General features: G+C 52.0%; 41 protein-coding genes and 1 pseudogene. 12 read left to right on the forward strand and 30 right to left on the reverse strand.

The features are described from left to right. Positions 1–338: 338 nt before the first annotated feature. Genes hemG through pepQ form a run of 4 tightly spaced genes read right to left on the reverse strand, consistent with a single transcriptional unit; the run spans position 339 to position 4,307 of the window. Positions 339–863: a menaquinone-dependent protoporphyrinogen IX dehydrogenase gene (hemG, locus tag GN208_RS14935; protein WP_015422429.1), complete on the reverse strand. Its 525-nt coding sequence runs from the start codon at positions 861–863 to the stop codon at positions 339–341. Positions 864–874: 11 nt separating this feature from the next. Then, positions 875–2,326 (reverse strand): Trk system potassium transporter TrkH, encoded by a 1,452-nt coding sequence (gene trkH, locus GN208_RS14940; protein ID WP_243828466.1) that lies wholly within the window; start codon positions 2,324–2,326, stop codon positions 875–877. Positions 2,327–2,346: 20 nt separating this feature from the next. After that, complete coding sequence (locus tag GN208_RS14945) at positions 2,347–2,973, reverse strand: IMPACT family protein (RefSeq protein ID WP_004238215.1); 627 nt, start codon at positions 2,971–2,973, stop codon at positions 2,347–2,349. Further along, the gene (gene pepQ / locus GN208_RS14950; protein ID WP_004238216.1) at positions 2,973–4,307 is read right to left on the reverse strand and encodes a Xaa-Pro dipeptidase; all 1,335 of its coding nucleotides are present in this window, start codon (positions 4,305–4,307) and stop codon (positions 2,973–2,975) included. The genes GN208_RS14945 and pepQ overlap by 1 nt, the downstream gene beginning before the upstream one ends. A 288-nt stretch (positions 4,308–4,595) precedes the next feature. On the opposite strand from pepQ, the gene fadB reads away from it, so the two are divergent. Both fadB and fadA read left to right on the forward strand, forming a co-directional pair. Further along, the gene (gene fadB / locus GN208_RS14955) at positions 4,596–6,773 is read left to right on the forward strand and encodes a fatty acid oxidation complex subunit alpha FadB (protein WP_004238219.1); all 2,178 of its coding nucleotides are present in this window, start codon (positions 4,596–4,598) and stop codon (positions 6,771–6,773) included. Between the two features lie 7 nt (positions 6,774–6,780). After that, positions 6,781–7,947, forward strand: a complete 1,167-nt coding sequence (gene fadA, locus GN208_RS14960; protein WP_004238221.1) for an acetyl-CoA C-acyltransferase FadA — start codon at positions 6,781–6,783, stop codon at positions 7,945–7,947. A 132-nt stretch (positions 7,948–8,079) separates the two neighbouring features. On the opposite strand, the gene fre is transcribed toward fadA, so the two are convergent. The 3 genes from fre to pepE all read right to left on the reverse strand — a co-directional run bounded on the left by fre (position 8,080) and on the right by pepE (position 11,061). After that, positions 8,080–8,781, reverse strand: a complete 702-nt coding sequence (fre, locus tag GN208_RS14965) for an NAD(P)H-flavin reductase (protein ID WP_004238223.1) — start codon at positions 8,779–8,781, stop codon at positions 8,080–8,082. Positions 8,782–8,789: 8 nt separating this feature from the next. After that, complete coding sequence (gene ubiD, locus GN208_RS14970; RefSeq protein ID WP_004238225.1) at positions 8,790–10,262, reverse strand: 4-hydroxy-3-polyprenylbenzoate decarboxylase; 1,473 nt, start codon at positions 10,260–10,262, stop codon at positions 8,790–8,792. 73 nt (positions 10,263–10,335) lie between these two features. Next, positions 10,336–11,061, reverse strand: coding sequence for a dipeptidase PepE (gene pepE, locus GN208_RS14975; protein ID WP_015422427.1), 726 nt, complete (start codon positions 11,059–11,061; stop codon positions 10,336–10,338). Between the two features lie 206 nt (positions 11,062–11,267). On the opposite strand from pepE, the gene rfaH reads away from it, so the two are divergent. Next, complete coding sequence (rfaH, locus tag GN208_RS14980; protein WP_015422426.1) at positions 11,268–11,759, forward strand: transcription/translation regulatory transformer protein RfaH; 492 nt, start codon at positions 11,268–11,270, stop codon at positions 11,757–11,759. A 70-nt stretch (positions 11,760–11,829) separates the two neighbouring features. On the opposite strand, the gene tatC is transcribed toward rfaH, so the two are convergent. The 10 genes from tatC to udp all read right to left on the reverse strand — a co-directional run bounded on the left by tatC (position 11,830) and on the right by udp (position 20,415). Next, complete coding sequence (gene tatC, locus GN208_RS14985) at positions 11,830–12,585, reverse strand: Sec-independent protein translocase subunit TatC (RefSeq protein WP_004238228.1); 756 nt, start codon at positions 12,583–12,585, stop codon at positions 11,830–11,832. Between the two features lie 22 nt (positions 12,586–12,607). Further along, positions 12,608–13,138, reverse strand: a complete 531-nt coding sequence (gene tatB / locus GN208_RS14990) for a Sec-independent protein translocase protein TatB (protein WP_015422425.1) — start codon at positions 13,136–13,138, stop codon at positions 12,608–12,610. A gap of 3 nt (positions 13,139–13,141) precedes the next feature. Continuing rightward, entirely contained in the window at positions 13,142–13,402 is a 261-nt protein-coding gene (gene tatA, locus GN208_RS14995) for a Sec-independent protein translocase subunit TatA (RefSeq protein ID WP_004238230.1), read from the reverse strand. Between the two features lie 105 nt (positions 13,403–13,507). Then, a complete protein-coding gene (gene ubiB / locus GN208_RS15000; protein ID WP_004238231.1) occupies positions 13,508–15,145 on the reverse strand; it encodes a ubiquinone biosynthesis regulatory protein kinase UbiB in 1,638 nt (545 codons plus the stop codon). Then, positions 15,132–15,806, reverse strand: coding sequence for an SCP2 domain-containing protein (locus GN208_RS15005; protein ID WP_004238232.1), 675 nt, complete (start codon positions 15,804–15,806; stop codon positions 15,132–15,134). Before GN208_RS15005 ends, ubiB begins: the two co-directional genes overlap by 14 nt. A gap of 1 nt (position 15,807) precedes the next feature. Next, the gene (ubiE, locus tag GN208_RS15010; protein WP_004238233.1) at positions 15,808–16,563 is read right to left on the reverse strand and encodes a bifunctional demethylmenaquinone methyltransferase/2-methoxy-6-polyprenyl-1,4-benzoquinol methylase UbiE; all 756 of its coding nucleotides are present in this window, start codon (positions 16,561–16,563) and stop codon (positions 15,808–15,810) included. Positions 16,564–16,623: 60 nt separating this feature from the next. Next, positions 16,624–18,048, reverse strand: a complete 1,425-nt coding sequence (gene rmuC / locus GN208_RS15015; RefSeq protein WP_015422424.1) for a DNA recombination protein RmuC — start codon at positions 18,046–18,048, stop codon at positions 16,624–16,626. A gap of 138 nt (positions 18,049–18,186) precedes the next feature. Beyond that, the gene (locus GN208_RS15020) at positions 18,187–18,720 is read right to left on the reverse strand and encodes a DedA family protein (protein WP_036418915.1); all 534 of its coding nucleotides are present in this window, start codon (positions 18,718–18,720) and stop codon (positions 18,187–18,189) included. Positions 18,721–18,743: 23 nt separating this feature from the next. Then, complete coding sequence (locus tag GN208_RS15025) at positions 18,744–19,526, reverse strand: tyrosine-protein phosphatase (protein ID WP_049246647.1); 783 nt, start codon at positions 19,524–19,526, stop codon at positions 18,744–18,746. Between the two features lie 133 nt (positions 19,527–19,659). Next, the gene (gene udp, locus GN208_RS15030; protein WP_004238238.1) at positions 19,660–20,415 is read right to left on the reverse strand and encodes a uridine phosphorylase; all 756 of its coding nucleotides are present in this window, start codon (positions 20,413–20,415) and stop codon (positions 19,660–19,662) included. Positions 20,416–20,856: 441 nt separating this feature from the next. On the opposite strand from udp, the gene GN208_RS15035 reads away from it, so the two are divergent. Next, complete coding sequence (locus GN208_RS15035) at positions 20,857–21,993, forward strand: RNA ligase RtcB family protein (RefSeq protein WP_087769801.1); 1,137 nt, start codon at positions 20,857–20,859, stop codon at positions 21,991–21,993. Continuing rightward, the gene (gene prfH / locus GN208_RS15040) at positions 21,993–22,601 is read left to right on the forward strand and encodes a peptide chain release factor H (RefSeq protein ID WP_004238240.1); all 609 of its coding nucleotides are present in this window, start codon (positions 21,993–21,995) and stop codon (positions 22,599–22,601) included. Before GN208_RS15035 ends, prfH begins: the two co-directional genes overlap by 1 nt. A 63-nt stretch (positions 22,602–22,664) precedes the next feature. Here the strand turns inward: prfH and metE are convergent, their stop codons facing one another. Further along, positions 22,665–24,950, reverse strand: a complete 2,286-nt coding sequence (metE, locus tag GN208_RS15045; protein WP_004238241.1) for a 5-methyltetrahydropteroyltriglutamate--homocysteine S-methyltransferase — start codon at positions 24,948–24,950, stop codon at positions 22,665–22,667. 105 nt (positions 24,951–25,055) lie between these two features. On the opposite strand from metE, the gene metR reads away from it, so the two are divergent. Continuing rightward, on the forward strand, positions 25,056–26,018 hold the full coding sequence (gene metR, locus GN208_RS15050) for an HTH-type transcriptional regulator MetR (RefSeq protein ID WP_004238242.1): 963 nt from the start codon (positions 25,056–25,058) through the stop codon (positions 26,016–26,018). Here the strand turns inward: metR and GN208_RS15055 are convergent. The 3 genes from GN208_RS15055 to GN208_RS15065 all read right to left on the reverse strand — a co-directional run bounded on the left by GN208_RS15055 (position 25,903) and on the right by GN208_RS15065 (position 30,072). Next, positions 25,903–26,802, reverse strand: coding sequence for a carboxylate/amino acid/amine transporter (locus GN208_RS15055; RefSeq protein WP_015422422.1), 900 nt, complete (start codon positions 26,800–26,802; stop codon positions 25,903–25,905). The genes metR and GN208_RS15055 overlap by 116 nt on opposite strands. A 3-nt stretch (positions 26,803–26,805) precedes the next feature. Beyond that, positions 26,806–28,455: a Na+/H+ antiporter gene (locus tag GN208_RS15060; RefSeq protein WP_004238243.1), complete on the reverse strand. Its 1,650-nt coding sequence runs from the start codon at positions 28,453–28,455 to the stop codon at positions 26,806–26,808. Positions 28,456–28,725: 270 nt separating this feature from the next. Then, the gene (locus GN208_RS15065; protein WP_004238244.1) at positions 28,726–30,072 is read right to left on the reverse strand and encodes an NCS2 family permease; all 1,347 of its coding nucleotides are present in this window, start codon (positions 30,070–30,072) and stop codon (positions 28,726–28,728) included. 261 nt (positions 30,073–30,333) lie between these two features. Here GN208_RS15065 and GN208_RS15070 point away from each other — a divergent pair, with 261 nt between their 5' ends. Beyond that, the gene (locus GN208_RS15070; protein ID WP_243828467.1) at positions 30,334–31,128 is read left to right on the forward strand and encodes a M15 family metallopeptidase; all 795 of its coding nucleotides are present in this window, start codon (positions 30,334–30,336) and stop codon (positions 31,126–31,128) included. 6 nt (positions 31,129–31,134) lie between these two features. On the opposite strand, the gene GN208_RS15075 is transcribed toward GN208_RS15070, so the two are convergent. Continuing rightward, positions 31,135–31,884, reverse strand: coding sequence for a sulfite exporter TauE/SafE family protein (locus GN208_RS15075; protein ID WP_004238247.1), 750 nt, complete (start codon positions 31,882–31,884; stop codon positions 31,135–31,137). 170 nt (positions 31,885–32,054) lie between these two features. On the opposite strand from GN208_RS15075, the gene GN208_RS15080 reads away from it, so the two are divergent. Further along, complete coding sequence (locus GN208_RS15080) at positions 32,055–32,612, forward strand: XRE family transcriptional regulator (protein ID WP_004238248.1); 558 nt, start codon at positions 32,055–32,057, stop codon at positions 32,610–32,612. Between the two features lie 42 nt (positions 32,613–32,654). On the opposite strand, the gene ilvN is transcribed toward GN208_RS15080, so the two are convergent. The 3 genes from ilvN to GN208_RS15095 form a co-directional block, all read right to left on the reverse strand. Then, a complete protein-coding gene (gene ilvN, locus GN208_RS15085; RefSeq protein ID WP_004238249.1) occupies positions 32,655–32,939 on the reverse strand; it encodes an acetolactate synthase small subunit in 285 nt (94 codons plus the stop codon). 17 nt (positions 32,940–32,956) lie between these two features. Continuing rightward, positions 32,957–34,648, reverse strand: a complete 1,692-nt coding sequence (ilvB, locus tag GN208_RS15090; protein ID WP_004238250.1) for an acetolactate synthase large subunit — start codon at positions 34,646–34,648, stop codon at positions 32,957–32,959. Between the two features lie 1,191 nt (positions 34,649–35,839). Continuing rightward, entirely contained in the window at positions 35,840–36,361 is a 522-nt protein-coding gene (locus GN208_RS15095; protein WP_004238253.1) for a single-stranded DNA-binding protein, read from the reverse strand. 276 nt (positions 36,362–36,637) lie between these two features. Between GN208_RS15095 and uvrA the strand changes: the two genes are divergently transcribed. Continuing rightward, positions 36,638–39,472, forward strand: a complete 2,835-nt coding sequence (uvrA, locus tag GN208_RS15100) for an excinuclease ABC subunit UvrA (RefSeq protein WP_004238254.1) — start codon at positions 36,638–36,640, stop codon at positions 39,470–39,472. A gap of 130 nt (positions 39,473–39,602) precedes the next feature. Continuing rightward, a pseudogene (locus tag GN208_RS15105) lies at positions 39,603–39,870 on the forward strand (DksA/TraR family C4-type zinc finger protein). A 51-nt stretch (positions 39,871–39,921) separates the two neighbouring features. Here GN208_RS15105 and GN208_RS15110 read toward each other — a convergent pair. The 3 genes from GN208_RS15110 to dnaB form a co-directional block, all read right to left on the reverse strand. Then, complete coding sequence (locus tag GN208_RS15110) at positions 39,922–41,118, reverse strand: amino acid aminotransferase (protein WP_015422420.1); 1,197 nt, start codon at positions 41,116–41,118, stop codon at positions 39,922–39,924. Between the two features lie 55 nt (positions 41,119–41,173). Further along, complete coding sequence (gene alr / locus GN208_RS15115; RefSeq protein ID WP_004238258.1) at positions 41,174–42,253, reverse strand: alanine racemase; 1,080 nt, start codon at positions 42,251–42,253, stop codon at positions 41,174–41,176. Positions 42,254–42,332: 79 nt separating this feature from the next. Beyond that, a complete protein-coding gene (gene dnaB, locus GN208_RS15120) occupies positions 42,333–43,739 on the reverse strand; it encodes a replicative DNA helicase (protein WP_015422419.1) in 1,407 nt (468 codons plus the stop codon). A 232-nt stretch (positions 43,740–43,971) separates the two neighbouring features. Between dnaB and GN208_RS15125 the strand changes: the two genes are divergently transcribed. Both GN208_RS15125 and GN208_RS15130 read left to right on the forward strand, forming a co-directional pair. Continuing rightward, on the forward strand, positions 43,972–44,955 hold the full coding sequence (locus GN208_RS15125) for a quinone oxidoreductase (RefSeq protein ID WP_004238260.1): 984 nt from the start codon (positions 43,972–43,974) through the stop codon (positions 44,953–44,955). A 161-nt stretch (positions 44,956–45,116) separates the two neighbouring features. Then, on the forward strand, positions 45,117–45,431 hold the full coding sequence (locus GN208_RS15130; protein ID WP_015422418.1) for a hypothetical protein: 315 nt from the start codon (positions 45,117–45,119) through the stop codon (positions 45,429–45,431). Between the two features lie 50 nt (positions 45,432–45,481). On the opposite strand, the gene dusA is transcribed toward GN208_RS15130, so the two are convergent. Continuing rightward, positions 45,482–46,528, reverse strand: a complete 1,047-nt coding sequence (gene dusA, locus GN208_RS15135) for a tRNA dihydrouridine(20/20a) synthase DusA (RefSeq protein ID WP_004238263.1) — start codon at positions 46,526–46,528, stop codon at positions 45,482–45,484. A gap of 86 nt (positions 46,529–46,614) precedes the next feature. After that, positions 46,615–47,796 carry a multidrug effflux MFS transporter gene (locus tag GN208_RS15140; protein WP_004238264.1) on the reverse strand — a complete coding sequence of 394 codons (1,182 nt, stop codon included), beginning with the start codon at positions 47,794–47,796 and terminating at the stop codon, positions 46,615–46,617. Positions 47,797–48,056: the final 260 nt, after the last annotated feature.

The following is a 48,056-nucleotide window of genomic DNA, read 5'->3' on the forward strand; positions in this document are numbered from 1 at the left end:
AAAATAATATTTTTTGTGATATGTCCTGCGAGTGCCCACACAGATTGTCTGATAAATTGTTAAAGAGCAGTTGCAACCTTCGCTGCCGTTGCCGGTCTTCTGCGTTGTTGCGAGGCTGCGTATATTACGTTTTCAGCCCCTTCGAGTCAAGCGTTGTTTCTCAACTTTTTTCGCTTTTCTCTACTGTCGGCGCGCTTCTCAGCGTGTTGTTCCGTGTCAGTGAGGGCGAATTATAGACACTCGCTGAGATCACGCAAGTATTTATTTCAACTTTTTTTCTGTTTGCCACTTTTTTCACCACAACGGTGTTTTATCCGGCAAAATGCCGGTGATTTGCTTTAAATCTGAACAAACTCTGCAGCAAATGCCTCAACCTGTTGCCAATCCGTGTATTCCACTTCTTTGGTGGTATCTGTCTCACCCTTTGTCATCTTCATAATCAGACGGATCATCATCCGGTCAAACCAGCCGTAACGCGGATACAGCAATGCCCCGGCGAATACAGTACAGGCTGTCGGCTTCCAGGGTGTCGCGGCCAGGAATTTCCGGACATACACATTTGTCTCTGGTGTCCGTTTTTCCGGTTTACGGGCAGTCAGGTTCACACCAAAGAATGCGGTTTTCATCTGATTCAGCTGCACCGCGTGCAACTTCGCGAATTTATCCAGCGCCCGGTTAAAGTGACCGTAGCGGATAGATGCCCCGACCAGCACCTTCTCATACGGCGCCAGATTCAGCGGCTGATTATCCTGCAAAGAGCGGACATCGCACTCTGCCCCTGCTTTGCGTAAATGCAGGGCAATTTCAGTAATGATTTTTTTTGTCTGCCCGTCATGGCCGGAATAAAGCAACAAGTACGACATGAAACACTCCGTTAATCACGCCAGAACGTCGGCGTCAGCAATACCAGCAAAGTAAAGACTTCCAGACGACCAAATAACATCGTCACGACAAGAATCCATTTCCCGCCCGGATTCAGGGTTGTAAAGTTCTCACCCAGCGTACCCAACCCCGGTCCCAGGTTATTCAGTGTGGTGGCTATCGCAGAGAAAGCGGAAAACTCATCAACACCTGTCGCTATCAGTAACAGCATACTGACCACAAAGACCAGAGCATACGCGGAGAAGAATCCCCAGACAGCTTCGATAATGCGTTCCGGCAATGCCCGGCGGCCCAGCTTGATGGTGTAAACTGCATTCGGATGCACAAGGCGTTTTAGTTCACGCGCCCCCTGAAGGAACAGCAGCATAATGCGGATAACCTTCAGACCACCGCCGGTTGACCCCGCACATCCGCCGACAAATGCGGCACACAGCAGCAGCATCGGCAGGAACAGCGGCCATTTATAGAAACTGTCAGTGGAGAACCCGGCCGTTGTCGCCATCGAGACAACCTGGAAAAACGACTGGTTGAGGGTTTGTCCCTCCGTAGCATAGACATCAAACTTCCACAAAACCAACGCACAGATCACGACCAGCACGAACTGGAGGGAAATAAACATCCGGAATTCCAGATCCCACCAGTAAACTCCCAGGCTACGCCCGGTCAGTACCGCAAAGTGCAGGCCATAGTTACAACCTGAGATCAGCAGGAAAATGGCAATGATGGTGTTAATTGCCGGACTGTTAAAGTAACCGATACTGGCATCATGAGTGGAAAACCCACCGATGGCGATAGTGGAAAAGCTGTGGGATATCGCATCAAAAACATCCATCCCCGCAAACCAGAGGGCAATTGCACAGACGATGGTGAGGAACACATAAATCAGCCAGAGGGTTTTTGCTGTTTCCGCAATCCTCGGGCGCATTTTATTATCTTTCAGCGGCCCCGGCATTTCCGCCCGGTACAGCTGCATTCCCCCGACACCCAGCAGCGGCAGGATAGCAACGGCTAATACGATGATCCCCATCCCGCCCAGCCACTGTAACATCTGCCGGTAGAATAAAATCGCTTTGGGCAGCGTGTCCAGCCCGACCAGTGTGGTGGCACCCGTTGTGGTTAGCCCGGAGAATGATTCAAAAAACGCATCTGTCACCGACAGGTTCGGGCGCTCAGAAAAAATAAAAGGTAATGCCCCGACACTGCCCAGCACCGTCCAGAACAGCACCACAATCAGAAAACCTTCTTTCGGTTTTAACTCACTTTTTTTATTGCGGTTCGGGATCCAGAGCAGCAGACCGATAATCAGTGCTGCCAGGAATGTCTGACTGAATGCTTTACCTGCACCGTCTTTATAGATAAGCGCCACAATCCCGGGAATGATCATGGTGACAGAAAAAATAATGACAAGTAACCCGACAATACGGGTTATGGCGCGAAAATGCATTGCAGCAGAGTCCTCAGAAATCAGTTTCCGGTGGTGTCATCAGGGCATTTAAGCTCAAACATCCCCCGGCTCAGGTCACGTAATTTATCACTAACCTCACTCAGTAAGGTAGCAGGAATCGAAATACGTAACGTCACATCCGAACCGAAATCACTGTTGATTATCGTACCATCCACCTGCCGGACCACTAATTCTGCCTGGCTGATAAAGCTGTAATCACAGGTTATTTCACAGATCACCTGCGGGATTTTAGTTTTCGTTACCAGCAGTTTCAGTGCCTGCTGAACCCCGCTGCCGTATGCACGGACCAGCCCGCCGGTGCCTAATTTTATTCCGCCGAAATAGCGGACAACCACCGCCGTAATTTCCCCGATTCCGCTGCCGAGCAGCGGTGCAATCATCGGTTTACCGGCTGTTCCGGTCGGCTCACCGTCATCAGAAAATCCCAGTTGCTGAGAATCATCCGGACGCCCCGCAACAAATGCCCAGCAATGGTGCCGGGCATCGGGATATTCATCTTTGACAGACTGAATAAATTGCTTTGCTTCATCCACCCCGTCCGTATGCTGCAACAGGGTGATGAAACGGCTTTTTTTTATCTCTTCAGTAAACATAACCGGCTCAGCCGGTATAAGGTACGATTTCATTACGGCAGATTCAGATCCCGCGTCATATTTTCCACACTGTTGTCATGGATAATAATGTTATCCTCAATACGGATACCGCCACAAGGTTTAAACTGCTCAATACGTTTCCAGTCAAAGTGCTGGCTGAACTTACCTTCACGCCATGGTGCCAGCAGAGACTCAATAAAATACAGTCCCGGCTCGATGGTCAGCACCATGCGCGGCTCCAGAATACGGGTGCAGCGCAGGAACGGATACATTGCCGGTGCCGCCAGATGCTCACCCTGATCATTCTGCATAAACCCGGCAGCATCATGAACCTGAAGACCCAGCGGATGGCCAAGCCCATGCGGCAGGAACGGTGTGGTTACCCCTTCACTGACCATAGCTTCCTCAGACATTCCGGTGATTATTTTATGTTTTTTCAGCAGTTTCGCGATGCGGTGATGCATCTGAATATGGTAATCGGTATAGCGGACCCCGGCTTTAATATCACCGATCAGTGACTGCTGCTCATCATTCAAATCTGATACCAGCTGTGCGAAATCGCTGTCAGCATCAGCAGCATATGTCCGGGTTAAATCTGCGGCATAACCATTGAATTCCGCACCGGCATCGATCAGGAAGCTGTGCCGTGTATGCGGTGCGTTTTTATTCAGTTTGGTGTAGTGCAGAACAGCGGCGTTTTCATTAATAGCAACAATATTGTCATAAGGTACATCAGTATCACGATGGCCGGTTGCCATCAGGTACGCCATATTGATATCAAATTCACTCAGGCCGGATAAAAAAGCCTCATGTGCGGCAAGATGCCCGTTAACCGCCATTTTTTGTGCTTCACGCATGCAGGCCAGTTCATAATCTGTTTTATATGAACGATGAAACGCAAAGAAATCCAGCACCGCTTTCGGGTTAATATGATTGCTGCTGATCCCCAGCGCTGCGGCGCGATCGGTGTTCGGCCCGATATACGCAGTGCGGGTTTTATCCTGTGATGCCAGCATGGAGGCAATATCACCGGCATTCTTCAGATGGATGACCTCAACTTCATTTGTCCAGTAAGAAGAAGGTAACGCCTCGACACTGTGCCAGTAATCAACCGGAGAATAGAACCATAATTTCGGTTTATTCACACCATCAGTCCACAGCCAGCAATACGGTACATCAGTTACCGGCACCCATGCTTTAAAATGCACGTTACTTTTAAAAGGATAGTCACGATCATCAAGAAAAATGCGTATCGGTTCACCGGAGTGGATCAGTAACGAATCCAGTTTCTCACGCGCAAGAATATCGCGGGTCCGCTGTAATAATGTTGCGATGTGCTCACGGTAGAGGGATGCCATTTTTTCCATGGGAATTGACCTTTTTTCATTATGATAGTGACAAAAGCTTAGCATGATCTCCGCGATTATGGATATGGCAGGCTATGTCATCCCCGGTTATTTACCGGGAATCTTCGGCGCGTCACGACGTTTTTCTTTTCTGTTTCTGCATATTGAGACATTTTGCGTGATCTTCAGCGCAAAAAATCATCATTTTATTTGCTTTCGTTAACAAAAAAATCACAATTACTCTATCTGGTCATACCACATGGTGTTCTCATCCTTTACGGGAGCGATGCAATATTTAAGGAGAACCGTATGCTTTATCACAGTGAATCAATGAAGGTCAGCTGGGAAAAAGAAGGAATTGCAAAACTTGTTTTTGATGCGCAGGGAGCGATAAACAAACTGGATACCCGGACAATTGCCTCACTGGATGAAGCCGTTGCCTGCCTTGAACAAACACCGCAGCTGAAAGGCCTGATTATTACCTCCGCCAAAGAGAGCTTTATCCTGGGCGCGGATATTACAGAATTTCTGACTCTGTTTAATGCACCGGCGGAACAGTTGACCGAGTGGCTGAATTTCGCCAACCGGTTGTTTAACCGGATTGAAGATCTGCCCGTGCCTACTGTCGCCGCACTGCGGAAATTCACACTCGGCGGTGGGTGCGAGTGCGCACTGACAACAGACTACCGCCTCGCCACTGACGATCTGCGTATCGGCCTGCCGGAAACCAAACTCGGGATAATGCCGGGCTTCGGCGGCTCAGTCCGTCTGCCCCGCCTGATTGGTTGTGATAATGCCCTTGAACTTATCACACAGGGGAAAATTGTGACTGCCGGTGAAGCGCTGAAACTCGGACTGACTGATGGCATTGTACAGGATGATGAATTGATTAACGGTTCACTGATGCTGCTGGAGCAGGCGATCAGTGGCCGGACTAACTGGCAGGCACAACGGCAGCAGAAAAAAGCGGCGTTACAGCTGCACCCTGCAGAATTACAGATGAGCCTTATCACGGCCAAAGCCCTTGTCCGGCAAAAGGCAGGAAAACATTACCCGGCGCCGATGGCTGCAGTAAACGGAATTGAAGCCGGAGCGAAACTCCCGCGCGATGAAGCATTGCGCTGCGAAACCGCGCATTTTGTACCACTGACCCGGACACTCACCGCCGGGGCTCTGGTCTCACTTTTCCTGAATGAACAATATGTTAAAGGCCTTACCCGCCAGCAGACGGTATTACGTGATGCCCCGGAACAGGCCGCTGTTATCGGTGCCGGTATTATGGGTGGCGGTATTGCTTACCAGTCAGCTTACAGCGGTATTCCGGTACACCTGAAAGATATTCAGCCCGCCGCATTGCAGGCCGGTATTGATGAAGCCGTAAAATTGCTGGAAAAACAGTGTCAGTCAGGAAAAATGACCGTGGTTCAGGCCGCCGGAATACGCGCCGCTATCCACCCTGTCCGCCATGATAATGAACTCAGTGACTGCGATATAGTGGTTGAAGCGGTTGTTGAGAACAAAGTCATCAAACAAAAAGTGCTGGCAGATATTGAACAACAGGTTAGTGAACACTGCATTCTGACATCAAACACCTCTTCGATCCCTGTCAGTGAACTGGCTCAGGCGCTGAAACGCCCGCACAATTTCTGCGGAATGCATTTTTTCAATCCCGTACCTAAAATGCCGCTGGTTGAAGTGATCCGGGGAGAGAAAACCTCAGACGATACAATCGCCGCTGTGGTGCACTACGCCCACAAAATGGGAAAAACACCGGTTGTGGTGGGAGATTGTCCGGGATTCTTTATCAACCGGGTACTGTTTCCGTATCTGAACGCCTTTTCTCTGCTGGTCTCCGGCGGAGCGGATATTAAAACGGTTGACCGTGTGATGGAACAGGAATTCGGCTGGCCGATGGGACCGGCGCTGTTGCTCGATGTTGTCGGACTGGATACGGCTAATCATGTACAGCATGTGATGGCTGAGGGCTATCCGGGCCGGATGGTCGTTGAAGAGCACAATGTCATCAGTCTGTTTGCCGGACTGAAACGGCTGGGGCAAAAAAGCCGCCTCGGGTTTTACCGCCATATTGATGACGGCAAAGGCCACCTGCAGAAACAGCCCGATGAGCAGCTCGAAGAAGTGCTTGCACCACTGGGACGCACGCCCCGTGACTTTACTGCAGACGAGATTATCGACCGCCTGATGATTCCGATGGTGAACGAAGTTATCCGCTGCTACGAGGAAGGCATTATCAGCAGCCCGGCAGAAGCAGACCTGGCTCTGGTCTACGGCCTTGGTTTTCCGCCGTTCCGGGGAGGTATTTTCCGTTATCTGGATGATACCAGCACCCGCGCTTTCTGTGAAAAAGCAGAGCAATACAGCACACTGGGTCCGCTTTATACCATTCCGGACAGTCTGCGGGCACATGCTGTTAATAACACTCCTTATTATCCGCAACCGGATAGTCACCCTGTTACTGCACAGTGAGGTTTATATGGAAAAAGTCATGATAATTGATGGTCTCCGCACCTCAATGGGCCGCTCAAAAAACGGTATATTCCGGCATGTCCGTGCGGACACACTCTCAGCAGAAGTGATGAGTGCAGTGATAAAGCGTAACAATATCAATGCAGCCGATATTGATGACATTATCTGGGGGTGTGTGCAGCAGACCGGGGAACAGGGGTTTAACATAGCCCGTCATGCCGCCCTGCTGACAGAGATCCCGCACACCGTGCCTGCCGTCACTGTGAACCGCCTGTGCGGTTCATCAATGCAGGCCCTGCATGATGCCGCCCGCCTGATTCAGACCGGTGACGGTAAACTGGCACTTGCAGGAGGTGTTGAACATATGGGTCATATCCCGATGACACAGGGTATCGATATCAATCCGGCTGCCGCACTGCACACGGCCAAAGCGTCCGGCATGATGGGGCTGACAGCCGAAGCACTGGCACGACAGTTTTCTGTCAGCCGTGAGTCACAGGATGAATTTGCTCTGCGTTCACATCAGCGGGCCGCACAGGCATTCCGTGATAGCAGATTCAGCCGTGAAATCCATCCGGTTCAGGGTCATAACCAGGCCGGAGTACCTGTCATTGCCACCCGGGATGAAACCGTACGCGATAACGGCAGTCTTGCTGAACTTTCGGCATTGAGTCCGGTATTTGATCCGGTCAGCGGTACAGTCACCGCCGGTAATTCCTCAGCAATCTCAGATGGTGCATCCGTAACTCTGCTGTCCGGGGAGCACTATGCCCGTGAGCATGGTTTATCTCCGCGGGCGGTGATTCGGGCGATGAGTGTTACCGGCTGTGAACCGGCACTGATGGGATACGGACCGGTACAGGCAACACAGGCAGTTCTGAAAAAGGCCGGGCTGACGCTGGCAGATATTGATGTTATCGAACTGAACGAAGCATTTGCGGCACAGGCACTTGCCTGCCTGAAAGGTATGGGATTATCTGACTGTTATGATGACAAAGTGAATCTGCATGGCGGCGCGATTGCACTCGGGCATCCGCTCGGCTGTTCCGGCACCCGGATTATCAATTCACTGCTGACGGTCATGGAGCAGCGGGATGCGCAGTTCGGCCTGGCAACGATGTGTATTGGTTTCGGTCAGGGGATAGCAACCGTGATTGAACGTGTCCGCAGCTGATCACTGAGAACGTTATAAATAACAGCGACGTTTTCTGCTTCATCACACGGCACAATACGTCGCTGATACTGCTTTAACTGTTTAGCTGACCTGTTATCAGCATACTCCCGCCGTCAGGGGGCGGGATTTTCTTTAAATAAACTCGAATGCATCACCAAACAGGCGGCCGGCATCTGCACCACGCTCCTGGCAGAAACGTTCGCGGGCGATTTTGGCCATTTCAAAACGACCGGCAATATAGATATCTTTTCCGGCCAGTGAACCAAAATCATCCAGCACCGCACTGAGCACAGTACCGGTGCGCCCGCGCCAGGTATCATCCGGCTGTTCAACAACAGGGATAATTTTCAGGTTCGGATGTGTTTCGGCGAGAGCCTGCAATTCACCGAGGTCATAGAGATAAACATGCTCTCTGGCACCCCAGTAAAACGTGATATCACGCTGCGAATTTTCTTCCAGTGCCGCCAGCAGAACAGAACGGGTGTAAGAAAAACCGGTTCCTCCGGCAATCAGGAGCATCGGTGCGTCACTGTTTTCCCGGAACCAGGCTTTGCCGTGCGGGATATCAATGGTCACCCGGCGGTTATCCAGGATCCGGTCCATCACCGCCATCGCATAAAGATTAAATTCGGATGCTCCGATATGCAGCTCAATTTCCTGCCGGGATGACGGCGCGGATGCCATTGAGAACGGGCGCTTATCCCGTTCATCCATCACCACCATCAGATATTGCCCGGCTTTGAATGAAAAATCACCATCCGGTAATAATTTTATGCGGTATACCGTATCCGTTATAGATTCAACAGAGGTAACTTTGCAGTTTAACGTTGCCATGTGCTCCCTCAATTATCGAGAATATTTAATTCGTCCCATATGGCGTCAACACGTTGTCTGACTTCATCGGTCATAACAATCGGTTTGCCCCACTCGCGCGAGGTTTCGCCGGGCCATTTATTTGTTGCATCCAGTCCCATCTTCGACCCCAGCCCCGATACCGGAGATGCAAAATCGAGATAGTCAATCGGGGTATTCTCCATCATGACAGTGTCCCGGGCCGGATCCATCCGGGTGGTGATCGCCCAGATCACATCATTCCAGTCACGGGCATTGATATCATCATCGCAGACAATGACAAATTTAGTGTACATAAATTGCCGTAAATACGACCAGACTCCCATCATGACCCGCTTTGCATGTCCCGCATACTGCTTTTTCATGGTGACAACGGCCAGGCGGTATGAACACCCTTCCGGCGGCAGATAAAAATCGACAATTTCAGGGAACTGTTTCTGCAGAATCGGCACCAGCACTTCATTCAGTGCCACACCCAGAGTTGCCGGCTCATCCGGCGGACGACCGGTATAGGTTGAGTGATAGATAGGTTCATCACGCTGGGTAATATGTGTGACCGTGAAGACAGGGAAATAATCCACTTCATTATAATAACCGGTATGATCCCCGTACGGCCCTTCCGGTGCGGTTTCGCCCGGCTCAATATACCCTTCAAGGATAATTTCAGCACCGGCAGGAACTTCCAGGTCATTAGAAATGCATTTCACCACTTCGGATTTATTACCGCGCAGTAACCCCGCAAAGGCGTATTCGGATAAGGTATCCGGAACCGGCGTCACCGCACCGAGAATTGTCGCAGGATCAGCGCCCAAGGCCACCGCAACAGGGAAACGTTCCCCCGGGTGTGCCTGACACCATTCCTGAAAATCGAGTGCGCCGCCGCGATGCGATAACCAGCGCATAATCAGTTTATTTTTCCCCAGAACCTGCTGGCGGTAAATACCTAAATTCTGGCGATCTTTAAACGGCCCCCGGGTGACGGTCAGTCCCCAGGTAATCAGCGGTGCCGCATCATCCGGCCAGCAATGCATAACCGGGATTTTTGTCAGATCCACGTCATCGCCGGTGAAAACATGCGTCTGACACGGTGCGGAACTCAGCCGTTTGGTCGGCATATTGAGAACCTGCTTAAACTTCGGCAGCTTATCGATAAGATCACGGAACCCTTTCGGCGGATCCGGTTCTTTCAGGAAAGCCAGCAGTTTACCGACATCATGCAGTGCTTTGACATCTTCCTGCCCCATTCCCATCGCAACCCGTTTGGTTGTGCCGAACAGATTACAGAGCACCGGCATTGAATAACCTTTCGGATTTTCAAACAGCAATGCAGGGCCGCCCGCACGCAGTGTGCGATCAGCAATTTCCGTCATTTCGAGGTAAGGATCGACTTCAGTTTTGATCCGTTTAAGCTCGCCCTGACTTTCCAGAATGGTGAGAAAATCTCTCAGGTCCCGATATTTCATTATGTTATTAATCTGTCAGCAGGTGGAAGGGACTCCATTATAGGAATCCCGCCCACTGTTACAAGTACAGGGATCAACAGCAGCGGAACGGAACCCGGTCTGCCAGGGCGCTGGTATCAAATTGTTCCGGGAATGTTTTGTTGTGCTGAAAGAGTTTGAATCCTTCATTTTTGCCGCTGAAGTAGTGCAGCTCATTTCCGGTGATATGGAAGCCGCTGCCTTCACGCAGCGCCACAACAATCTCATCCGGATTGATGGCACAAAATTCCGCAATCCGCTCATCACGGGTTTCACCCATATGGCCGCTGATGACCGCATCAATATAGTGAGGGTTAATCTGAACAGGGAACAGCCCCAGAGACGGCATCACCACGCAGTTACGTACCGGCATATCATTGGTGGTCCGGATGCTCGGCGTAGCAACGTTACACCCGGCACTCCAGCCGATATACGGAATATTCCGTTCACGAATCGCGCGCTGGATTGGCACAACCAGGCCATTCTCATGCAGTAACTGATTCAGCAGCCAGGTATTTCCGCCGCTGACAAGAATGCATTCCGCATTTTCGACAGCCTGAACCGGGGAATCAAAATGTTCGATGCAGGTAACATCAATGCCCAGCGCTTCGGAAAGTTCACGGGCACGCTGGTCGTGATCTGCACGGATAACGGCATATGCAATCAGTACCGCAGAGCGGATCCCGCGGGTTTTTATCATTGCCCGGATGCGCTCCTGTGCATAGCTGAGCCATTGCGGATTACCGGAAAGTTTGCCGTTACTGAGTAAAAAAATGTCCATCGACATTGCCCTTATTATTCTGTCATTATAAATATGATAATTAGTTTATAACTCATTAAATGACATCATTCTACGGTAAAAAGCAACTCAAATAAGGGACTGAATTCACACTCATTTGTCTTAAATCACCATTTGTTGCATTCATAGTAAAACAAATTTGTTATTATCAGGCTTTATATAAGCCCCCGTTTGTGTTGGATAGCGTAATGAAGGATTGGTATTTATTGTACTGCAAACGCGGACAACTTCCGCGGGCAATGGAACATTTGCAGCGGCAGCAGGTGGAATGCCTGACACCGATGGCGAATATTGAAAAAGTGGTTCGCGGCAAACGTGTGACGGTCAATGAGCCCCTGTTCCCGAATTACCTGTTTATTTCTTTTGATCCCGAGACTATTCATACAACCACGATTAACTCAACGCGCGGCGTCAATCATTTCGTCCGTTTCGGACCACTGCCTGCCGTTGTTCCCGCATCATTGATTGAAGAGCTGAAAAATGCCGAATGTGTCAGCCTGTCAGAGCAAAATGTTCCGCAGCCCGGAGATATTGTGGAAATCACTGAAGGGATGTTTAAAGGCCTGGAAGCGATTTATCAGGAGCCGGACGGCGACACCCGCTCCGTGCTGCTGCTGACGCTGATCAGTAAAGAGCTGACCAAAAAAGTGGATAACACCAGCTTTATCCGGAAACTCTGAGTATCTCCGTCACCCGGAAACAAAAAACCGCCCTGTTATTAAGGCGGTTTTTACCTGAAGCAGTATCGCATTACTCTTCGGCTTCTTCATCCTGCGGTTGTGCTTTACTGCGCGGTACATAGAAACGGGCAAAGAACACACCGATTTCAAACAACAGATACATCGGGATAGCCAGCAGCGTCTGCGAGAACACATCCGGTGGTGTCAGCAGCATTCCCACCACAAAAGCCCCGACCAGAATATACGGCCGCTTCTGCTTCAGTGAGGCAACAGTCGTCGCACCACTCCAGCACAACAGGATAATGGCAATCGGCACCTCAAAGGAGATACCAAACGCCATAAACAGCGCCATGACAAAGCTGAGATAGTTATTAATATCTGTCGCAATGACCACATCCTGCGGTGCTGTCGAGGTAAAGAAACCAAACGCCAGCGGGAAGACAACAAAATACGCGAATGCCATCCCCATATAAAACAGCACGGTGCTGAAAAACAGCAGCGGCATTAACAACCGGCGTTCATGCTTATACAGCGCCGGTGCAATAAAAGCCCAGACCTGATACAGGATGTACGGTGCCGAAATAAAAATGGAGACCATAATGGTCAGCTTAATCGGCGCCAGGAACGGTGATGCAACATCCGTTGCGATCATGTTCGAACCCTGCGGCAGTTTGCTCACCAGCGGCGAGGATACCAGCTGATAGATATCATTTGAGAAATACGCCAGCGCAACAAACACAACAAAGACTGCAATCAGGCTGTTGAGAATGCGTTTTCGTAATTCGATTAAATGAGTGATCAGCGGTTGCGTGTCTTCAACAGCCATAACGTACTTTTACCGTAATCTATTAATGTTTCTGTGAATCTGACGCAGCAACGGTTACCGGTGACGGTGCAGGTTCTGTATCACTGACTTCCGGTGATGGCCGGACAGGGGCTTCCTCAGCAACGGCCGGAGATGGTGCTGCCGGAGCCGGATTTTCCGACGCCGGAGTGCCGGCTGATGCCGGACGGACAGACGGAATTTCAAGTTCCTGATCGGCCAGTGCTTCCGGGTCGAACTGCTTTTTCAGTGTATCCACCGGTTCCTGATAAGAGCGGCGTAATGTATCAGCTGCTTCTTTCAGTTCATCCATCGACGCCTTCAATTCAGGTGAAATGGCTTTACCGGCCTGCTCTTCCATCTTTTTCAGGTTATCCTGCAATTCCTGAAGTTTGAGTTCCTGCGTCAGTTCATTCTGCACATTGGCAGCCATTGAACGCATCACACGGATCCAGCCGGCTACTGTTTTCACAGCAACCGGAAGGCGTTCAGGTCCCAGAACCACAAGTCCGATAACCAATACTAAGATCAGTTCACCAAAACCGATGTCAAACACGGGTTATACCTGCTCTTTGTTTTTATTCTCTGGCTGCTCAGCTGAATCAGCTTTCTTTTCTGCGATATTTTTTTGTTCAAAATCCGCGTCTTTTCCGGCTGTTGTTGTATCTGCTTTGTTCTGATCTTCATCACCGATAGCTTTTTTAAAGCCTTTGATAGATGCACCTAAATCAGATCCCAGAGTACGGAGTTTGTTTGTTCCGAACAGGAGTACAACAATCACAGCAATAATTAACAATTGCCAAATATTAATACCGGCCATTAGTTTTACCTCAAATTGATATGGACCTACTTACTTCATTATATACAACCACAGCCGTATACGGAAATACACGACATAGGCTGAAACCTTGCTTTAACTCAATCTTTACTTCATTTTACCGGATTGCCACCATCCTGTTACCCAGGTAAGTATACCAAAAAACATCAGAACCCAGGGTGCAACCGGTGCTCCGGCCAGATAGAATAAGCTCGCACAGACAAACAATGTCGCACCGATACCCAGTGAGAAATTTGCTTTCCGCTGAGCAGCCTGCTGCTGTTTCATCTGCTCTGCCAGCCGCTCAACACCGGACTGAAGACGGCGCTGCTGTTTAAGACTGTCATACACCAGTTCCGGTAATTCCGGTAGTTTTTCCGCCCAGAACGGTGCTTTTTCTTTGATACTACGGATCACGGCTTTCACGCCAATCTGACTTTTCAGCCACGATTCAAGGAATGGTTTCGCGGTTTTCCACAGATCCAGCTGCGGATAAAGCTGGCGTCCGAGCCCCTCAACATACAGCAGGGTTTTCTGTAATAAAACCAGTTGCGGCTGAACTTCCATATTAAAGCGCCGGGCGGTATTGAACAGGTTCAGCAACACATGACCGAAAGAGATTTCTGCCAGCGGTTTTTCAAAAATCGGTTCACACACCGTACGGATAGCAAATTCAAAATCTTCCACATTGGTATCCGGCGGAACCCAGCCGGAATCCACATGCAGCTCAGCCACTTTACGGTAATCACGGTTGAAGAAGGCAATAAAGTTTTCCGCGAGATAGCGCTTATCTTCTTTATTCAGTGAACCGACAATACCGCAGTCGATACCGATATACTGAGGATCGTCCGGATGCTCGCGGCTGACAAAAATATTACCGGGATGCATATCCGCATGGAAGAAACTGTCACGGAAAACCTGCGTGAAGAAGACCTGCACGCCACGCTCGGCCAGCAGTTTCATGTTTGTGCCCTGCTCATGCAGAGCCGCAATATCAGAAACCGGAATGCCGTAGATACGCTCCATGATCAGCACATTTTCACGGCAGAGATCCGGATAAACCTCCGGCACATAGAGCATCGGGCTGTTTTCAAAATTACGCCGCAGCTGAATGGCATTAGCCGCTTCGCGTTGCAGATTCAGCTCATCCAGCAATGTTTTTTCATACTCGCGGACGACCTCTTTCGGCCGCAGACGTCTGCCGTCCGGTAACAGAGGAACCATGTTCGCCAGCCGGTACATCAGATGAATATCAGCCTGGATCACCGGCAAAATATCCGGACGGATCACTTTCAGTACCACCGCCTGCCCGTTTTCTTTCAGAACTGCAGTGTGCACCTGGGCAATCGAGGCGGATGCCAGCGGTGTGATATCAAAATCATCAAACCAGGTTTCCACCGGCCCTTCCAGGGCATCTTCAATGGTTTTCTTTGCCAGATTGCCGTCAAATGATGAAACGCGATCCTGCAACAGTGCCAGCTGGTCAGCAATGGCCGGCGGGAACAAGTCCCGGCGGGTGGAGAGCATCTGACCGAACTTTATCCACACCGGCCCCAGTTCCTGAAGAGCCAGACGCAGACGCTCACCCAGCACTTTGTCTTTATGCTTGTTCGGCATCCAGAACAGTGAACGGCGCCAGAGACGGATTGCCCAGCTCAGACGGTTTTTAGGGATCAGTTCATCCAGCCCGTAATTCAGGAGAGTGCGGATGATAAAATAGAGGCGTTTTATTTCACTCGGTCTCATACCCGGTTCCTGCTTTTTTTTCCAGACGGGCGAGGCGCATCTCAAGTTCATCTGCGGTTTGTGCAGCATCCGCAACTTCATCACAGAAATGAGCGGCTTCCAGCGCGGAAGGAGCAAGTGCCCACTCACGGGTGAGCGCGCCGGTCAGATATTCCTGCTGACGGCATACCGCCCGACGGATAAACTGCCCGCCTTTTACGGCAATCTGAGTCAGTGTCTGTGCGGCAATATCGCCGGTATACGGTGCCAGATAATGTGCCGGATCCCATTCCGCCATATCCAGCAGTGCTGAAAAGTGCTGAATGACCTGCATATCGCCGTCAATAATGACATCACCCTGCCGGATCAGAGCTGAAAGCTGTTGTTTGTCTTTCAGTTTCAGCAGCGTGAGAAAACGGGTTTGCAGCACACAGTCTGCCGGGTCTTCCCAGCGGGAAATCACATCCAGCTGTTTTTCACTGAAGATCAGCGTGAACTGCATATCCGGCTCTGTCAGCCTGAGGGTCAGTGTTTTGCCGGTCAGACGGGCGCGGGCCGGTTTCAGTACATTTTCACTGTACAACAGCCGGTTGAGTACCGTTTCCAGAAATCCGGCAACCACAGGGTAAAGTGCCTGCGGACTGACAGGAGACGGGATATTTTCTGCAAACGTATCAGCCATATCAGAATTTGAATCCTTTATGCAGCGCCACAATGCCGCCGGTCATATTGGTGTAGGAAACATGCTCAAATCCGGCATTTTCCATCATGCCTTTCAGGGTTTCCTGATCCGGATGCATGCGGATGGATTCGGCAAGATAGCGGTAGCTGTCCGCATCATTCACAACCGCCTGCCCGATACGCGGCAGCACGTGGAAGGAGTATGCGTCATATACTTTACTCAGCGGTTCAATCACCGGTTTGGAGAATTCCAGCACCAGCAGGCGGCCGCCCGGTTTTAACACACGGAACATGGAACGGAGTGCTTTGTCTTTATCGGTGACATTGCGCAGCCCGAAAGAGATGATGATGCAGTTGAAGTAGTCATCCGGGAACGGCAGTTCTTCGGCGTTCGCCTGAACATAATTCACATTGCCGACAACCCCGTGGTTACGCAGCTTTTCCCGGCCCATTTTCAGCATGGAATCGTTGATATCCGCGAGGATCACCTGACCATTTTCGCCGACCATACGGGAGAATTTTGCAGTGAAATCACCGGTTCCCCCGGCAAGATCCAGCACCCGCTGACCACGGCGGACACCACTGGCATCAATAGTAAAACGTTTCCAGACACGATGGATGCCGAAAGACATCAGGTCATTCATCAGATCGTATTTTGCGGCAACAGAATGAAAGACGTTTGCCACCATACCTGCTTTTTCGTTTCTGTTAACAGTACGAAAACCAAAATCGATTGTATCCCGGGATTGCTCTTCCATTCTCTTCTTGCCTGTTTTGCCTGTGTGCATGAATTAGTGATCGGAAAAGTGTATCAGCCTTTACCGCAAAACCCTATGCCCATTGTGTTGTTCTGCGAAATTAGCCTGCTCCTCCGGCAGTTCATCCGCAGCGGTATCCTGCTGTTCACTGAGACGGGCTTTCTGCACCAGAATTTCATCCAGCGGGCGTTTTACCTCAACGCCCAGCTCACGGAAGCTTTCTGCCTGTGACAGCAGATTTCCCCGGCCGGTGGTCAGTTTTTTCATCGCCCCGTGATAGGTATTCTGGGCTTTATCCAGCGCCTGGCCGATACCGTCCATTTCCTCGGTAAACAGGCGGAGTTTGTCATAGAGACGGGCGGCACGCTGTGCAATTGCCTGACTGTTTTCATGCTGATGTTCATAACGCCAGAGATTGGCGATTGTCCGCAGCGCCACCAGCAGTGTGGACGGGCTGACCAGCATGATATTGCTTCTGAGGGCTTCATCCAGCAATACACTCTCCTGCCCGACCGCCGCCAGAAACGCCGGTTCAACCGGGATAAACATCAGTACATAATCCAGCGAGTTAATCCCGCTGAGATCCTGATATTCTTTGCGGCTCAGGCCGCGGATATGCTGACGCACAGAGTTGATATGTTCCGTCAGTGCCGTCTGCCGGGCTTCCGGGGTGTCACTGTTGAAGTAACGCTCGTAGGCCACCAGCGATACTTTGGCATCCACAATCACCTGTTTGTTCTGCGGCAGGTAAATCACCACATCGGGCTGATAACGGCTTTGCTGTTCATTTTTCAGACTGACCTGAGTGGCGAATTCATGCCCCTCGCGCAGACCGGAGGCTTCCAGGATACGGGCAAGAATAGTTTCCCCCCAGTTCCCCTGCATTTTGTTGTCGCCTTTCAGGGCATTGGTGAGATTGACGGCTTCCTGCGCCATCCGCAGATTGAGCTGCTGCAGGCGCTGAATTTCATGTGTCAGAGTGTGGCGCTCGCGGCTTTCCTGGCTGTAACTTTCCTGCACCTGCCGGTTAAAGTTATCCAGCTGTTCACGGAACGGGCGCAGCAGCATGGACAGGCTCTGGCGGTTGAGTTCATCTGTCCGGCGGCCGCTCTGTTCAAAAATACGGGCGGCCAGGTTTTCAAACTGAGTATTCAGGCGCTGCTCACTGTTAAGCAGCAACCGCTGTTTTTCTTCGGCGGCCAGGCGGCTTTCTTCCAGCCGGGTGGTCAGCTCACGGATTTCCGCTTCCTGTTGTGCACTGATATGACGGGCATTTTCCAGTGACTGTTCACTCTGCTCCCTGGCCTGCTGCCAGTATGCAGCCTGACGCCGGGTTTCATCCAGCAGAGCCAGTTGCGCAATATTATCCTGTAACAGCCGGTTTTTGTCCGCCAGCCGCTGTTGCAGACTGAACCAGACCACACCGCCGCCCAGCAGAATACCGCTCAGAATGCCGATAAAACCATAAAGCCACTGAATATCCACGATGGCCGTCTCCTCCGCGAGTCACTTACGCCGCTTACGGTAAAATAGCACTGTACAGATGTCCACTGTCTTTTTGCTGTCCGCCGTTTTTTTCGGCGCGTCACGCAAAAATCAATGTAATCCGGTGAAAATGCGGCGCTATCCGCCCATCAGCCCGGCCATCCATTTCAGCCCGAACGCGCCGGGGGCCAGCAGGCCGAATGCCCAGATCACGGCAGAAGACAGGTTCGCCAGCTGAAAATGACGCTGCGGCATTGCACAGATCCCGGCCACCAGCGGTACCACCGCACGGAACGGCCCGAAGAAGCGCCCGAAAAAGACACCCCATATTCCCCATTTCTCAAAGAACTGATGCCCTCTGACCAGAGTTTGCGGCGAGCGGGAAATTGGCCACATATGACGGACATTATCCTTGTAGTAGTAGCCGATGTAATAGGAGATCCAGTCGCCGAAAAAGCCACCGGTGGCCGCCGCGAGGAAGACCGGCAGAAAATTCAGCCCTCCCTCCCCGATCAGCGCCCCGACTCCGAGCAGAATCACTGTTGCCGGAAACAACAGGGAAAGGAATGCGAGAGATTCACCGAATGCCAGCACGAAAACGATCGGCAATGCCCAGATCTCATGTTCACGGACAAATGCGGTAACGGTGGTGATAATATCTGCCGGTGCCAGAAAATCCCCCTTATTGTCTGATATTACTCAAGGAAATGGTTGCGGATTTTGTCGCGGACTGCTGTTGTCAGCCCGATATCTTTCGCCAGCCAGGTATCAATACTGCCATAATGAGAGTGAATACTTTTCAGTGCGGTATTCAGGAAATCAGGCTGTACGGAGTAAACATAGGCGAATTTATCCACCACCGCTTCCGACATGGTTTTCGCGTGTTCCGCCAGCAGTTCATGGCGGTAAGGTGCCAGCGTGTCATTGGTCAGCAGGTAATCTTCCATCACCATATCGGTATCCGCGCCGAGTGCAAACAGCACCAGTGCCGAACCCACACCGGTCCGGTCTTTACCGACCGCACAGTGCTGCACAATGCCGCCTTTTTCCGGGTTGCGCAGCATATCGCCGAGTGCATGATACGCAGGGTTGCCCAGCGGCAGCAGTTCATAGAGGCGCAGCATAAAGGCTTTCGGATCAAACTCCGTCAGCGCTTCATTGCCGAGTTTCTCAAGGTTAGCATCCACTTCCTTTGACATCGGATTTGCCGGTGCGTTCGTGTACAGCGCGCCATTCCAGAGACGATCCGGTTTATCAGCAATTTCGCCGCTGTCGCGGTAATCCAGGATCTGAAACAGATTCTGCTCTGTCAGGCGGGTTAAGTCGTTGTCGCTCAGGCGATCCAGCGCCCCGGCGCGGAACAGCAGGCCGGGTTTGATTTTACTGCCGTCCGGCAGCACTTTGTTTCCCAGGTCACGGAAATTGATCCCGCCGTCGAGCGGCAGTACGGAAGGATGCGGTAATGGCTGTCTGGTCATTGATACCTCTTTATCATTATTATCAGTATGTTCGGCACGATCACTGTATCAGATTTACAGAATGAATGATTAAAAAAAAGCCGCATCACCGGAAAACCCGGCGATACGGCTTGATTCATGAAACCGGTGACGATCAGATGAGATGACGGGCGGCTTCCACCACAATATCCAGGGTATTGGATTCGGTTTTCTTCATCTTCGCTTCATCAGGAATTTCCTGCTGGGTGCGGTTAACGATAACGCCCGCAACCATCCCGGCACGCAGCCCCTGGCTGGCACACATGGTCAGCAGTGTGGCGGATTCCATTTCAAAGTTCATCACGCCCATTTCCTGCCACTCTTTCATTGATCCTTTGAACCGGCGGGTCACACGGCCGCTGAAGGTATCATAACGCTCCTGGCCCGGATAGAAAGTATCAGAAGAAGCGGTCACACCAATATGAACTGTTGCTTTGGCTGCTTTCGCCGCATTGACCAGCGCGGTGGTACATTCAAAGTCAGCCACGGCCGGGAATTCCATCGGCGCGAAATGCAGACTTGCACCATCCAGGCGCACAGCCGCCGTGGTCACAAGGACATCACCGACATTGATGTTTTCCTGAATCGCACCGGTGGTACCGATACGCAGGAATGTGCGGATCCCCAGTTGGGCCAGTTCTTCCACCGCGATAGAGGTGGACGGGCCGCCGATACCGGTTGAGCAGACGATGACCGCTTTGCCGTCCAGTTCGCCGCGCCATGAGGTGAATTCACGCAGAGACGCGAGATGAACAGGATTATCCATCAGGCGGGCAATTTTTTCGACCCGGTTCGGATCGCCCGGTACGATAGCCAGCGTCGCACCCTGTAAATCTGCTTTAGTCAAACCTAAATGAAATACATCAGCCATCCTGAACTCCTTAGCGAAAAAATGATTATTGAGGACACTGTAACGTGTCACCACACAAAATTTAGTGATTATTATCACTTCATTGATACATGACGATGAATCAATTACATAAAAATGAGATTCAAATCACATAAACAACGGTTTATGCTGAAAATGTCACCGTACTGCTCTCTGAAAAAACAAAACACAGGTTGATTTTTTATCCGCCTCACTCTACTATCCGCACCATTCCGGCACGCGATGCGTGCTGACAATCACTTTCAGAACGTAAGGAGGTTCATATGACAACATTACTGTGCACTCTTTGCGGGCTCTTGCAGAACTGATTATCACACCGGTATTACAGCGTTATTTCTCCGTATTACCCGTCCCTGTTACCTCTCTGTTTCTTCCTGACTGCCCGCCATAAACCCGAATTTTCACTATTTTCCGGAATGGATTATGGGCAATTATATGCATTTTGTCGCGCCGGGCGTCTCTTATATCGCCTCGGATGCGACGTGGATCGAAAGTAACGCGATTCAACAACTGATCACCACCGCACAATTACCGGGTATGACGGCTGTTGCCGGTATGCCGGATCTGCATCCCGGCAGAGGCTATCCGGTGGGTGCGGCATTTTTCTCTGAAGGCCGTTTTTATCCCGCGCTGGTCGGTAACGACATCGGCTGCGGTATGGCGCTGTATCAGACTGAGCTGAAAGTCAGCAAACTCAACGCAGACAAAGCTGAAAAGCAACTGCGCAGCATGCATGACCATGCGGACGCAGACTGGCTGGCAGAGCATGTGAGCGATCACTTCGCATCACATCCGTTTGCCGCTTCTCTGTCTTCTGTCGGCGGCGGAAATCATTTTGCTGAGTTTCAGCAAATCGATAAAGTCTGTGATGACGGCCTGTTTGCCGCGTCCGGGCTGGATAAACAGCGTATGGTGCTGCTGGTTCACAGCGGTTCACGCGGGCTGGGGCAAATGGTTCTGCGTCATCATGTTGAGCAGTTCAGCCACGACGGGCTGACAGAGAACACGCCGGAAGCGACGGAATATCTGGCAGCACATCAGCAGGCGCTGGATTTTGCACAGCACAACCGGGCGCTGATTGCACTGCGGATGATGCAGCAGCTGCGTACCAACGGTGAGGCAATACTCGATATCAATCACAACCTGGTGGAAGCCTGCACGGTGAACGGCCGTAACGGCTGGCTGCACCGGAAAGGGGCAACCCCGGTGGATCATGATTATGTGGTGATCCCCGGCTCACGCGGTGATTACAGTTATCTGGTGAAACCACATGCAACCGCTGACAGCCTTTACTCTCTCGCGCACGGCGCGGGACGTAAATGGATGCGCACCGAGTGCAAAGGACGCCTTTCTCACCGCTATACCCCGGCGCAGTTATCCCGTACCGATCTCGGCAGCCGGGTGATCTGCGCTAATAAGCAGCTGATTTATGAGGAAGCACCGCAGTCCTATAAATCCATTGAGACTGTGATTGAAAGCCTGTCAGGTGCCGGGCTGATTACCGTGGTGGCGCGGCTGAAACCGTTGCTGACCTACAAAACGAGCGGGGAGTGCTGCTGATGTTATTACAGTTTTCTGCCGCTCACGGCCCGGAAGAGTGCTGTCTGGCGGTGAAGCACGCGCTGCGCCTCTTTTTGCAGGAGGCTGCACAGTCGTCGGTCACAGTGATCTTTGCGGAGGAAATGCCGTCACAGCACGGCCTGCATTCCGCCCTGCTGTCACTGGACGGAGAACATGCGGATGCTCTGGCGGATCGCTGGTGCGGGACATTGCAGTGGCAGTGTGCCAGCCCGCTCCGCCCGAAACACCGGCGTAAAAACTGGTTTATCGGCATCCGTCGTTTTACTGCACCGCAGGCAGTATCAGACAGTGAGATTGTCTTTGAACGTCTGAAATCACAGGGGCCGGGCGGCCAGCATGTGAATAAGACAGAATCCGCTGTCCGTGCCACGCACATTGCCACCGGTATCTCGGTTAAAGTGCAGTCTGAACGCAGCCAGCACGCCAACAAAAAACTGGCCTGCCGCCTGATTGAATGGCATCTGAGCCAATATCAGCAACAGCAGTCCGCATCACTGAACGGCGAGCGCCACCGGTCACATCACCAGATCGAGCGCGGCCGGGCGACACGCTGCTTCAGCGGGCCGGATTTCCGTCCGGTCAGCTGACAGCACATAACACAAAGCCGGTCATTACTGACCGGCTTTTTTCTTCTTTATATATAAATAAACTCAGCGGGATGTCAGCGGATTTTCCCGCAGACGGCGCGCCGCTTCCACCATGTTCGCCAGGGCTTTGCGGGTTTCATCCCAGCCGCGTGTTTTCAGGCCGCAGTCCGGGTTAACCCACAGACGCTCCACCGCAATCTTATCCGACGCTTTGCGCAGCAGGGCTTCAATCCACTCCACTTCCGGCACATTCGGCGAGTGAATATCATAAACACCCGGCCCGATTTCATTCGGATAATCGAAGTCTTCAAATGCTTCCAGCAGTTCCATATCCGAACGTGATGTTTCAATGGTGATCACATCCGCATCCAGCGCCGCAATAGAATCCATGATGTCATTGAATTCGCAGTAACACATATGGGTGTGGATCTGAGTGTCATTTTCCGCGACCGCCGCATTCAGCCGGAAGGCATCCACCGCCCAGGTGAGATACTCCGCCCATTCTGCCCGGCGCAGCGGCAGCCCTTCGCGCAGTGCCGGTTCATCTATCTGGATAATACCGATCCCGGCTTTCTGCAAATCGTCCACTTCATCACGCAGTGCCAGAGCAATCTGTTTGGCAATGGTTTCACGGCTGACATCCTCGCGCGGGAATGACCAGCAGAGAATGGTCACCGGCCCGGTCAGCATGCCTTTCACCGGCTTGCTGGTGAGGGATTGCGCGTAGGTCGCCCAGTCAACGGTGATCGGTTCCGGACGGCTGATATCACCGATAATCACCGGCGGTTTCACACAGCGCGAGCCGTAGCTCTGCACCCAGCCGTTCTGCGTAAAGACATAGCCGTCGAGATGCTCACCGAAATACTCCACCATGTCATTACGTTCCGCTTCGCCGTGAACCAGCACATCCAGTCCGAGCCGTTCCTGCTCATTAATCGCCTGCTTAATATGTTCAGAGATATTAGTGCGGTAGAACGCTTTATCGATATTCCCTTTTTTGAAGTTCAGACGCAGCCCGCGGATTTCCGTGGTTTGCGGGAAAGATCCGATTGTGGTGGTCGGCCACAGCGGCAGGTTAAAACGGCGGCGCTGTTCCTCTGCGCGTTCGGCATACGGCGCGGCGCGTTCGCTGTCGCGGGCGGTTACCGCCGCCAGCCGGGCAGCCACCGCAGCATTGTGAACACGGGAAGAATCACGGCGGCGGGTAATCGGGGCACTGTATTCCGCCAGCGCGGCGATATCATCTGCCGAGCCGCTATTGACCGCGCGGGTCAGCAATGCCAGTTCCTCACATTTCTGCTGTGCGAAGGCAAACCAGCTTTTGACTTCTTCATCCAGTTTGGTTTCATCACGCAGGTCAATCGGGCTGTGAAGCAATGAGCAGGATGTCCCGATCCACAGGTCACGTTTTCCGGCCAGCGGGGCGATTACATCATATTTCTGCCGCAGATCGGCACGCCAGACGTTGCGCCCGTTAATCAGGCCGGCAGAGAGCAGCCAGTCGGCCGGTAATGCGTCGTGGATGGCCTGAATATCATCACTGCCCGCGACAAAATCGACGTGCAGCCCCTGCACCGGTAACTCACGGATCAGCGGTAAGTGATGGCTTACTCCGTCAAAATAAGTGGTCAGCAGCAGTTTTGCATGTCCCTGCAAAGCATCATATGCCGTACGGTAAGCATCCTGCCACTCCGGCGGCAGATCCAGCACCAGAGCCGGTTCATCAATCTGAATCCACTCAATACCGCGCTGCGCCAGCTTTTCCAGCACGTTTTTATAGGCTTCTGACAGTGACGGCAGTAATGATAAGCGGTCAAACTGAGCCCCTTTCACTTTGCCGAGCCACAGATAGGTTACCGGGCCGAGCAGCACCGGTTTAACCGCAAAGCCCTGCTCCAGCGCCTCATCCACCTCGTCAAACAGCTGCGGCCAGCTCACGGTGAAGGTTTGCCCGCGCTGAAACTCCGGCACAATGTAGTGATAGTTGGTATTAAACCATTTGGTCATTTCCGCCGCAGCCGCCGGTTCACCGGAAGGTGCACGGCCGCGGGCAATACGGAACAGGGTATCGAGGTCAATTTTCCCGTCGGCACCGGCATGGCGTGGTGGCACATTACCGAACAGCAGGCTGGTGCCGAGAACATGATCGTACCAGGCGAAATCCCCGACCGGTAATAATTCAACCCCGGCCTCTTTTTGCAGCTGCCAGTGACGGCGGCGTAATTCACGGCCGTTATCGCGCAGCTCATCCTGTGAAATCTGTCCTGCCCAGTAACCTTCAAGCGCTTTTTTCAGTTCTCTTTTCAGACCGATGCGCGGAAAACCCAGAGTGTGATTATGTGTCGTCATAAAAAATCCTATCATTTAGCCATCCAGATGTTTACACATCCATAATCAACGGGTACTGTATAAGAAACAAGCGCAAATTCTTCATCGCTAACCTGAAGGTTCCTCATGATAGAAATAAAACATTTAAAAACGATTCAGGCACTGAATCAGTCAGGGTCGCTCGCGGGAGCAGCAGGTGCGTTGCATCAGACACAATCCGCCCTTTCCCATCAGTTCAGTGAACTGGAGCACCGGCTCGGCTACCGGATTTTTATCCGCAAAACCCAGCCGCTGCAATTCACCCCGCAGGGACAGGTGTTGTTACAGCTGGCGGAGCAGGTGCTGCCGCTGGTGAAAGATGCTATCCGTGAATGCAATGAGCCGGGACTGACCGCGCTGCGCGTGGCGATTGAGTGCCACAGCTGCATTCAGTGGCTGACCCCCGCTCTGGCGCATTTCCGCGAGAGCTGGCCGCAGATTAATGTCGATTTCACTTCCGGGGTCAGTTTTGATCCGCAGCCGGAACTGCTGAAACGCGAACTCGATGTGGTGCTGACATCCGATATTGATGAGCAGCACAACGGGAAGCTGACATACACGCCGCTGTTTGATTATGAGGTAAAGCTGGTGATGGCGCCGGATCATCCGCTGGCCCGCCGTCTGCATATCCAGCCGCAGGATCTGACTGCAGAAACCCTGCTGATTTATCCGGTACAGCGTCAGCGCTTTGATATCTGGCGGCGTTTCCTGCAACCGGCCGGTGTTTCCCCTCAGATAAAAACCGTGGATAACACCCTGCTGATGATCCAGATGGTCGCCGCCCGCATGGGGATCGCCGCACTGCCGCACTGGGCGGTGGAGAATTTTGAAAGACAGGGAATGGTGGTGACCAAAACCTTAGGTGAAGGATTGTGGAGCCGGCTGTATGCCGCAAACCGCAGCGGGGAACAGCGCCAGCCGGCTGTTGAGTCGTTTATTCGCGCGACGCGTCAGCACGCGGTGGACAATCTGCCTTTTGTAAAGACGGCTTCAGTATCCATACCCGGTGCACCCACAGGGATGCCACAATCAGGGTTGCGCCAATGCTGAACGTGAGCCAGTTTGGATGCTGCTGCCAGATGGCAAAGTTCACCAGTAATCCCGCCGGAACCATCATGTTGTTCATGATCGCGAGTGTTCCGGCGTCCACCTGTGTGGCGCCGTAGTTCCACATAAAGTAGCCGATTCCGGAAGCACCTATTCCCAGCCACAGCAGGACACCCCACTGTAACTGCGTGGACGGTATTTTGGCGAAATTACCGAACAGCAGCCAGCCCGCCAGCGCCACCACACAGGCACCGAGGTAGAACCAGGAAAACGCCGTGCGCTGCACCAGCGGATGCACTTCCATCAGCCGCTTGTAACCGACCTGACCGATGGCAAAGAAGATATTCGCCAGCTGTACCAGAATCAGCCCCGTCCAGAAAGAATCACTGAGATGATCATAGCGGATCACCGCCGCACCAATCACCGCCAGCAGCGAACTGAACACATAACCCCAGCGCAGACCACGCCGCTCCAGCAGGTCATAAATCAGTGTCACATACAAGGGTGTCAGCACGGTAAACAGCAGGAATTCCGCAACGGTCAGGTAGTTGTAGGCATGGAAAACAAAGAGATACATAATGCCGAGCTGACAGGCGCCCACCGCCATATACATCAGAATGACTTTCGGGGCGATCCCGCGCCAGCGCAGAAACGGCAGAAAAACCAGTGCCGCCAGCGACACACGGACTAACACAGAGAACCAGCTGTCCACCTGACCGGCGAGATACTCGCCAATCAGGCTGAACGATGCGGCCCACAGAATTGTGGTAATAATCAGTAACGGCATCGGTTATGTTTCTTTCTCAACCAGCAGGGCTTCCAGCAGATCCAGGTCATGCAGCAGCAGCTGCAGGGTTTCATTGCTGATATTACGGGTCGCACGCTGGTGATACAGCTCCCCGCGCTCGGCACGCAGTGCGGTCAGACGGAAACGGCGTTCCAGATCTTCCACCTGGAGATTATATTCCATCTCATCATCACCGGCAGTACGCCGCCTGAGATGCCCGGCCACCCTGGAGGCCACTTCACTGATAGCTTCCGCATCCAGTGCCTCATCTGAACTGGCGGACAGACGCTCTTCCATCTTGCCGATACTGACAATTGCCACTTCCGCCATCGCCGCTTTCGCCGCACGGATTTCATTGGCATCCGCCTGTTTATCCCCGACATGCATCCCTTTGAGCAGGAACGGCAGCGATACCACTCCCATAAAGAGCGAGAAGATAATCACCCCGGCGGCGATAAACACCATCTGATAACGCGCCGGGAACGGTGTGCCGTCCGGCAGGAACAGCGGGATAGAGAGCACACCTGCCAGGGTTATCGCCCCGCGCACCCCGGCAAATGATGCCAGCCACAGTTCACGGGTGGTGTAGAAGGTGAAATCCAGCGGTTTGCGTTTTAAGGTCAGGCGGCTGACGGTTTTCATCATCCACAGCCAGCAGAAACGCAGCACCAGCAGAGCAAAATAGATAACGATAACGGCGGTAAACAGCATCCAGGTTTCGACGGTCGGATCCAGCTCCGCCTCAATCACCGACACCTGCCAAATTCCCGGCAACTGCAGGCCGAGCATAATAAAGACCAGACCGTTAAAGACGAATTCCAGCATTCCCCAGACATTATCCGCCCGCAGACGCATCGCCAGCGGCGCATTGCGGATAACTCCGGATTTACTGATGGTCATCCCCGCCGCCACGGCCGCCAGGATACCGGACACACCGATGTGTTCCGCAATCAGATAAGAGGCGAACGGCAGCAGTAACATAAAGACGATTTGCGTGGCCGGGTCATCCCCGCTCCAGCGGCTCATCAGGCGCAGCGACTTACTGTACAGCCAGGTAACTGCCACCCCCGCCAGCAGGCCGCCGATTGCGACTTTGAAGAATTCCAGCGTGACACCGGTGACGGAGAAAATCATCGTGCCCATGACAATCGCCACGGCAAATTTCAGCGCGACCAGGCCGGAGGCGTCATTCATCAGTGCCTCCCCTTCCAGAATGCCCATCATCTGTTTCGGAATCCGCCCTTTGCCGACAATCGACGACAACGCCACGGCATCTGTCGGAGACAACACCGCCGCAAGGGCAAAGGCCGGGATCAGCTCAATCCCCGGCATCAGCCAGTAGATCAGATACCCGATACCGATAACAGTGACCAGCACCAGGAACAGCACCAGGATGAAAATTTCCCGCCCTTTCTGCATAAATTCCCGGGTCGGGGTTTTCCAGCCGTCAACAAACAGCAACGGCGGTATCAGCAGGACGAGAAACAGTTCAGGGTCGAACGTGACATGCAGACCAAACTGCGGGAAGGCAAGCAGAGCCCCCATCGCGATCTGAATGATGGGTAACGGAATACGATACGGGATCATTTTGGTGAGAACACCGGACACCGACACGACCAGAATCAAAATAAGAATCGTAAAGAATATTTCCATATTACCCTTACTGAACTTAGGGCTTCATCAGCCCGCTGACAAAAAGATACTGTTAATAACGGCAAAAAAACCGCAATAAGACCCCGGAGGAGAAAAAATTACCGCCGGTTGCCACTATCATACAAAAAAAGCAGCGGCGGATGCGTTATCCGCCACTGCTATTTTATCTTCTCAGGCCATTAATTCGGGCAATTAATTAGTATTTTGAGACAAATCGTATAAATAAAGCGTATCGTCACCACCAGCATCCGTTAAGTGGTGATTTATCACTTAAATTGCCCAGCCGCCAGCATAAAACGCCACCAGTGCCGCTGCGATAAGAACAGTGCCGATATTCAGCTTACGCCATTCACCCCCGGCGATACGGCCGATAACCAGTGAGGCAAAGCCCAGCATAATCCCGGTCACAATGTTACTGGTCAGAACAATAAACACCGCACACAGCAGACCGGACATGGAGCCGACAAAGTCACCGAAATCCAGTTTGCTGACATTGCTCAGCATCAGCAGGCCGACATACATCAGCGCCGGTGCCGTGGCATAGGCCGGAACCAGATAAGAGAGCGGAGAGAGGAACAGGATCAGCAGGAACAGCACCCCGACCACGGTTGCGGTCAGCCCGGTACGGCCACCCGCCGCGGCACCGGCCGCAGATTCGATATACACCGCCGCAGGCGCCGCGCCGACAACACCGGCCACAATGCTGCTGACCGAGTCTGTCGTCAGGGCTTTACCGCCGTTAATGATCTGATTATCTTTATCCAGCAGATTCGCCTGACCGGCGACCGCACGGATAGTGCCTGTCGCATCAAACACCGCTGTCATAACCAGCGCCAGTACCGTCGGCAGAACCACCGGCTTCAGTGCGCCCATGATATCCATGCTGAAAAAGAGTGACAGCCCGTCATCACCGAGGGATGGCAGTTTGAAGAAGCCCTGATATTTCACATTCGGGTCAAAAATCAGCCCGATAACGGAAATCGCAATAATCACCAGCAGTACTGCACCCGGCACTTTCAGACGTTCCAGGCCGAAAATCACCGCCAGGCCAGCCAGTGCAATCATCACCGGGAAAGAGGTGAAATCCCCCAGCAACACCGGCATGCCCGCGCCCGGGTTTTTAACCACAAGGTCAATATTGGTGGCGGCGATCAGCAGCAGGAACAGACCGATACCAATCCCCGTGCCGTGGGCAATACCCATCGGGATATTGCGCAAAATCCATGTCCGGATACCGGTGACAGAGATCAGGGTAAACAGCACCCCCATCAGGAAGACCGCGCCCAGTACGACCGGGATCGGGATATTCTGACCAAGTACCATGCTGAATGCGGTAAAGGCGGTCAGGGAAATCGCACAGCCGATAGCCATCGGCAGATTTGCCCACAACCCCATCAGCAGGGAGCCGAACCCGGCCACCAGACAGGTGGCGATAAAGACCGCCGTATGCGGGAACCCCGCCTGGCCGAGCATGCCCGGCACAACAATCACAGAGTACACCATCGCCAGGAATGTGGTCAGCCCGGCCAGAACTTCACGGCGGACAGTAGTGCCGCGCTCAGTCAGTTTAAAAAATTGGTCTAATTTGCACCCGCTTTGCGGCTGTGTCGCAGACATGTCATCACCTGTGTTAATGAATTTTGTGTCACATCACGTAAACGATTGCGTTTTCAGAAAAAATCCGACGGTTTCCGGATAGAAAAACCGGACACACACGACGCAAACGTTTGGCTTTTTACAGAGAAAAGATGTGATTTTTTGAGGCAAACGATTATCTTAGGAAAAATCCTGATAATCAAGGCCAAATCCGGGAATTTTTTCACCTCTGTGCCGCTGACGGGTTATCATCATCCGTCCCGGTGCCTGATGACGGAATAGATGATGAAACTGACCGCTTTTCTCCTCCCTGTGAGCCTGCTCTGTTCTGCATTACCGGCAGCACAGGCGGCGATCACCCCGCTCAGCCCGGACACCTGCCGCGCCATGACAGCGCTGGGTATTATCACGCCGGAAAACCCGGTGCCCTGTGAACGGCTGGTCAATGTGGATGTCCGGTTTATCACCTTTGAGGGCGAAACCCGCACCGGCACCATTACTGTCGCCGATATTATTGCCCCCGAAACGGAAGCGCTTTTTGATGAGTTGTACCGGCAAAAATTCCCGCTGCATAGTGTGCTGCCGATAGAGACCTTCGGCGGCGATGATGAGGCATCCATGGCCGCCAATAATACGTCAGCATTTAACGGTCGCCGTCAGGCAAGTCAGAAGGCCTGGTCAAAACACGCTTACGGCATGGCGATCGACATTAATCCGCAGCAAAACCCTTACCGCTTCCGCGACAAAAACAGCCGTGTGACCATCAGTCCGCCGCAATCTGCTGCGGCGCTGACCAACAGAGAAAATATTCGTAACGGAAAAATGGAAACCGTGCTGCCGCTGGTTTTCAGTCACGGTTTTCTCCGCTGGGGCGGGGAATGGAAAAACCCGGTGGATTATCAGCACGCAGAGATCGGCAGTTTTACCTTTATCAATCATCTGCTGTCCCTGCCGCTGCCGGAGGCACAGACGCAATACAGTACCTATGCCGCCCGTTACCGTGACTGCTTCAGTAAGAGTAAAACCCCGGACGAACAGCTGCGTGCCCGGCAATGTGCTAAAAAAATACTGCGCTGACGACTGTCAGTGCACGAGGTTGCTGATAAGCAACGTCAGCCCGGCCAGCAGGATCACCATATTCAGAAAACGGAAAAATGCCTCTTTCGGGATGCGCATGGTGATATGCCGTCCGAGGACAATTCCCGCGACCATTGCAGGCACAAACAGCAGCGCGGTAATGGCGATTTCACTGTTCCAGTAGATCCCCATAATCAGGAAAATAATCACGCGGGTTAATGTACTGAAGCCGATCAGGGTAGTCTGCGTGATGCGGAAGCGGTTTTTATCCTCAATCCGCCCGGCAAAATAGATGGCATAGACAAACCCGCCTGCCCCGAACAGCGCACTCAGAATACCGCCGCCGATCCCGAACGGAATAATGTATTTCTGCGGGTAATGCCGCACCGCCTTTTTAATAAAGAGGGAATAGAGTGCATAGAGAACAATAAAAGCGCCGAGGAACACGGCCAGCAAATCCGGATGTGTTTTCAGAAGGATCGCCGCACCAATCAGGCTGCCGCCTATCATCAGCGGCACCATCCATTTCAGCTCGGCAAAATCGGCTTTGCGCCCGTCGCGGGTGACGTTAATCACCGCTGCGCCCAGATCCATCAGCGCCAGCATCGGCACAATGTGTGAGACAGGAATAAAAAAGGCCAGTACCGGACTTGAGATCAGCGCAGAGCCGAAGCCGACCATGCCGAAGACCAGATAACCGAAGAAGAGAACCGTAAAACAGATGAAAAAATCTGCCCATGGCAGGGTATAGATCATGGTGAGCACCCGTTTAATGACATATGTTAATTATCACCATGCCGGACGCTTTCATCTGATAGTATCACCTGTCAGACCTGTTTTTCCGGAAAATCACGGCTTACCGTTGTACAACAAGTGTGCAATACTAACAGGGTTTCCCTGCAAATTTCATTGGTATCAATTACATTATGCTAAAAACCAGTGCCCACATCGGCCAGAAGGTCAAACTGCTGCGTCAGGCGCGTAACCTGTCGCTCAATGATCTTTCAAAACTCTCCGGCATCTCGAAAGCCGCGCTGTCCAAACTGGAATCCGGTGATTCCAATCCGCGTATCGATACACTGGAGGCCATTGCCGTCGCACTGCGTTTTCCGCTGGGGGATCTGTTTACCGCCAGTAATGAAGGTTATCCCCGTTACGAAAAAAATAAAGTCTTTAAAGGGGAATATGCGGAAGATTTTAAATTCCGTGTCGGCATGGGGAATATTTCGGAGATCTGGCACCTGAAGATGATCCGCGGTGCGATTATTAACAGCCCCGCGCACAGCACCGGCACCCATGAGCATATTCTTATCCATCAGGGTACGCTGATGATGCGCTTTAATGAAGATCAGACTGTGCTGCTGGAACCGGGGGATTTCTATGCGTTCTCCTGTGATATTCCCCACTCTTATATCTGTATGGAAGGTGAGCTGAGCGGCACGCTGATTATGTCCTATTCCCATATCGGCCAGACATCGCCGTAACCGCAGACAAAAAACCGGGCTTATCTGCCCGGTTTCATCATTCTACTGAATGTATTTATTCAGTTGCTCAAAGATACTGATGTCTTCGTTGTACTTCACGTCCTGCACGTCTTCCAGTTTTTCCACCTGACTGACCATCTGGCTTAGCCGATCATCCGATTTCACCAGCAGCCAGATATGGCTGTGATCCTGTCCCGGCAGCGGCAGACACAGAATACCGTCCACGTTAAACGCCCGGCGGGCAAACAGACCGCAAATGTGTGTCATAACACCGGGGTGGTTGCGGACCACCAGTTCCAGAGCGATAGGCTGATTATTTTTTTCCATGATTCTGTTCTCCGTCATCAGGCTGTGACCATATCGATATTGGCATCACCCGGCAATACCATCGGCCACACTTTTTCACTGACATCGATTAATGCGTGGATCAGACACGGTCCGGGGCGATCAATCGCCGCCTGCAATGCAGCATGCGGATCACTCTCTTTATTCAGATCACAGGTGTGTAATCCGAAGCCTTTGGCAATTGTCACAAAATCAGTCTGATACGGATAGGCAGATGCCACAATGTGCTCGTTGAACATCAGTGTCTGCTGCTGGTGAACCATCCCCAGCGCCTGGTTGTTCATCAGAATAATTTTGATATCCAGATTATGCTCGGCGGCGGTCGCCATCTCCTGGATATTCATCATAATACTGCCGTCTCCGGTGAAGCAGACGATCTTGCGTGACGGCTCTGCCAGTGCGGCACCAATCGCCGCCGGTAACCCAAAGCCCATCGTTCCGAGCCCGCCGGAGGTCAGCCACTGACGCGGACGGCATAACGGATACGCCTGCGCCACCCACATCTGGTGCTGACCGACATCGGTGGTGATGATGGCATCATTATCCACCGCATCCGCCACAGCGGCGATCAGTCCGAAATGGCTTAACGGATCGGATTTATTAATCTGCTCCAGCGGGAACTCCTGTTTGATCTGCGCGATATGATCGTTCCACGTCTGACGGGCATTCACCTCAATCTGCGGCAGCAGCATGGCGAGCACCTGTCCGGCATCCGCGTTGATCGCGATATCCGGTTGTTTGATCTTGCTGATCTCCGCGCGGTCGATATCCACATGAATAATTTTGGCATCCGGACAGAACTGCTCCGCCTTACCTATCGCGCGGTCATCAAAGCGTGCCCCGACCACAATCAGCAAATCCGATTCCTGCAAAATTATATTGGTATAACGCGCACCGTGCATGCCCAGCATCCCCAGATAGAGCGGATGCTGCTGCGGGATGGTGCCTAATCCCATCAGTGTCATGGTGGTCGGCAACCCGGCACGCTCGGCGAAGCTCTGTACCAGCTGCTGGGACTGCGAAGCCACAATACCGCCGCCGATATACAGAATCGGGCGTTTTGCCTGATTAATCATCGCGGCAGCTTCAGTGACTTTTTCCGCATCAAACAGCGGCAGCGGATCTTTCGGCATGATTGGCGGTAATTCATCAATCTCAATGATGGCTGCCTGAACATCTTTCGGCACATCCACCCAGACCGGTCCCGGACGGCCGGATTCCGCAATACGGAATGCATCGGCGATAATGCCCGGCAGATCCTGAACATTGCGCACCAGATAGTTGTGTTTGGTGATAGGGATAGACATGCCGTAAGTGTCCACTTCCTGGAAGGCATCGGTACCGATCATCGGCGAGGAGACCTGGGCGGTGATACAGACCAGCGGAACGGAATCCAGTTTGGCGTCCGCAATGGCGGTCATCAGGTTGGTCGCACCCGGCCCGCTGGAGGAGATACACACTGCCGCTTTGCCGGTGGTGCGGGCGATACCCTGTGCGATAAACCCGGCGCCCTGCTCGTGACGGGCGAGGATATGCCGGATCCGGCTGTTGCCCAGCGCATCATACAGCGGCAGTGCCGCCCCGCCCGGGATACCGGACACAGAGGTGATCCCGTGCTGTTCTAACATGCGGATAATTAATTCCGCCCCCGTCATCCGGGTTTTTGCCTGAGTCTGCTGTGAAGCTCCCATAACATCATCCTTTTCTTAACAACCGGTTCAGTTTCGCGGAGCCTGACATAAAAAAACCCCGCTCGGTTTACGCCGGCGGGGTTAGTGATCCTGTTGCTGATCCCAGCCCGTTACGGCGCGCTGCCGACGACCACCACCACTACCACACGCACGACGACAACCGCGTCTGATAGCGCGGTTGTTAGTAGTACGTTTTGCGGACGGGTGAATGGTTTCACGGGATATCTCTCAACAGTAAATTGTGTATGAATAAATTCGGTTCGTACTTTAAAAAAACATAAGAATGAAATCTGTACAAGCCTTTTTTCATTTATTTTTTATTCAGCCGCTGAATTGTGATCGCCATCACTGATAAATCACTGCCATAAAACCCAAAAACAACTAACAAATTGATTTATAAATACATATTAAAATATCCAATTTACTTCAGCAGTGTGAAACAGCACTATTTCACAAGGAAAACAGCGATAAAAAAGGAAAGGTAATCATAACGCGGAGCTATAAAACTCAATTTAAGGAAATTGCAGCGGAATATATTGCAGTGAAATAACCGGAAGCAGCGTGTGTTCACATTATCGCTGTCAGTCACTAAAAACCGTTTCTTTATCAGTTTTATTGCTCAATGGGATAAAAGTCCGGCTTTACTCATCCGGCCAGTCCGGAAAAAAACATCATTTTAATGTGATTCATTTGTTACAAATAAGCTTTAAAATTACATTGAAATTACAAAACAGGCCAAAACAACCATTTTTATGTGATTTAAATCACATATAATTACTATCGTGATTGTCACGTTTCAGGTTTACCGATAAAACGTAATCCGACACATGCTCTTTAAGCCTCTTATCGCATTTTTATAAAAATTGAGTATATAACTTATTGATACCCAATGATTTTATTGGGTTTTTCTTTAATTAAGCGCAAACATACATCCGATTACGCAGACACTTATAATAAAAATACCCGTTATGATGAAAAATCAGACGAACAGGACAAAAACAGGACTTATAAAAACATAAGCTACACTGCCTGTTAACCCCGGGCAATCTCATGTGTTCATCCAACGGCATGAGACATCACCCCTTACTGTCACCGACATAAGGGGTATTTTTTTGTCTGTTCCGGGCTGCGGTCAGAAAATCCGGGCAAAAAAATACCCCGCAGATGCAGGGTACTTTCAGCGGATCCGGATCAGAACGGAATATCGTCATCGAAATCCATTGGCGGTTCATTGCTTTGCGGCGCTGCTGCTGCCGGCTGCTGTGCCGGGCGCGGGTTGCCGCCGCCGCTGAACTGCTGGGATTGTTGTGGCTGCTGTGGCTGACCCCAGCCGCCGCCCTGAGACATATTGTCGCCACCGCCGCTGCGGCCGCCCAGCATCTGCATGCTGCCGCCGATATTCACCACGACTTCAGTGGTGTAACGCTCCTGGCCGCTCTGATCCTGCCATTTGCGGGTCTGGAGTGAACCTTCGATATAAACCTGTGAACCTTTTTTCAGATATTCACCGGCAATTTCTGCCAGTTTGCCGAAGATCACCACACGGTGCCATTCGGTTTTCTCTTTCATTTCGCCGGTTTGTTTATCACGCCATGATTCTGATGTCGCCAGTGTGATGTTGGTAACCGCACCGCCGTTAGGCATGTAACGCACTTCCGGATCCTGACCCAGGTTCCCGATAAGAATGACTTTGTTGACGCCTCTGCTGGCCATGAAATGCTCCCGATGAAATTGTTTAAAACATATAAGGATCTAGTCTAACACGTCTGAGTGGCTTTTTTGAAACGGTAATCTTTTGCCGTGATTTCCTTTGCAGATTTGCGTGTCTTCTCTAAAATCTGCTGCGCAAAATGCAATCAGCTGTCAGGCAAATGCTGCTGAGATTATACACAGATTTCTTCTGATACTGGATATCCATTCAGTGAATTATGTGCAATAATATCAGGCTGAATAAATTGTTCGCTATCTGAAACTCCCGGGAAGTGGTACATGGATAATATCGATATACGGGGCGCCCGCACCCACAATCTGAAGAATATCAACCTCATTATTCCACGTGATAAATTGATTGTTATCACGGGGTTATCCGGCTCCGGGAAGTCGTCCCTTGCCTTTGATACACTCTATGCCGAGGGGCAGCGCCGCTATGTGGAATCCCTGTCCGCCTATGCACGTCAGTTCCTGTCGCTGATGGAAAAACCGGATGTGGATCATATTGAAGGGCTTTCCCCGGCAATTTCCATCGAGCAGAAATCCACTTCCCATAACCCGCGTTCCACCGTGGGCACAATTACTGAAATTCATGACTATCTGCGTCTGCTGTTTGCCCGTGTGGGTGAGCCGCGCTGTCCGGATCACGATATTCCGCTGACGGCACAAACAGTCAGCCAGATGGTGGACAATGTTCTGACTCTGCCGGAAGGCAAACGCCTGATGCTGCTGGCGCCGGTCGTCAAAGAGCGCAAAGGCGAGCACACCAAACTGCTCGATAGCCTGGCGGCACAGGGCTATATCCGTGCGCGGATCGACGGGGAAATTTGTGATCTCTCTGATCCGCCGAAACTGGAACTGCAGATCAAACATACCATCGAAGTGGTGGTTGACCGTTTCAAAGTCCGGGATGATCTGACACAACGCCTGGCAGAATCCTTTGAAACTGCACTGACACTGTCCGGCGGTACGGCCATTATCGCCGATATGGAAGATAACAGCGCCGAAGAACTGGTATTCTCAGCGAACTTTGCCTGCCCGGTCTGCGGATACAGCATGAGTGAGCTGGAGCCGCGCCTGTTCTCCTTCAACAACCCGGCAGGTGCCTGCCCGACCTGTGACGGTCTGGGCGTGCAGCAGTTTTTCGATCCTGATCGCGTGGTACAGAACCCGAATCTGTCACTCGGCGGCGGGGCTATCCGCGGCTGGGATCGCCGTAATTTCTATTATTATCAGATGCTGATGTCCCTGGCGGATCATTATAAGTTTGATATTGAATCCCCGTATTCAGAGTTACCGGCCAAAATTCAGAAAGTGATCCTCAACGGTTCAGGCCGCGAATCCATTGAGTTTAAATATTCCAATGACCGGGGTGATGTGACAGTCCGTCATCATCCGTTCGAAGGTGTGCTGCATAATATGGAGCGCCGTTATAAAGAGACGGAATCCATGGCGGTGCGCGAGGAACTGGCCAAATATATCAGCAACCGCCCGTGTATTTCCTGCGGCGGCACCCGTCTGAAAAAAGAAGCCCGCTTTGTGTTTGTTGATAACACCACGCTGCCGCAGATTTCTGATTTCAGCATCGGGCATGCGATGGATTTCTTTAATAACCTGAAATTCAGCGGCCAGCGCGCAAAAATCGCCGAAAAAGTCCTGAAAGAGATTCAGGATCGCCTGAAATTCCTGGTTAACGTCGGCCTGAATTACCTGACACTCTCCCGCTCGGCAGAAACTCTGTCCGGTGGCGAGGCACAGCGTATCCGCCTTGCCAGTCAGATCGGTGCCGGTCTGGTCGGTGTGATGTATGTGCTGGATGAGCCGTCAATCGGCCTTCATCAGCGCGACAATGACCGCCTGCTGGAAACCCTGATTCATCTGCGCAATCTCGGTAATACCGTGATTGTGGTGGAGCATGATGAGGATGCTATCCGCGCCGCTGATCATATTATCGATATCGGCCCGGGCGCGGGTGTTCACGGCGGGGAGATTGTCGCCCAGGGGTCACTGGAGGATATTATCAGCACGCCGGATTCCCTGACCGGGAAATTCCTCAGCGGCGAACGCCGGATCAGTATCCCGGAAAAACGTAATGTGGCGGATCCGGCCAAAATGCTGACCATCACCGGTGCCAGCGGCAACAACCTGAAAAATGTGACCCTGAATCTGCCGGTCGGCCTGTTTACCTGTATCACCGGGGTTTCCGGTTCAGGGAAATCCACCCTGATCAATGACACTCTGTTCCCGATTGCCCAGACACAACTCAACGGCGCGACCACCATTACGCCTGCACCGTATAAGTCTGTCGAAGGTCTGGAACATTTCGATAAAGTGATCGATATCGACCAGAGCCCGATCGGCCGGACACCACGTTCAAACCCGGCAACCTATACCGGCGTGTTTACGCCTGTCCGCGAACTGTTTGCCGGCGTACCGGAATCCCGTTCGCGCGGTTACACACCGGGACGGTTCAGTTTCAACGTCAAGGGCGGCCGCTGCGAAGCCTGTCAGGGTGACGGCGTACTGAAAGTGGAAATGCACTTCCTGCCGGATGTGTATGTGCCGTGCGACCAGTGCAAAGGCAAACGCTATAACCGCGAAACCCTGGAAGTGAAATACAAAGGGAAAAATATCCACGAAGTGCTGGATATGACTATCGAGGAAGCCCGCGAATTCTTCGATGTCGTCCCGGCGCTGGCGCGTAAATTACAGACCCTGATGGATGTCGGACTGTCTTACATCCGCCTCGGGCAGTCGGCAACAACCCTCTCCGGTGGTGAAGCGCAGCGGGTGAAACTGGCGAAGGAACTCTCCAAACGCGGCACCGGGCAGACACTCTATATCCTCGATGAGCCGACCACCGGTCTGCACTTCGCGGATATCGAACAACTGCTGGCGGTACTGCATCAGTTGCGCGACCAGGGCAACAGTATTGTGGTTATCGAACATAACCTCGATGTGATTAAAACTGCGGACTGGATTGTGGATTTAGGTCCGGAAGGCGGCAGCGGCGGCGGTGAAATCCTGATCGCCGGTACCCCGGAAGAGGTGGCGGCATGTGAACGCTCACACACCGCCCGCTTCCTGAAGCCGATCCTGAAAAGAGGATATTAATCTTTTCTGATTCTGAAAATACCGCAGCGTTCGCTGCGGTATTTTTTTGTCCGCTTTCCGTGCTGGTGAAATAATAAGCAACCCGTGATAAAATAAAGTATCAGGCAACCACCGGAAACAGGAGGCGGACATGGCAAGCGGATGGGCAAGTGATTCTGCTGTTCAGGAGCAGATTGATGCCACACTGGATGATGCGGTCGCGCGGGTGCGCAGCCAGCTGGCGACAGGGGAAAGCGCGCTGTTTTGTGAAGAGTGCGGTGACCCGATCCCGCAGGCACGGCGTGAAGCAATACCCGGTGTGCAGTTGTGTGTGAATTGTCAGGCAGAAGCAGATAAAAAAACAGGCCGCATTCAGCGGCTATAACCGGCGCGGCAGTAAAGACAGTCAGTTGCGCTGAGACAGGCGCGGAACAGAATTATTCCGCGCATCATCATTTTATTGCAGAGGATTAACGGCTGACCGCCGCAAAAGCCCGCGCAATCGCATCCACATTATGACGGTTCACCCCCGCCATACAGACACGCCCGGAACCGACCAGATACACCGCATGCTGCTCACGCAGTGCGGTAACCTGCTCCGGACTGAACCCAGTGTAACTGAACATCCCGCGCTGATGCAGAAGATGATCAAAGTTCTTCTCCGGCAATGTGTTTTTCAGTGTATTCACCAGCACTGTCCGCATCTCTGCGATCCGGCTGCGCATGGTGTCCACTTCCGCCAGCCACTGTGCTTTCAGCGCAGTATCATTCAGCACTTCAGAGACCAGTTTTGCCCCGTAAGACGGTGCACTGGAATAGACACGGCGCACACCCGCTTTCAGCTGACCCAGCACCCGCTCTGCTTCATGTTGTGTCGGGCAGAGGACTGACAACCCGCCCACACGCTCACCGTACAGTGAGAAAATTTTTGAGAACGAGTTACTGACGAAACACGGTACCTCTGCCGCCGCCATGGCGCGGATAGCATAAGCATCCTCTTCCATACCGCCGCCGAAGCCCTGATAAGCAATATCCAGGAACGGGATCAGCTCCCGCTTTTTCACCACCGCGACGACTTTGTCCCACTGCTCCGGTGTCAGATCGGAACCGGTCGGGTTATGGCAGCACGGATGCAGTAAAATGACGCTTTTTGCCGGTAACGTCTCAAAAGTTGCCAGCATCTCATCAAACTTCACGCCTTTGGTCTGCGGATCAAAATACGGATAATAATGAGTTTTGAATCCGGCACCGGCAAAGATCGCCTGATGGTTTTCCCATGTCGGATCACTGAGCCAGACATCCGATCCTGGGAAGTAGCGGTGCAGGAAATCCGCACCGATCTTCAGTGCACCGGATCCGCCCAGGGTCTGGATCGTCGCCACGCGGCCTTCGCGGATAAGCCCGCTGTCATCGCCCAGCAGCAGCGTCTGTACCGCGCTGCGGTAAGGGGAAAAACCTTCCATCGGCAGATACAGGGAGGCTCCGGTATCCTGCGCGTTATAGCGCTGTTTTGCCTGTGTGATGCTGTTCAGTTGCGGAGTCACCCCGGAATCGTCGTAATAGAGGCCAATACTGAGATTGACCTTCTCCTTCCGGGGATCCTGTTTGAAATGCTCAACGAGCGTTAAGATCGGGTCGCCGCCGTAGGCGTCTACATGTTCGAACACAAGCGATACTCCTGATTGTAATTTTTCTCACTATCAGAACATATCGCGTCAGATTTTATTCGTCCAGATATTCCATTGCCACACGGGAGGTCAGCTTGGTGATCAGTTCATAGGCACTGATACCACTGGCTTCTGCAATTTGCTCCACCGGCAGTGAATCCCCCCATAAAATGACTTCATCACCCGCTTTATCACTGCAATCCGGCCCCAGGTCGATAGTTATCATATCCATGGAAACACGCCCCGCAATGGGAACACGGCGTCCGTTAATCACCACCGGTGTGCCGGACGGCGCACTGCGCGGATAGCCGTCACCGTAACCAACCGCGATCACACCCAAACAGGTATCACGATCACTGACCCAGGTACCGCCGTAACCGACCGCTTCCCCGGCTTTATGTTTACGCACAGCAATCAGGCGGGATTTGAGGGTCATCACCGGTTTCAGGCCGTAATCACCGGCTTCGGTACCACTTTTCGGTGACACACCGTACAGAATGATCCCGGGGCGCACCCAGTCGAGGTGTGCCTGCGGCCAGTAAAGAATGCCGCCGGACGCGGAAATCGATTTTTCCCCCGGTTTATCGGCAGCAAATGCCATAAAGCGGGTGATTTGGGCTTCTGTCGGCTGTGCGTCATCTTCATCAGCGCGGCTGAAATGGCTGATGATATTCACCGGCTGCTGTACGTTTCTGCATTGGCACAGCCGCTGATAAAACGCTTCCGCTTCTTCCGGACGCACGCCGAGACGGTGCATACCGGTATCAATTTTCATCCAGACTTTCACCGGATCCGATAACTGCGCCTGCTCCAGCGCCACTAACTGCTCTTCAAAATGAACCGCCACTTCCAGACGACTGGCAACAATCACCGGCAAATCCGCCGCATCGAAAAAACCTTCCAGTAAGATGATAGGCTTAACAATACCACCGGCGCGCAACGCGTGCGCTTCACTCAGACGCGCCACCGCAAACGCGTCCGCCTCATTGAGTTCACGGGCGATTTCGACTAATCCGTGGCCGTAGGCGTTTGCTTTGACCACCGCAACATGACGGCTGTCCGGTGCAAGTTCCCGGATCCGCTGCCAGTTGTGGCGCAGCGCACCACGGTCAATGACGGCTGTTGCCGCTTTCATAGGGGTTCCTTGGTTAGGGGTTGTTGATGTCTTGTTTGTTATCAGGGTTATTATTCCGTCCGCATTATATTCAGACGGTTTATTCATCGTCATAACTCGGCCCTGCATAGTTATCAAAACGCGACCACTGGCCGTTGAAGGTCAGACGGACGGTTCCGATAGGGCCGTTACGCTGCTTACCGATAATAATTTCAGCCACGCCTTTCAGATCACTGCTTTCGTGATACACCTCGTCACGATAAATAAACATAATAAGGTCGGCATCCTGCTCGATAGAGCCGGATTCACGCAGGTCGGAGTTTACCGGACGCTTATCGGCACGTTGTTCCAGACTACGGTTTAACTGGGACAGCGCAACCACCGGCACCTGTAATTCTTTGGCCAGTGCTTTCAGGGAGCGGGAAATCTCAGCGATTTCCAGGGTACGGTTATCAGAGAGAGACGGTACGCGCATTAATTGCAGGTAGTCGATCATAATCAGGCTTAAGCCGCCGTGCTCACGGAAAATCCGCCGTGCGCGGGAGCGGACTTCGGTCGGGGTCAGGCCGGAAGAGTCATCAATATACATATTGCGCTTTTCCAGCAGAATACCCATGGTGCTGGAGATGCGCGCCCAGTCCTCATCATCGAGCTGCCCGGTACGGATACGGGTCTGGTCAACGCGGGAAAGGGAAGCCAGCATACGCATCATGATCTGGTTGCCGGGCATCTCGAGGCTGAAAATCAGCACCGGTTTTTCTTCGGTCATGGCGGCGTTTTCACACAGGTTCATGGCGAAGGTGGTTTTCCCCATGGACGGACGCGCCGCAACAATAATTAAATCAGAAGGTTGCAGACCAGCGGTCTTTTTATCCAAATCCTGATACCCGGACGATACCCCGGTCACCCCGTCATGCGGCTGAGCATAAAGTTTTTCGATCTTCTCGACGGTTTCTTCCAGAATCGCCTCGATCCCCTTCGGCCCTTCATCTTTATTGGCACGGTTTTCGGCGATCTGGAACACGCGGGATTCCGCCAGATCGAGCAGATCCTCACTGGAACGCCCCTGCGGATCGTAACCGGCATCGGCGATCTCATTGGCGACAGAAATCATATCGCGGATCACCGCACGTTCACGGACGATATCAGCATAAGCATTAATGTTCGCCGCACTTGGCGTATTTTTCGAAAGTTCTGCCAGATAGGCAAAACCACCGACATTTTCCAGCTCGCCGCCGGTTTCCAGTGCTTCAGACAGAGTGATCAGGTCAATCGGCCGTCCCTGCTCGAGCAGGCGCTGCATCTGACTGAAAATCGTCCGGTGCGGGCGGCTGAAAAAATCCTCGCCGGTCACACGTTCAGAGACATTATCCCAACGCTCGTTGTCCAGCATCAGTCCGCCGAGAACGGACTGCTCGGCTTCCAGGGAATGCGGCGGTAATTTCAGCCCTTCCATCTGATGGTCACGGGGTTTGTCGGTCTTGGTGTCCTTGGGATATCTGGCCATGAAACTCTCTTACTTATCAGTGCGTCTGCCGGGGAGAATACCTGCGTCCCTGAACGGGACAGAGCGGGTAGTATAGCCCTCCTTTGCCGCTGATTGCACGAAGCTTGAGTAATTTTCAGTGACATGCAATTATGCCAAATACAATAAATCATATGATTAACTGTCCCGCTTACTGTTTCTGCGCTGTTTGCAGGTAAGTGGTCACTCTTTTTTTCCGAATGAGGTTCCCTCCATGGCTAAACGTATTGAATTTGATGCACCCGGCGGTACCGATGTGCTGGTTTATCGTGACTTTACGCCGGCAGATCCGGCACCGGGTGAAGTTCAGGTGGAAAACAAAGCAATCGGTGTGAACTATATTGATACCTATTTCCGCAGCGGCCTGTACCCTGCGCCGGTATCCCCTTCCGGTGTCGGCTCTGAAGCCGCTGGTGTGGTGGTGAAAACCGGTGCAAACGTAAAACACATTAAAGTCGGTGACCGCGTAGTTTATGGACAGTCTCCGCTGGGTGCGTACAGCGAAATCCATAACGTGCCGGAAGAAAAGCTCGCCATTCTGCCGGACGGTATCAGCTTTGAAACGGCTGCTGCCTGCTTTATGAAAGGTCTGACCGCGTTTTATCTGCTGCGCAAAACCTATGAGGTAAAAGCCGGGGAAGTCTTCCTGTTCCACGCGGCTGCCGGTGGTGTCGGACAAATCGCCTGCCAGTGGGCCAAAGCGCTGGGCGCGAAGATGATCGGTACCGTGGGCTCTGATGAAAAGGCGCAGAAAGCCAAAGCCGCCGGTGCCTGGGAAACCATCAACTACAATAAAGAAGACATTGTTGAGCGGGTGCTGGCACTCACTGACGGTGAAAAAGTCGGTGTGGTATATGACTCTGTCGGTAAAGACACCTGGCTGCCGTCACTGGACTGCCTGAAGCGCCGCGGCCTGATGGTCAGCTACGGCAACGCCTCCGGCCCGGTCACCGGTGTGGACCTCGGGATCTTAAATAAGAAAGGCTCACTGTATGTGACCCGCCCTTCTGTCTTTGGTTACATCACCAACCGCGAAGAGCTTAACGAAGCCAGCAAGGCAATTTTTGATCTGATCCTGAGCGGCAAGCTGACTATTTCCATCCCTGCGGATCAGGTTTACCCGCTGAAAGACGCCGCACTGGCACACAAACGCCTGGAAGGCCGTGCAACGACCGGATCCAGTATCTTAATTCCTTAAGATATATATTATTTAATTAATAATAAAAACCCTCGTTATTAAATGAGGGTTTTTATTAATAAATACCTCTGGTTCATATTAAATTTGTATATTTATTTTTATTGATTGTTTAACACCGGATATTTATTCTTATTTCTCTTTCACTAATAAAAGGAATGATTATGAATAATACGGAAATAAACTATCTTGTTGATTTCATCTATCAGGATGATAGAATCACAAACGCTGAATTCCAGATGATTCGTGATGAAGCGGATAAACGCTTTGATGCCATTCTTGAATGTTACGGTAAAAACAATAGCTTATCTGCATTTCAAAAATCTGCAGATGTCACTGTACAATTAATGCAGGAAAGCTTTTTTATTCTGAAAAAGAAAGCTGAAACACCGGAACAGAAAGACGAAATCAAAGACGCATTCAATGCACAAATCAGTTATATCATCGCATGCTATAACCGTTTCTTTGATTCATTATAATTGAAACAAAATGAACTCTCTGTTCAGAGAGTTCATTATTCATCTGATAATTATTCAGTTATATTTTTTCGGGTAACAAATTCCAGTGCCGCTTCAATCACACGCAGATCTGCCCCGGCTTTATGGGCATTTTCACTCAGATGACGACGCCACTGACGCGCCCCCGGGATCCCCTGGAAAATCCCCAGCATATGGCGGGTGATATGGCCGAGATAAGTCCCTGTCGCCAGTTCCGCCTCAATATAAGGATACATCGCTTCCACCGCCGCGACCGTATCGGTCACCGGCAGTGCCGCATCAAACAGGGCATTATCCACCTGTGCCAGGATTGACGGATTCTGATATGCCTCACGCCCGACCATCACGCCATCCATATACTGCAGATGGGTTTTCGCCTCTTCCAATGTTTTTATCCCGCCGTTAAGCGCCATAGTCAGATGCGGAAAATCTTTTTTCAATTGATATACACGAGGATAATCCAGCGGCGGAATCTCACGGTTCTCTTTCGGGCTCAGACCGGAGAGCCAGGCTTTACGGGCATGGATGACAAACATCTCACAACCGCCGCGCTCCGCCACGGTACCGACAAAATCACACAAAAATTCGTAACTGTCCTGATCATCAATCCCGATCCGGGTTTTAACGGTAACAGGAATATCCGTCACATCCCGCATCGCTGCGACACAATCCGCCACCAATGAAGCATTCCCCATCAGACAGGCACCGAACATTCCGTTCTGCACACGGTCAGACGGACAGCCGACATTCAGGTTGATTTCATCATAACCGCGTTCCTGTGCGATTTTCGCACACTGAGCCAGTGCCGCCGGGTCACTGCCGCCGAGTTGCAATGCAACCGGGTGCTCCGCTTCGTTATACGCCAGATAATCCCCTTTCCCGAACAGAATCGCCCCAGTGGTCACCATTTCGGTATACAGCAGCGCGTGGCGGCTGAGTTTACGGTGAAAATAACGGCAATGGCGATCAGTCCAGTCCAGCATCGGTGCCACGGAGAAACGGTTAAGGTTCTTATAGCCGCCAGTGGTGCGTAACTGCTGGTTTTCAGTGGTTTTTTCTGTTGGTGTGTTTTGGTGCATGGTGTATCCGGGATCTCAGTACATCAGTCAGAAAGAAAAACAAAGGCGGAGTATATCACAGAGGTATGATATCTCCGCTTTCTGCATCACGCCTGCCGCTGTTCCTTTTTACTCACCCGGTACGCATTCCATGCCAGCAGGGCGCCGCACAGCATAGTGACGGCCAGTGCAGTTTTCGGCGGTAAGGGTGATGCGATAGCAACCAGCGTCAGCACTGCGCCGCCCGCCATCTGCATAAACCCCACCAGTGCAGAGGCAACACCGGCGTTATCAGAATAAGGCTCCAGGGCATAGCTGGTTGCCGGTCCCATAATAAAGGCCAGCCCGGCACAGGCTGCGGCCACCGGCAGCATATAGATCAGCCAGTGATTCTGTATTTGTGCGGAGAACAGCACCGGGCTCAGTGCCAGCGCAATGCACCCCAGCGCCATCAGTACACCACCGGAAACCAGACAAACAGGTCGTCCGGCTCTGCGGATCACCCGGTTGGCGATCATACTGATCCCCATTATCCAGAACCCGTTAGCACCGAACACAACCGAAAACTGTAACGGGCTGAGTGCCGCATCGCCCATCAGTACCGCCGGAGCCAGGGAAACATACGTTAATACCATTCCCATTGTCCCGGCATTCACCAGGGAAAAGATCAAAAACCGCTTGCTGAACAACACAGAAACGAGGCTCTTCAGCGGGTTCTCTTTATGCTGAACACTGCTTTCCGGGCGGGTTTCCGGCAGATATTTAGCTGTCAGAATCAGCAGAATAAAGGCATACAGCGCCAGGAAACCAAAAGGCAGCCGCCAGCCGTAATATTCCGCCATAATACCGCCCAGCAGCGGCGCCAGCGCCGGAACAATATTTAATGTCCCGTTTAAAAAACCGAAAGCACGCGCCGCTTCGTTGCCGTTAAAGCAATCGCGGACACAGGTAAAAGCAACCACTGAGGTACAGCAGACACCCGCTCCCTGAATTAACCGGGATGCGATAAACATCCCCGGAGTCACCGCAAAGGCAGCTGTCAGGGAACCGGCGATATACAATACCATGCCCGCCATCGCCATCGGTCTGCGGCCGAATTTATCCACCAGGTATCCGGAAATCAGCTGGCCTGCGCCTAATACAAGAATAAACAACGAGATAGTTGACTGAATCAATGACTCACTGCTGCCCAGGCCTTTTGCAATTGCCGGAATAGCCGGTAAATAAAGATCAATACCCAATGGTCCCAATAACACGATAACTAACAATAAAAGCAATAAATTCCGCATACCGTTAAATTTCACTCATCACCTGACGACAGCAAAAAATACACGTAATTGTTGTTTTTTACAACCGTCACTTATAACTAAACCTGTGAATTAAAAGAAAAAACAATGCTGTATATTTCATTATATAGTGAAATTATAATCAACCTGAATTTTTTATTTAATGAAGGAATAGATTTCCGCCAGCATTACTTATTTTATAAGTAAAAAAAATAACACATATCAATACAATTACTGACAAATATTATCGCCTGATTTTATGT

This window comes from Morganella sp. HSTU-ASny43 (genome assembly GCF_022819185.1).
Classification (GTDB): domain Bacteria; phylum Pseudomonadota; class Gammaproteobacteria; order Enterobacterales; family Enterobacteriaceae; genus Morganella; species Morganella morganii.

Coding starts and splice junctions, on each gene's coding strand:
- hemG (WP_015422429.1), bottom strand. CDS start 863: ATGTCGTACTTGTTGCTTTATTCCGGCCATGACGGGCAGACAAAAAAA.
- trkH (WP_243828466.1), bottom strand. CDS start 2,326: ATGCATTTTCGCGCCATAACCCGTATTGTCGGGTTACTTGTCATTATT.
- GN208_RS14945 (WP_004238215.1), bottom strand. CDS start 2,973: ATGAAATCGTACCTTATACCGGCTGAGCCGGTTATGTTTACTGAAGAG.
- pepQ (WP_004238216.1), bottom strand. CDS start 4,307: ATGGAAAAAATGGCATCCCTCTACCGTGAGCACATCGCAACATTATTA.
- fadB (WP_004238219.1), top strand. CDS start 4,596: ATGCTTTATCACAGTGAATCAATGAAGGTCAGCTGGGAAAAAGAAGGA.
- fadA (WP_004238221.1), top strand. CDS start 6,781: ATGGAAAAAGTCATGATAATTGATGGTCTCCGCACCTCAATGGGCCGC.
- fre (WP_004238223.1), bottom strand. CDS start 8,781: ATGGCAACGTTAAACTGCAAAGTTACCTCTGTTGAATCTATAACGGAT.
- ubiD (WP_004238225.1), bottom strand. CDS start 10,262: ATGAAATATCGGGACCTGAGAGATTTTCTCACCATTCTGGAAAGTCAG.
- pepE (WP_015422427.1), bottom strand. CDS start 11,061: ATGGACATTTTTTTACTCAGTAACGGCAAACTTTCCGGTAATCCGCAA.
- rfaH (WP_015422426.1), top strand. CDS start 11,268: ATGAAGGATTGGTATTTATTGTACTGCAAACGCGGACAACTTCCGCGG.
- tatC (WP_004238228.1), bottom strand. CDS start 12,585: ATGGCTGTTGAAGACACGCAACCGCTGATCACTCATTTAATCGAATTA.
- tatA (WP_004238230.1), bottom strand. CDS start 13,402: ATGGCCGGTATTAATATTTGGCAATTGTTAATTATTGCTGTGATTGTT.
- ubiB (WP_004238231.1), bottom strand. CDS start 15,145: ATGAGACCGAGTGAAATAAAACGCCTCTATTTTATCATCCGCACTCTC.
- GN208_RS15005 (WP_004238232.1), bottom strand. CDS start 15,806: ATGGCTGATACGTTTGCAGAAAATATCCCGTCTCCTGTCAGTCCGCAG.
- ubiE (WP_004238233.1), bottom strand. CDS start 16,563: ATGGAAGAGCAATCCCGGGATACAATCGATTTTGGTTTTCGTACTGTT.
- GN208_RS15025 (WP_049246647.1), bottom strand. CDS start 19,526: ATGACCAGACAGCCATTACCGCATCCTTCCGTACTGCCGCTCGACGGC.
- udp (WP_004238238.1), bottom strand. CDS start 20,415: ATGGCTGATGTATTTCATTTAGGTTTGACTAAAGCAGATTTACAGGGT.
- GN208_RS15035 (WP_087769801.1), top strand. CDS start 20,857: ATGGGCAATTATATGCATTTTGTCGCGCCGGGCGTCTCTTATATCGCC.
- prfH (WP_004238240.1), top strand. CDS start 21,993: ATGTTATTACAGTTTTCTGCCGCTCACGGCCCGGAAGAGTGCTGTCTG.
- metE (WP_004238241.1), bottom strand. CDS start 24,950: ATGACGACACATAATCACACTCTGGGTTTTCCGCGCATCGGTCTGAAA.
- metR (WP_004238242.1), top strand. CDS start 25,056: ATGATAGAAATAAAACATTTAAAAACGATTCAGGCACTGAATCAGTCA.
- GN208_RS15055 (WP_015422422.1), bottom strand. CDS start 26,802: ATGCCGTTACTGATTATTACCACAATTCTGTGGGCCGCATCGTTCAGC.
- GN208_RS15060 (WP_004238243.1), bottom strand. CDS start 28,455: ATGGAAATATTCTTTACGATTCTTATTTTGATTCTGGTCGTGTCGGTG.
- GN208_RS15065 (WP_004238244.1), bottom strand. CDS start 30,072: ATGTCTGCGACACAGCCGCAAAGCGGGTGCAAATTAGACCAATTTTTT.
- GN208_RS15070 (WP_243828467.1), top strand. CDS start 30,334: ATGATGAAACTGACCGCTTTTCTCCTCCCTGTGAGCCTGCTCTGTTCT.
- GN208_RS15075 (WP_004238247.1), bottom strand. CDS start 31,884: ATGATCTATACCCTGCCATGGGCAGATTTTTTCATCTGTTTTACGGTT.
- GN208_RS15080 (WP_004238248.1), top strand. CDS start 32,055: ATGCTAAAAACCAGTGCCCACATCGGCCAGAAGGTCAAACTGCTGCGT.
- ilvN (WP_004238249.1), bottom strand. CDS start 32,939: ATGGAAAAAAATAATCAGCCTATCGCTCTGGAACTGGTGGTCCGCAAC.
- ilvB (WP_004238250.1), bottom strand. CDS start 34,648: ATGGGAGCTTCACAGCAGACTCAGGCAAAAACCCGGATGACGGGGGCG.
- GN208_RS15095 (WP_004238253.1), bottom strand. CDS start 36,361: ATGGCCAGCAGAGGCGTCAACAAAGTCATTCTTATCGGGAACCTGGGT.
- uvrA (WP_004238254.1), top strand. CDS start 36,638: ATGGATAATATCGATATACGGGGCGCCCGCACCCACAATCTGAAGAAT.
- alr (WP_004238258.1), bottom strand. CDS start 42,253: ATGAAAGCGGCAACAGCCGTCATTGACCGTGGTGCGCTGCGCCACAAC.
- dnaB (WP_015422419.1), bottom strand. CDS start 43,739: ATGGCCAGATATCCCAAGGACACCAAGACCGACAAACCCCGTGACCAT.
- GN208_RS15125 (WP_004238260.1), top strand. CDS start 43,972: ATGGCTAAACGTATTGAATTTGATGCACCCGGCGGTACCGATGTGCTG.
- GN208_RS15130 (WP_015422418.1), top strand. CDS start 45,117: ATGAATAATACGGAAATAAACTATCTTGTTGATTTCATCTATCAGGAT.
- dusA (WP_004238263.1), bottom strand. CDS start 46,528: ATGCACCAAAACACACCAACAGAAAAAACCACTGAAAACCAGCAGTTA.
- GN208_RS15140 (WP_004238264.1), bottom strand. CDS start 47,796: ATGCGGAATTTATTGCTTTTATTGTTAGTTATCGTGTTATTGGGACCA.